The 56,775-nt window shown below is 67.1% G+C and carries 51 protein-coding genes and 1 pseudogene (2 of these 52 cut by a window edge); 19 read left to right on the top strand and 33 right to left on the bottom strand.

Annotation, left to right across the window (positions count from 1 at the left end; genetic code table 11):
- The 12 genes from GTH33_RS15350 to GTH33_RS15295 all read right to left on the bottom strand — a co-directional run.
- Positions 1–530 carry the beginning of an ATP-binding protein gene (locus GTH33_RS15350; RefSeq protein ID WP_163959140.1) on the bottom strand. 709 nt of this gene lie to the left of the window's left edge, so the window shows 530 of its 1,239 coding nt (coding positions 1–530); its start codon is at positions 528–530; the stop codon falls past the left edge of the window.
- A gap of 59 nt (positions 531–589) precedes the next feature.
- Positions 590–970 carry a hypothetical protein gene (locus tag GTH33_RS15345; protein ID WP_249054914.1) on the bottom strand — a complete coding sequence of 127 codons (381 nt, stop codon included), beginning with the start codon at positions 968–970 and terminating at the stop codon, positions 590–592.
- Positions 967–1,386 carry a hypothetical protein gene (locus GTH33_RS15340; protein WP_163959139.1) on the bottom strand — a complete coding sequence of 140 codons (420 nt, stop codon included), beginning with the start codon at positions 1,384–1,386 and terminating at the stop codon, positions 967–969. Before GTH33_RS15340 ends, GTH33_RS15345 begins: the two co-directional genes overlap by 4 nt.
- A gap of 32 nt (positions 1,387–1,418) precedes the next feature.
- A complete protein-coding gene (gloB, locus tag GTH33_RS15335; protein ID WP_163959138.1) occupies positions 1,419–2,147 on the bottom strand; it encodes a hydroxyacylglutathione hydrolase in 729 nt (242 codons plus the stop codon).
- Positions 2,147–2,584 (bottom strand): VOC family protein, encoded by a 438-nt coding sequence (locus tag GTH33_RS15330; RefSeq protein ID WP_163959137.1) that lies wholly within the window; start codon positions 2,582–2,584, stop codon positions 2,147–2,149. Before GTH33_RS15330 ends, gloB begins: the two co-directional genes overlap by 1 nt.
- Before the next feature lie 152 nt (positions 2,585–2,736).
- Positions 2,737–3,522: a hypothetical protein gene (locus GTH33_RS15325; RefSeq protein ID WP_163959136.1), complete on the bottom strand. Its 786-nt coding sequence runs from the start codon at positions 3,520–3,522 to the stop codon at positions 2,737–2,739.
- Positions 3,519–4,241 carry an alpha/beta hydrolase gene (locus tag GTH33_RS15320; protein WP_163959135.1) on the bottom strand — a complete coding sequence of 241 codons (723 nt, stop codon included), beginning with the start codon at positions 4,239–4,241 and terminating at the stop codon, positions 3,519–3,521. Before GTH33_RS15320 ends, GTH33_RS15325 begins: the two co-directional genes overlap by 4 nt.
- 51 nt (positions 4,242–4,292) lie before the next feature.
- Positions 4,293–5,255, bottom strand: a complete 963-nt coding sequence (locus GTH33_RS15315) for an alpha/beta fold hydrolase (RefSeq protein WP_163959134.1) — start codon at positions 5,253–5,255, stop codon at positions 4,293–4,295.
- Position 5,256: 1 nt separating this feature from the next.
- Positions 5,257–5,460 (bottom strand): helix-turn-helix transcriptional regulator, encoded by a 204-nt coding sequence (locus GTH33_RS15310; RefSeq protein WP_163959133.1) that lies wholly within the window; start codon positions 5,458–5,460, stop codon positions 5,257–5,259.
- Entirely contained in the window at positions 5,457–5,891 is a 435-nt protein-coding gene (locus tag GTH33_RS15305; protein WP_163959132.1) for a hypothetical protein, read from the bottom strand. The genes GTH33_RS15310 and GTH33_RS15305 overlap by 4 nt, the downstream gene beginning before the upstream one ends.
- Before the next feature lie 73 nt (positions 5,892–5,964).
- Positions 5,965–6,201 (bottom strand): DUF6356 family protein, encoded by a 237-nt coding sequence (locus GTH33_RS15300; protein ID WP_163959131.1) that lies wholly within the window; start codon positions 6,199–6,201, stop codon positions 5,965–5,967.
- Between the two features lie 23 nt (positions 6,202–6,224).
- A complete protein-coding gene (locus GTH33_RS15295; protein ID WP_163959130.1) occupies positions 6,225–7,664 on the bottom strand; it encodes a Mur ligase family protein in 1,440 nt (479 codons plus the stop codon).
- 53 nt (positions 7,665–7,717) lie between these two features.
- Between GTH33_RS15295 and GTH33_RS15290 the strand changes: the two genes are divergently transcribed.
- The 5 genes and pseudogenes from GTH33_RS15290 to GTH33_RS15270 all read left to right on the top strand — a co-directional run bounded on the left by GTH33_RS15290 (position 7,718) and on the right by GTH33_RS15270 (position 16,505).
- Complete coding sequence (locus tag GTH33_RS15290; RefSeq protein ID WP_166753088.1) at positions 7,718–8,533, top strand: LD-carboxypeptidase; 816 nt, start codon at positions 7,718–7,720, stop codon at positions 8,531–8,533.
- 296 nt (positions 8,534–8,829) lie between these two features.
- Positions 8,830–10,832: pseudogene (gene thrS, locus GTH33_RS15285) on the top strand (threonine--tRNA ligase).
- 112 nt (positions 10,833–10,944) lie between these two features.
- Complete coding sequence (gene infC, locus GTH33_RS15280; protein WP_163959129.1) at positions 10,945–11,478, top strand: translation initiation factor IF-3; 534 nt, start codon at positions 10,945–10,947, stop codon at positions 11,476–11,478.
- A gap of 245 nt (positions 11,479–11,723) precedes the next feature.
- Positions 11,724–14,546, top strand: a complete 2,823-nt coding sequence (locus GTH33_RS15275; protein ID WP_163960131.1) for a TonB-dependent receptor — start codon at positions 11,724–11,726, stop codon at positions 14,544–14,546.
- A gap of 198 nt (positions 14,547–14,744) precedes the next feature.
- Positions 14,745–16,505, top strand: coding sequence for a cation:proton antiporter (locus GTH33_RS15270; protein WP_163959128.1), 1,761 nt, complete (start codon positions 14,745–14,747; stop codon positions 16,503–16,505).
- A gap of 51 nt (positions 16,506–16,556) precedes the next feature.
- Here GTH33_RS15270 and GTH33_RS15265 read toward each other — a convergent pair whose 3' ends face one another.
- The 4 genes from GTH33_RS15265 to GTH33_RS15250 all read right to left on the bottom strand — a co-directional run bounded on the left by GTH33_RS15265 (position 16,557) and on the right by GTH33_RS15250 (position 22,683).
- Positions 16,557–19,301 (bottom strand): [protein-PII] uridylyltransferase, encoded by a 2,745-nt coding sequence (locus tag GTH33_RS15265; protein ID WP_163959127.1) that lies wholly within the window; start codon positions 19,299–19,301, stop codon positions 16,557–16,559.
- Positions 19,302–19,542: 241 nt separating this feature from the next.
- Entirely contained in the window at positions 19,543–22,122 is a 2,580-nt protein-coding gene (mutS, locus tag GTH33_RS15260; protein WP_163960129.1) for a DNA mismatch repair protein MutS, read from the bottom strand.
- A 17-nt stretch (positions 22,123–22,139) separates the two neighbouring features.
- On the bottom strand, positions 22,140–22,415 hold the full coding sequence (locus tag GTH33_RS15255; protein WP_163959126.1) for a type II toxin-antitoxin system RelE/ParE family toxin: 276 nt from the start codon (positions 22,413–22,415) through the stop codon (positions 22,140–22,142).
- Positions 22,408–22,683, bottom strand: coding sequence for a hypothetical protein (locus tag GTH33_RS15250; RefSeq protein ID WP_243848123.1), 276 nt, complete (start codon positions 22,681–22,683; stop codon positions 22,408–22,410). The genes GTH33_RS15255 and GTH33_RS15250 overlap by 8 nt, the downstream gene beginning before the upstream one ends.
- Positions 22,684–22,771: 88 nt before the next feature.
- On the opposite strand from GTH33_RS15250, the gene GTH33_RS15245 reads away from it, so the two are divergent.
- Positions 22,772–25,030, top strand: coding sequence for an NADP-dependent malic enzyme (locus GTH33_RS15245; RefSeq protein WP_163959125.1), 2,259 nt, complete (start codon positions 22,772–22,774; stop codon positions 25,028–25,030).
- A 264-nt stretch (positions 25,031–25,294) separates the two neighbouring features.
- On the opposite strand, the gene GTH33_RS15240 is transcribed toward GTH33_RS15245, so the two are convergent.
- The gene (locus tag GTH33_RS15240) at positions 25,295–25,855 is read right to left on the bottom strand and encodes an META domain-containing protein (protein WP_243848122.1); all 561 of its coding nucleotides are present in this window, start codon (positions 25,853–25,855) and stop codon (positions 25,295–25,297) included.
- Here GTH33_RS15240 and GTH33_RS15235 point away from each other — a divergent pair.
- Both GTH33_RS15235 and GTH33_RS15230 read left to right on the top strand, forming a co-directional pair.
- Entirely contained in the window at positions 25,854–26,084 is a 231-nt protein-coding gene (locus GTH33_RS15235) for a hypothetical protein (protein WP_163959123.1), read from the top strand. The two genes, GTH33_RS15240 and GTH33_RS15235, sit on opposite strands and share 2 nt — an antisense overlap.
- A 176-nt stretch (positions 26,085–26,260) precedes the next feature.
- Positions 26,261–26,941, top strand: a complete 681-nt coding sequence (locus GTH33_RS15230) for a hypothetical protein (RefSeq protein ID WP_163959122.1) — start codon at positions 26,261–26,263, stop codon at positions 26,939–26,941.
- Positions 26,942–27,077: 136 nt separating this feature from the next.
- Here GTH33_RS15230 and GTH33_RS15225 read toward each other — a convergent pair.
- Positions 27,078–28,243 (bottom strand): IS3 family transposase gene (locus tag GTH33_RS15225; RefSeq protein ID WP_163957038.1). Its coding sequence is split into 2 segments (ribosomal slippage): positions 27,078–27,982 and positions 27,982–28,243, totalling 1,167 coding nucleotides; the frame shifts between segments, so codons are not numbered across the junction.
- Between the two features lie 150 nt (positions 28,244–28,393).
- Here GTH33_RS15225 and GTH33_RS15220 point away from each other — a divergent pair.
- A complete protein-coding gene (locus tag GTH33_RS15220) occupies positions 28,394–28,861 on the top strand; it encodes a hypothetical protein (protein WP_163959121.1) in 468 nt (155 codons plus the stop codon).
- Positions 28,862–29,087: 226 nt separating this feature from the next.
- On the opposite strand, the gene GTH33_RS15215 is transcribed toward GTH33_RS15220, so the two are convergent.
- A complete protein-coding gene (locus GTH33_RS15215) occupies positions 29,088–29,876 on the bottom strand; it encodes an SDR family oxidoreductase (protein ID WP_163959120.1) in 789 nt (262 codons plus the stop codon).
- Positions 29,877–30,050: 174 nt separating this feature from the next.
- The gene (locus tag GTH33_RS15210; protein ID WP_163959119.1) at positions 30,051–31,196 is read right to left on the bottom strand and encodes an acyl-CoA dehydrogenase family protein; all 1,146 of its coding nucleotides are present in this window, start codon (positions 31,194–31,196) and stop codon (positions 30,051–30,053) included.
- 153 nt (positions 31,197–31,349) lie between these two features.
- On the opposite strand from GTH33_RS15210, the gene GTH33_RS15205 reads away from it, so the two are divergent.
- From GTH33_RS15205 to GTH33_RS15195, 3 genes are all read left to right on the top strand, one after another.
- The gene (locus GTH33_RS15205; RefSeq protein ID WP_163959118.1) at positions 31,350–32,177 is read left to right on the top strand and encodes an SDR family NAD(P)-dependent oxidoreductase; all 828 of its coding nucleotides are present in this window, start codon (positions 31,350–31,352) and stop codon (positions 32,175–32,177) included.
- A gap of 83 nt (positions 32,178–32,260) precedes the next feature.
- Complete coding sequence (locus tag GTH33_RS15200) at positions 32,261–33,661, top strand: MFS transporter (protein ID WP_163960125.1); 1,401 nt, start codon at positions 32,261–32,263, stop codon at positions 33,659–33,661.
- Positions 33,662–33,838: 177 nt separating this feature from the next.
- Entirely contained in the window at positions 33,839–34,381 is a 543-nt protein-coding gene (locus tag GTH33_RS15195) for a CHAP domain-containing protein (RefSeq protein ID WP_163959117.1), read from the top strand.
- Between the two features lie 202 nt (positions 34,382–34,583).
- On the opposite strand, the gene msrB is transcribed toward GTH33_RS15195, so the two are convergent.
- The 5 genes from msrB to GTH33_RS15170 all read right to left on the bottom strand — a co-directional run bounded on the left by msrB (position 34,584) and on the right by GTH33_RS15170 (position 39,738).
- Positions 34,584–35,078, bottom strand: a complete 495-nt coding sequence (gene msrB / locus GTH33_RS15190; RefSeq protein ID WP_163959116.1) for a peptide-methionine (R)-S-oxide reductase MsrB — start codon at positions 35,076–35,078, stop codon at positions 34,584–34,586.
- Positions 35,079–35,138: 60 nt separating this feature from the next.
- Entirely contained in the window at positions 35,139–36,113 is a 975-nt protein-coding gene (locus GTH33_RS15185; protein ID WP_212592672.1) for an endonuclease/exonuclease/phosphatase family protein, read from the bottom strand.
- Between the two features lie 137 nt (positions 36,114–36,250).
- On the bottom strand, positions 36,251–37,483 hold the full coding sequence (locus GTH33_RS15180) for a cytochrome P450 (protein ID WP_163959114.1): 1,233 nt from the start codon (positions 37,481–37,483) through the stop codon (positions 36,251–36,253).
- A gap of 99 nt (positions 37,484–37,582) precedes the next feature.
- Positions 37,583–38,806, bottom strand: a complete 1,224-nt coding sequence (locus GTH33_RS15175) for an ABC transporter permease (RefSeq protein ID WP_163959113.1) — start codon at positions 38,804–38,806, stop codon at positions 37,583–37,585.
- The gene (locus GTH33_RS15170; RefSeq protein WP_163959112.1) at positions 38,803–39,738 is read right to left on the bottom strand and encodes an ABC transporter ATP-binding protein; all 936 of its coding nucleotides are present in this window, start codon (positions 39,736–39,738) and stop codon (positions 38,803–38,805) included. Before GTH33_RS15170 ends, GTH33_RS15175 begins: the two co-directional genes overlap by 4 nt.
- Positions 39,739–39,802: 64 nt before the next feature.
- Between GTH33_RS15170 and queG the strand changes: the two genes are divergently transcribed.
- Positions 39,803–40,852, top strand: coding sequence for a tRNA epoxyqueuosine(34) reductase QueG (gene queG, locus GTH33_RS15165; RefSeq protein WP_163959111.1), 1,050 nt, complete (start codon positions 39,803–39,805; stop codon positions 40,850–40,852).
- A 143-nt stretch (positions 40,853–40,995) separates the two neighbouring features.
- Here the strand turns inward: queG and GTH33_RS15160 are convergent, their stop codons facing one another.
- Positions 40,996–42,438: a phospholipase D-like domain-containing protein gene (locus tag GTH33_RS15160; RefSeq protein WP_163959110.1), complete on the bottom strand. Its 1,443-nt coding sequence runs from the start codon at positions 42,436–42,438 to the stop codon at positions 40,996–40,998.
- A gap of 470 nt (positions 42,439–42,908) precedes the next feature.
- Here GTH33_RS15160 and GTH33_RS15155 point away from each other — a divergent pair, with 470 nt between their 5' ends.
- Genes GTH33_RS15155 through GTH33_RS15145 form a run of 3 tightly spaced genes read left to right on the top strand, consistent with a single transcriptional unit; the run spans position 42,909 to position 46,069 of the window.
- On the top strand, positions 42,909–43,691 hold the full coding sequence (locus GTH33_RS15155; protein WP_163959109.1) for a Crp/Fnr family transcriptional regulator: 783 nt from the start codon (positions 42,909–42,911) through the stop codon (positions 43,689–43,691).
- Positions 43,688–43,882 (top strand): hypothetical protein, encoded by a 195-nt coding sequence (locus GTH33_RS15150; protein WP_163956800.1) that lies wholly within the window; start codon positions 43,688–43,690, stop codon positions 43,880–43,882. The genes GTH33_RS15155 and GTH33_RS15150 overlap by 4 nt, the downstream gene beginning before the upstream one ends.
- Positions 43,883–43,933: 51 nt before the next feature.
- The gene (locus tag GTH33_RS15145; RefSeq protein ID WP_338054386.1) at positions 43,934–46,069 is read left to right on the top strand and encodes a M3 family metallopeptidase; all 2,136 of its coding nucleotides are present in this window, start codon (positions 43,934–43,936) and stop codon (positions 46,067–46,069) included.
- A gap of 40 nt (positions 46,070–46,109) precedes the next feature.
- Here the strand turns inward: GTH33_RS15145 and GTH33_RS15140 are convergent, their stop codons facing one another.
- From GTH33_RS15140 to GTH33_RS15115, 6 genes are all read right to left on the bottom strand, one after another.
- Positions 46,110–47,435: a sensor histidine kinase gene (locus GTH33_RS15140; RefSeq protein ID WP_163960121.1), complete on the bottom strand. Its 1,326-nt coding sequence runs from the start codon at positions 47,433–47,435 to the stop codon at positions 46,110–46,112.
- A gap of 35 nt (positions 47,436–47,470) precedes the next feature.
- Positions 47,471–48,190: a response regulator gene (locus GTH33_RS15135; protein ID WP_163960118.1), complete on the bottom strand. Its 720-nt coding sequence runs from the start codon at positions 48,188–48,190 to the stop codon at positions 47,471–47,473.
- Between the two features lie 69 nt (positions 48,191–48,259).
- The gene (locus tag GTH33_RS15130; RefSeq protein WP_249054912.1) at positions 48,260–48,820 is read right to left on the bottom strand and encodes an EF-hand domain-containing protein; all 561 of its coding nucleotides are present in this window, start codon (positions 48,818–48,820) and stop codon (positions 48,260–48,262) included.
- Positions 48,821–48,957: 137 nt separating this feature from the next.
- Positions 48,958–49,728 (bottom strand): acyl-CoA thioesterase, encoded by a 771-nt coding sequence (locus GTH33_RS15125; protein ID WP_163959108.1) that lies wholly within the window; start codon positions 49,726–49,728, stop codon positions 48,958–48,960.
- Positions 49,725–51,293: a class I adenylate-forming enzyme family protein gene (locus GTH33_RS15120; RefSeq protein WP_243848219.1), complete on the bottom strand. Its 1,569-nt coding sequence runs from the start codon at positions 51,291–51,293 to the stop codon at positions 49,725–49,727. Before GTH33_RS15120 ends, GTH33_RS15125 begins: the two co-directional genes overlap by 4 nt.
- Positions 51,294–51,320: 27 nt before the next feature.
- Positions 51,321–52,520, bottom strand: a complete 1,200-nt coding sequence (locus GTH33_RS15115; RefSeq protein WP_208403966.1) for an MFS transporter — start codon at positions 52,518–52,520, stop codon at positions 51,321–51,323.
- A 151-nt stretch (positions 52,521–52,671) separates the two neighbouring features.
- On the opposite strand from GTH33_RS15115, the gene GTH33_RS15110 reads away from it, so the two are divergent.
- Both GTH33_RS15110 and GTH33_RS15105 read left to right on the top strand, forming a co-directional pair.
- A complete protein-coding gene (locus GTH33_RS15110) occupies positions 52,672–53,880 on the top strand; it encodes an acyl-CoA dehydrogenase family protein (protein WP_163959107.1) in 1,209 nt (402 codons plus the stop codon).
- Positions 53,881–53,953: 73 nt separating this feature from the next.
- Complete coding sequence (locus GTH33_RS15105) at positions 53,954–55,018, top strand: acyl-CoA dehydrogenase family protein (protein WP_163959106.1); 1,065 nt, start codon at positions 53,954–53,956, stop codon at positions 55,016–55,018.
- Positions 55,019–55,050: 32 nt separating this feature from the next.
- Here the strand turns inward: GTH33_RS15105 and GTH33_RS15100 are convergent, their stop codons facing one another.
- Positions 55,051–56,322: a TetR/AcrR family transcriptional regulator gene (locus tag GTH33_RS15100; protein WP_163959105.1), complete on the bottom strand. Its 1,272-nt coding sequence runs from the start codon at positions 56,320–56,322 to the stop codon at positions 55,051–55,053.
- 155 nt (positions 56,323–56,477) lie between these two features.
- Between GTH33_RS15100 and GTH33_RS15095 the strand changes: the two genes are divergently transcribed.
- Positions 56,478–56,775, top strand: partial view of an acyl-CoA dehydrogenase family protein gene (locus tag GTH33_RS15095; RefSeq protein WP_163959104.1) — the beginning only. It continues 965 nt past the right edge of the window; 298 of the gene's 1,263 nt are visible here — the first part of the coding sequence; it begins with the start codon at positions 56,478–56,480; its stop codon lies off the right edge, out of view.

The following is a 56,775-nucleotide window of genomic DNA, read 5'->3' as shown; positions in this document are numbered from 1 at the left end:
ACGAAATCGACGCGCATCTTCTCCGCGGCATAATTGCCCGACTGGTCGACCAGATGGACGATGCGTGCGCCATCGCCGGTCTCGCCGGTCCGCATTTCCCAGCGCTGGTCGGCGGTGCCGAGCCCGACCAGCTCGACCGGGCGACCGGGCAGGGGCGCGCTGGAGCTCAGCCGGTCGGCGGCGGCGGGATGGCGGATCGCGACGCGGACGTCCTCGCCGACGATGTGGCGGCCCAGCAGCGCCTTGGCGGCGGCATTCGCGCAGGTGACGTTGCCGCCGCGGACCAGCAGCACCGGGTCCGCGATCACGTCGAGCACCTCGCCGAGCAACACGTTGGCGTCCGGTCCGGCCGCCCGTGCCGTCGCCTGTCCCTCGTCGCCGCGGCCCATCGCCGCCAGCGCCACCGCCACCGCGCCGACCAGCGCGACCGCCGCCCCGTCGACACGCCCGTCGACCAGATAGACACCGACGGCGACGCCCATCGCAATCGCGAGCGCGCCGCTCAGCCGTCGGACGAATCGGGACATCATGAGCGGTGGCTAGCCCAAGTTGGCCGGGCTGGGCAGGGGGTCCGGCGCGGGCGGCTCGCTCAGTCGGGCTTTCGGGTCCGATCGGGGCGGGTGTAGGGCGTGAATTCGGTGAACCGGCAATAAGCGGACGGGATCGTCGTTCCCGGCGTCAGCACGCGAAACCGGTCGTTGCGGCACAATTGCCCGCCATAGACATCGACGATCAACGTCGTCAGCGGCTCCAGCGACGGGCAATCGCCGACCGGCCCGGTCTTCCAGATGCGCCGCCCGGCGCCCTCGGTGTACAGGATCGTGCGCGCATCGATCGTCGATGGGCCGTTGGTCGACGACAGGGTGATGCAGCGCTGCGGTTCGCCGGCGATGCGGCCAGCCAGCGGGTCGGATCTGGCGGCCAGCAGCGGCAGCGCCAGTGCGAGCAGGGCAAGGGGCCGCAGCGTCACGATCCCGACTTGCTGTAGCGGGTGAAGGGGCCGAACGAGCAGCTGCCGCTGAACGTCCGCGACGTCTGATCGATGGTGGTCGCGATGTCGCCCTGGCATAATTGCCCGATCGGCGACTGCGTCACCAGGATGTCGCCGCGCCCGACGCGCTCGCACCCGCCGGCGGTGTCGGTCCGGTATTTGAGGTTGCGGCTGACCGTATAGACGATCGTGGGTCCATAGGCCTGGACCTGCGACGTCGGAAAGCGCGGCATGCAGGACGACGACGGCTTGTCCGGCGTCAGCCCTGCGAGCGCCTTGCCCAGCTTCTCGGCCGCCACCGCGTCCGCCTGCTGCGCGGCGACGCGCTGCTCCGGGGTCTGCGTGCACGCTGCCAATGTCAGGGCAACGGCGATCAACGATCCTGCGGTCCTCATCCCAAACCTCCCATGGTGCCGATATCAAAGTCCTATCCGCGAAAACTATCTTTCCGTTCCCGCAGCTTGCCGAGTCCGTTCGCGTCCTGCGCGCGCAGGAACGGGTTGGTCGCACGCTCCAGCCCGATCGTCGTCGGCACCGTCGGTTCGCCCGCCGCGCGCGCCGCATCGACATCCGCCATCCGTGCCGCCAGCGCCGCATTGTCCGGCTCGATCGCCAGCGCGAAGCGGCCGTTGGACTGGGTATATTCGTGGCCGCAATACACCTGCGTGGCATCGGGCAACGCTGCATAGCGCTGCATGTTCGCGAACATCTCCGCCGGCGTACCCTCGAACAGGCGGCCGCAACCCATCGCGAACAGCGTGTCGCCGGTGAAGATCACGCCCTCGTCGGCAAGGTGGAATGCGATGTGGCCGGCGGTGTGACCCGGTACGTGCAGCACCTGCGCAACCTCCGTCCCGATCCGCACCACGTCGCCCTCGCCGACGGTCGCGTCCAGCGTCGGAATCTTGGCGGCCTCGGCGGCGGGGCCGGTCACCCGCGCGCCCGTCGCCCGGATGTCCGCATTGCCGCCGGTGTGATCGGGGTGCCAGTGCGTGGTCCACACCTGATCGATCGTCCAGCCTTCGGCCGCGGCGGCGGCCTGCACCGGCGCCGCCTCGCCCGGATCGACCGCGACCGTCTCGCCACTGACGGGGTCATGCACCAGCCAGGCGTAATTGTCGCTCAGCACGGGGACGCGGACGATCCGGAGCGCCATCACCAGGTTCCGGTGTTCGGCATCGACGTCCATGGTTCGGCCGGCGCCAGCGCATCGCCGGCCTGCAGCAATTCGATCGAAATGCCGTCGGGCGTCTTGACGAAGGCCATGTTGCCGTCCCGCGGCGGGCGGTTGATCGTCACCCCGCCGTCCATCAGCCGCCGGCACGTGTCGTAGATGTCCTCGACGCGATAGGCGAGATGCCCGAAATTGCGGCCGCTGCCATAATCCTCGGGGTCCCAGTTATGGGTCAGCTCGACCTCCGCCCTGGCGCGTTCGCCCGGCGCGTTCATGTCCTCGTCGGCAGCGAGGAAGATCAGCGTGAAACGCCCCTTTTCATTCTCCAACCGCCGCACTTCCTTCAGGCCGAGCAGTTCGAAAAAGGCGATGGTCGCATCCGGATCGGTTACGCGGATCATGGTGTGAAGATAATGCATGAAGAACCCTGCTGTACTGGCGATGGATAGCTAGCCCCCCAACGCACGGCCCGCCATAGGGTGTCCATCCCCATCGCCCGTCGTCACGACCGATCGGGTCCCGATGCCTCCGGGGCAATCGCGCTTCCGGACGCGACCGGCGCGCCCGCCATTCAGGGTTTCGCCGGCGCCGCGTCGAACTGCGCCAGTGCCGCCTGCGCATTCCTGCCCGCGGGGGCGTCGGGTGCCAGTCGCGCCGCCTCTGCCCATGCCGCCCGCGCGCCGGGCTCGTCGCGGGCCGATGCGGCGATGTTGCCCGCTTCCAGCTGCACCGATGCATCGTCCGCGGCGCGCTTCAGCGCCTCGGCGATGTCCTTCTTCGCCCGCACCAGGTCGCCCTCGCGCCGCGCCAGCGTCGCCGACAGCAGCCAGGCGAGCGGATCGTCGGCGGCATTGGTCAGCGCCAGGTCGATGTCGCGCCGCGCCGCCTCGGGCTCGTTCGCCGCGACCAGCACGCGGGCATGATCCAGCTGCGCCTCGCCCAGCGCCAGCCCTTCCAGCGTCCCCGCGACCAGCGCGGTGTCGAGCGCGGCGCGTGCCCGCGGCACGTCGCCCGCCGCCAGCCGGGCATTGCCGGCCTGCGCCCAGTAATTGGCGGCACGCCGATCGCGCGCGACCTCCGCCGCCTTGGCTGCCGCCTCGAATTCCGCGGCCGCCGCGGTGAAATTGCCTTCCTGCGTATACGCGAGGCCGGCGCACTGCCGCGCGAACCAGGTGCCGCCGCTGGCACCCCAGCGCACCGCCTCCGCCCGCGCCGCGACCGGATCGCTGTCCGCCAGCCGCACGCAACGGTCGTAGCGCGCCTGACGCGGGTCGGCGCCCTTGACGGTGGCCACGGTGGAAGGCGGCGAGGGCGCCGGCGATGCCGCCTGAAGCGCCACGGCGAAGAGCAGGATCATAAGCGGTTCAGCACGTCCTCGGTCGCCCGGATGATCGCTGCGATATCGGTATCGCGCGACAGGCGGTGATCGCCGTCCTTGATCAACAGCGTCTGCACGTCGGCTGAACGGATCATCTCGCCCAGCCGCACGGTGCGGTGCCACGGCACGTCGCCATCGGCCTGTCCCTGCACCAGCCGCACCGGCCCATCGAAGGGTATGGCGCCGAACATCAGCCGGTTCGCCTCGCCGGACTGGAAGAAGCCGCGGGTGTAGACGGTCGGTGCCGGCCCGTAGGGATTGGCCCGCTCCAGCCGCCCCCCGGTCAGGATAGCCATCTTGTCCTCGGTCGAAAAGCCCCAGTCGGTGAAGTCGGGCGCCGGCGCGATGCCGACCAGCCCGACCACCCGTTCGGGGCGCGCCTTGGCGGCGAGCAGCATCAGCCAGCCGCCCAGCGACGATCCGACCAGCATTACCGGCCCGGTCGCGACCTGGTCGATCATGGCGACGACATCGTCGCGCCAGCCCGTCAGCGTCTGGTCCTCGAACGCACCCTCGCTCTGCCCGCAACCGCCATAGTCGAACCGCAGGAACGCCCGGCCGGTGCCCCGCGCCCAGGCTTCCAGCGCGAGCGCCTTGGTGCCGTTCATGTCGGAGGCATAGCCGGGCAGGAAGACGACGGTCGGGCCCGTCCCTTGCGTGTGGTGATAGGCGAGGCGGGGGCGGGGCAGCTGGGTCATGCCCGCCTCCTTACCGCGGCTGCGCGCCGATGGGGAGCCTCGCCCGTCCGGTCACCGGGCGGCGAAGGCGGTCAGCGCCGCTGCGAATGCCGCCGGCTGGTCGAGCATCACGAAATGCGCGGCATCGCCGATGGCGACGAAGGTCACGTGCGGCGCGTCGGCATAGGCGGCCTTGTACAGCGCATCCGCCTGCGCCCGCGTCGTTCCGGTCGGCGCGAAGGGGTAGACGACCGTGATCGGCGTCGCGATGCCCGCCATCGCCGGGCGCAGGTCGGTGGTCAGGTCCTCGTACATCGCCTGGCCCGACACGCGCGGGTCGGCGGTCTTGAACCATGCCGCCACCTGCGTGCGCGACGCCGCCTTGGCGGCGAGCCGGTCGGCGGTGGCGGTCGCCATCGCCTCGCTGGCGGGCTTGCCATAGCTGGCGGCCTGCGCATCGCGCATCGCCCTGGCCTGCGGCTCGATCGCGGCCACGCTCGCGCCGGGGGCGAACAGCGTGCCGATGAACGGCAGCGAATCGACGATCATCAGCTTGCCGGCATCGGCGGGATGCGCCTTCGCCAGCATCAGCGCGGCGAGCCCGCCCATCGAATGGCCGACCACTGCCGCACCGGCGATCCGTTCCTTCGCGATCAGCGCGTGGAGGTCGGCGACGACGCCGTCGAGGATGCCGGGCGCCAGGTTCGCGCCCGGCGCATCGCCGCCGAAGCCGTTGACCTGCACCACATAGACGCGGTGGTCCCTGGCCAGTCCGGGAACGACGCCGTCCCACACCGCGCGCGGCGACGACAGGCCGGGGATCAGGATCACCGGCGATCCCTGGCCCGTGGCGACGACCGAGATGTGCGCCATCTGCGTTACCGGCGCGGTCGTCGCGGCGGCGGGCGAGGCATGCGAGGCGGCGGGATGCAGCACGACGCCCAGTGTCAGCGCGGTGGCGGCGAGGCGAAGGCCCCAGTGGCTTGGCCGGAACCCCCGGCGGCCGTGCCGGAAGCGGGCGATGCGCAGGATCATGTCACGACTCCTTGGATGGGCTGATGAACACATCTTCGATGGCAAGGTCGAACAGCTCGGCGATCTTGAAGGCGAGCGGCAGCGACGGGTCGTAGCGCCCCGTTTCGATCGCATTGACGCTCTGGCGGCTGACGTCGAGCTGGTCGGCGAGATGCTGCTGGCTCCACCCGCGCTGGGCGCGCAGGTCGCGCAGCCGGTTGGTCACTCTGCTCCCCCGGACCAGCGGTCGCGCAGGTTGCAAACCCATTGCGACAGGCCGAGGCCGACGGCCCAGAGTGGAAACACGAACCAGGCGGGAAGGTGCGGCAGGACCCCGCCTTGTTCCAGGAATCCCCAGATCGTCCCGGTCGCCAGGACCAGCCCGGTACCGCCCAGCGAGCCGATGACGGCGCGCATCCGGATATATTCGTCGGTTTCCTCGTGCAGGTACAGGCCCACCGCGGCGATCGCGCACAGCAGCGGCAACGCGGGCGCGATCGATAGCGCGATCAGCAGCCCGCCGCTCACGCGATGATGGCCGATGGCGTTGCCCGACACCATGATGACAACGCTGTAGACCAGCATCGCCGGCAGGAACCGCCGCAGATAGCGGCGCTGCGCCGCATTCAGCTTCGACCGTCCGGTTGCGACGAACATCACCCACCTCCTTCGACTCGATGTGAAGGAAGCTTTACATGGAAAGCGAACTTTACGTCAAGCGCGCTTTACATCAGATGACGAATTCGACCGAGCGCTGCTGCACGGTATCGCCGCGCTTGGCGACGATCTCGCCGTGCAGCGCCTTGATCGTGCGACTGCCGGTGGTGGTGAACAGGAAGGGGAAGACGCCGTGCAGCACGGCGCCGATGCCGCCCGCGATCATGCGCAGGCCAAAGCGGGTGGCGACATGGAAATGCTCGGGATAGCTCTCGCCGACCGCGGCCGGATGTTCGGTAAAGGGGTTCATCGCTGCGTACCTCCGCCGCGAGCCTAACCCTTGGCGGCGAGACTTTCCAGCATGTCCGCGGCGAGCAGGCTCAACGTGTCGTCACGGGCGCCCATCACCACGATGCGGTCGCCGGGCTTTGCCAGCGCGACCAGCCGCGCCGCCGCCGCCGCCCGATCGGGAATGTGATGCGCCTCGCGCGCGCTCGTGGTAATGTCGGCGACGATGGCGGCGCTGCCGACCTCGCGTGCGACGGTGCCGCCGTGATAGACGGGATCGGGCAGGACCAGCACGTCGCCGGGCGCCAGATGGCTTTCGAACATTGCGACCAGTTCGCGCCGCATCACCTTCAGCGGACCATAGCCATGCGGCTGGAACAGCACGAGCAGGCGTCCCGGAAACGCGTGCAGCGTCGCCAGCGTCGCGGCGATCTTGTCGGGGTTGTGGCCGAAATCGTCGATCACCGCCACGCCGCCGGCGTCTCCGACCAGGTCGAAGCGGCGGCGTAGGCCGGTGAAGCCGGCGATCGCCGCGGCCGCCTCCGACAGCGGGACGCCGGCCGCCACCGCGGCGGCGATCGCGGCCAGGGCGTTGGCGACGTTGTGCCGCCCCGGCACCTGCAACCGCACCGGAATCGCGCGATTGCCGCCCGCCACCAGATCGAACGCGACCGCAAACGGGGCCTCGACGATCGCCTGTGCGGTGAAATCGGCGTCGCCGTGCAGCCCGAACGTCGCCAGCCGCGCCCGTGGCAGCGCGTGGGCGAGCGTCGCCGCCTCGTCGTTGTCGATGTTGACGATCGCCGTTTCCGCCTTGGCGATGAAGGCCGCGAACAGCAGGCGCAGCTCGTCCAGCCCCTTGTGGTCCAGGCTGACGTTGTTCAGCACCGCGATGCGCGGGCGATAGGCGGCGATCGATCCGTCGCTCTCGTCCACTTCGCTGACGAACGCCTCGCCCGCGCCGACCAGCGCGCTCGCGAACGGTGCGTCGGGGCGGACGAAATTCTTCATCACCGCGCCGTTCATCACCGTCGGGTCGCGACCGGTGGCGTGCAGGATCCAGCCGATCATGCCGGTGACCGTCGACTTGCCGCTGGTGCCGGCGACGCCGATCGGCAGGCGGCTCTGGTTGAACAGGGTGCTGAGCAGTTCGGCGCGACTCGCCCGCGTACAGCCGAGCGCCTGCGCCGCGACGATGTCTGGCACGCTGTCCTCGACCGCGGCGGAGGCGACGACGATCTGGTCGGGCGAGGTGATGCCGCTGCCGTCCTGCGCGAACAGGCCGATGCCGCGGGCGCGCAACGCGTCGAACTTGGCGGGCACGCGGCCCTGGTCCAGCCCGCGGTCGGATCCGTCGACGGTTGCGCCGCGGCCGCGCAGGATCGTCGCCAGCGGCATCATCCCCGACCCGCCGATGCCGACCAGGAAAAAGCGCTTGCCCCCGACGGAGCCGTGCACAAATGCGGGAATGTTGCCGTTCGCCATGCGCCCGCGCTATCGACGCACGCCTGCGCGGGCAAGGCATGAGGCGACGACGGATGCGGATTGGAGTGGTGGCGCCGGCCAGTATCGGCAACAAGGATGCCGAGGCGCCGTTCATCGCCTTCGCCGCGCTCGCCTATCCGGAGGTCGATCTGATCGTCCATCCGCAATGCTGGGAGGTCGATGGCCATTTCGCGGGCAGCGACGCGCGCCGCGCCGCCGCCTTTCTCGAATTCGCCAACGATCCGGGCTTCGATGCGATCTGGTTTCTGCGCGGCGGGTACGGTTCGAACCGCATCCTGCCGCTGGTGATGCCGCACCTCGGCCCCGCCGCGCGGCACAAGACCTATCTCGGCTATTCCGACATGGGGTTCCTGCTCGGCGCGCTGTACGCGGCGCGGATCGGCCGTCCGGTCCACGGGCCGATGGCCAGCGACATCCGGCGCAAGGGCGGCGACGCCACCATCGCCCGGTCGCTCGGCTGGCTGGCGCGCGGCGACCGGCAGGGGCTGGAACCCGGCCTCGACGGGCGCCCGGCGGCGGCCTTCAACCTGTCGATCCTCGGCGCGCTGATCGGCACGCCCTATTTGCCCGACCTCACCGACCATGTGCTGATGGTCGAGGAAGTGTCGGAACCCATGTACAATATCGACCGGCTGCTGTTCCACATGGGCCATGCGACGCAGTTGAAGGGCATCGCCGGCGTGCGCCTGGGCGGCGTCACCGCGGTCCAGCCCAACGAGCCGGAATGGGGCGACAGCCTGGACGTCATGATCCGCCGCTGCTGTGGCGACCTCGGCGTGCCGTATCTCGGCCGGGCGGACATCGGCCACACCCAGGGCAATCGCGTGGTGCCGTTTGGCATCGTCTGATCCGCCTGCAAATAGGCCGCCTTGAAATAGGCCTGTCCTACAGCGCCGGATCTGGCGTAGGCGCCGTGCCATGTTCGCGCCTCGTCCCCGTCCGGATGATGTCGTCGCCCGGCCGTTCGCCCGCCGCCGCGCCTGCCGCCTCCGCCGGGGAAGCGATTCCGACCGGGACGTAGTGTCAACTTCGGCAACTTCCGCGCCGGTTCCGCCGTCCTGCTGGCAAGTGCGGGGCGCCTTGCCTACATCGCCGCAGCGCGTGCATAAGCCGCGCCTCCGCTATCCAAGGAAGCTTTAGCCCCATGTCCGCCCACCCGGCCGAGTTGTTCCGTATCACGCTGCCCGACGGTTCCGTCCGCGAGGTTGCGCCCGGGACTACTCCCGCGGATGTCGCAGCCGCGATCGGCCCGGGCCTCGCCAAGGCGGCGCTCGCCGCACGCATCGACGGTCAGGTACGCGACCTCAATCGCCCGTTCGAAGGCGATACCAACCTGGCGCTGGTGACCGCGAAGGACGAGGCGGACGCGCTCGAACTCGTCCGCCACGATCTCGCGCACGTGATGGCAGAAGCGGTGCAGCACCTGTTCCCCGGTACGCAGATCACCTTCGGCCCGGCGACGGACGATGGTTTCTACTACGACTTCGCGCCGAAGGACCGCCCGTTTACCGAAGAGGACCTGCCCGCGATCGAGGCGGAGATGCGCCGCATCATCGCCCGCAACGAACCGTTCACGCGGGAAGTCTGGACCCGCGAGCAGCTGATCGAGACGTGGCGGCAACAGGGGGAGACGTTCAAGGCCGAATGGGCCGCCGAGCTGCCCGACAACGAGGAACTGACGATCTATCGTCAGGGCCAGTGGCTCGACATGTGCCGCGGGCCGCACATGGTCTCGACCGGCAAGCTCGATCCCAATGCGTTCAAGCTGACGCGCGTGTCCGGCGCATACTGGCGCGGCGACCAGAAGAATGCGATGCTCAGCCGCATCTACGGCACCGGCTGGCTCAACAAGAAGCAGCTCGACCAGCACCTCTTCATGCTGGAGGAGGCGGCCAAGCGCGACCATCGCAAGATCGGGCAGGAGATGGACCTGTTCCATCTCCAGTCGGAGGCGCAGGGGTCGGTCTTCTGGCACCCCAAGGGCTTCATCCTCTGGCGCCAGCTGGAGGCGTATATGCGCCGCCGCCTCGACGCTGCCGATTATGCCGAGGTGAAGACCCCGCAGCTGATGGACGCGCGCCAGTGGGAACAGTCCGGCCATTGGGGTAAATATCGCGAGAACATGTTCGTCGTGCCGGACGAAGTGCCGAACACCGAGGACGAGGGGCAGGTTCTGTCGGGCGAGGGCGACCTGATGGCGCTCAAGCCGATGAACTGCCCGGCGCACGTGCTGATCTTCAAACAGGGGATCAAGTCCTATCGCGACCTGCCGATCCGCATGGCCGAATTCGGCTGCTGCCACCGCAACGAGCCGCATGGCGCGCTGCACGGCATCATGCGCGTCCGCCAGTTCACGCAGGACGACGCGCATATCTTCGTGCGCGAGGACCAGCTGGTCGATGAAGTCCGCAAATTCTGCGAATTGCTCGATAGCGTCTATCAGGACCTCGGCTTCGACAGCTATGCGATCAAGCTGGCGCTTCGCCCCGAAAAGCGGTTCGGCTCGGAAGAGATGTGGGACTGGGCCGAACAGTCGCTGCGTGACGCGGTCGCGGCGACCGGTCGCGACACGCCCGAATACGGCTGGGAGGAATTGCCGGGCGAGGGGGCGTTCTATGCTCCCAAGCTCGAATTCCACCTGACCGATGCGATCGGGCGGACGTGGCAGGTCGGCACGATCCAGACCGATACCGTGCTGCCCGAACGGCTCGATGCCAGCTACATCGGCGAGGACGGCAACCGTCACCGCCCGATCATGCTCCACCGCGCGATCCTCGGCACGTTCGAACGCTTCATCGGCATCCTGATCGAACATCACGCGGGCCGTTTCCCGCTGTGGCTCTCGCCGGTGCAGGCGGTGGTCGCGACGATCGTGTCCGACGCCGACGATTACGCCCATCGCGTCGCGGCCGAACTGCGCAAGGCGGGCATCCGCGTCGAGACCGACCTGCGCAACGAAAAGATCAACTACAAGGTGCGCGAACATTCGGTGGCGAAGGTTCCGGTGCTGCTGGTCGTCGGCAAGCGCGAGGCGGAGGGGGCAAGGTCGCCGTCCGTCGTCTCGGCAGCCAGGCGCAGGAATTCCTGACCGTGGAAGACATCGTCGCCCGCCTGCGCGACGAAGCGACGCCGCCCGATCTCGGGTAACGGCCTTTACCCCTTCCCGAACCGGGAGGGGAACAGGTCCCTTTCAAAAAGGGCCGCGATCCACTATATCCGAACCCAAACCACCACAGGAGCAATACCCATACGTCCTCCCATGATGCGCCGGCCGAACCAGGCGCCGCCAATGAATGGCCCTCGTTTCAACGAGTGGATCGTCAGCCCCAAGGTCCGCGTGATCGACCATGAGGGCGAGAATCTTGGCGTGATGTACACGCGCGAGGCGATGGCGCAGGCGCAGGAACTCGGCCTGGATCTGGTCGAGGTGTCACCGAACGCCGATCCGCCCGTCGCCAAGTTCCTCGACGTCGGCAAGTTCAAGTACGAGGCGCAGAAGAAGGCGAACCTCGCGAGGAAGTCGCAGAAGACGCAGGAGATCAAGGAGATCAAGATGCGTCCGAACATCGACGACCACGATTACGATACCAAGATGAAGAAGGTCGCGGAATTCATCGAGGAGGGCGACAAGGTGAAGGTCACCATGCGCTTCCGCGGCCGCGAGCTAAGCCATGGCCAGCTCGGCATGGCTGTGCTCCAGCGGGTTGCCGAACAGGTCGCCGAAACGGCGAAGGTCGAAGCCTATCCGCGCATGGAAGGCCGGCAGATGCTGATGGTGCTCGCGCCCAAGTAAATCGGCCGACACGGCAGGCGGGTAAGTCCCCCTGTCCTGATTAATACCAATCTGGCGCTTTCCCTAGCGTAAGGTCTTTTCGAACACCGGGTCCGGCAACGGGCCCGGTGTTGCGCATTGGCGACACTCCGTTCGAAAAGTCGGTTGCGAGGCACAAAATACTGGACGCTCACGCCTGGGCGACCCTAGCCTCAAAAGAAAACCCGATATTCGAAAAACGAAAATCGTTCAGGAGAGAGATGACCATGCGTCTTACCGCGTACCTGCTGTCGGCAGCGACGATTGCGATTGCCACACCCGCCGTGGCGCAGAACACCTCTCCGGACCAGGCCACCCCGGCGGCGCAGACCACGTCGGCAACCGCGGCCGCATCGGTGACGCAGGACGACCAGAACCAGGCGGACATCGTCGTCACCGCGCAGGGCCGCGCGCAGGCGCTGGCCGACGTGCCGGTCGCCATTTCCGCCGTGTCGGCCGAAACGCTGCAGAATTCGGGTGCGAACGATATCCGCCAGCTCAATCAGCTGGCACCGTCGCTGCTCGTGTCCTCGACCGGATCGGAAGCGAACGGCTCGGCCCGCATCCGCGGCATCGGCACGGTCGGCGACAATCCCGGCCTCGAAAGCTCGGTCGCGGTCTTCATCGACGGCGTCTACCGCTCGCGGTCCGGTATCGGCCTGACCGAACTGGGTGAGATCGACCGTGTCGAGGTGCTGCGCGGACCGCAGGGTACGCTGGGTGGCCGCAACTCGTCGGCCGGCCTCATCAGCATCATCAGCAAGGGACCCTCGTTCGAGGGCTTCAGCGGCGGTGCCGAGGCGACCTACGGCAATTACAATTTCTATCGCGTCGCCGGCAACCTGAACCTGCCGCTGACCGAGACGATCGCGGCCCGCGTCGATGGCGTCTACGTCAAGCGCGACGGCTTCTATCGCGACTATACCAACAACACCGACGTCAACGATCGCGACCGCTACTTCGTGCGTGGCCAGTTGCTGTTCGAACCGAGCAGCAACGTCCGTTTCCGCCTGATCGGCGATTACACGCACCGTGACGAAAAGTGCTGCGCGGCGACTTATGTCGACCGTTCGGTGAACCAGGCGGTCGGCAACCTCAACGATCCCGTCGCATCGGTCAATGCCGGCCTCGCCGCCGGCGGTGCGGGCAACAACATCGTCAACGTGATCCGCGATCTGGGTCAGCCGCTCAACCTGGTCAATCAGCCGGGATACAGCCGCGACGTCTCGGTCAGCCCGGGCCGCAGCTTTGCCGGCAAGACCAAGGACTGGGGTGTGTCGGGGCAGCTCGACTGGAACATCGGCAGCACCAAGCTGACGTCGATCACCGCCTATCGCGACTATGATTCGGATCAGGGTTCGGACACCGACTACAGCCGCGTCGACATCCTGTATCGCGCCGCCAACGGCAATTCCGCACGCCGCTTCCGCACCTTCACGCAGGAACTGCGGTTGAACGGTTCGCTGTTCAACGACAAGCTCGACTGGCTGGTCGGTGGCTTCTTCGCCAACGAAGACCTTCGCGTTCTCGATAACCTGCGCTTCGGCAGCCAATATGGCCGTTTCGCGACCTGCCGCGCGGTGTCGGGTGGTGGCCTTGCGGCGTTCTACGCGCCGACGGGGGCGGGCTGTCTCAGCGCGACGGGTCGTGCCGTCGTCGCCAGCGGCGCGGCCACCGGCGGGTCGGCGGCGCTTGGCGGCGTGCTGCTGCGCGCGTTCGACACGCTCGATGCGATCAACGACAAGGGCTCGACCCGCGACGTCTACAACCAGAACAGCCGCAATTATGCGGTCTTCACGCATAACATCTTCCACGTTACCAACACGGTCGATCTGACGCTCGGCGCGCGCTACACCAACGAGCGCAAGAAGTTCGATGCGACCTTCACCAACGACAACGTCGGCTGTCAGACGCAGCAGGCGCTGCTGACGCCGTTCCTGGCGACGCTGGGCGCGACGGCCACCGGCCTGATCGGCCTCGCCTGCCAGGGCAATTCGACCGCCGAACTGAACGGCGTGTCGATCAACAGCAGCCGCAAGGAAGACCAGGTCACCGGCACTGCGATCCTGTCGTGGAAGCCGATCGACAACCTGCTGCTCTACGGCAGCTATTCGCGCGGCTACAAGGCGGGCGGGTTCAACCTCGATCGCTCGGCACTGAAGCTGCCGATCGCCAGTTTCGCGGCATCGGGCGGTGCGCAGGCGCTGGTGGGCAACCTCCAGTTCGCGCCGGAGACGGTCAATTCGTTCGAAATCGGCGCGAAATACGGCACCGGTCCGTTCAGCCTCAGCATCGCGGCGTTCCGTCAGGACTTCAAGAACTTCCAGCTCAACACCTTCGACGGCAGCGTCTTCATCGTCCAGAACATCAACGGCTGCTCGTCAAACCTGAACGGCGGGGATCGCGACCAGAACAAATTCACCGGCGCCAGCAACTACAATGCGGCGGCGGGCACCACCGGTGCGTGTCCGTCCGGCGACGTCGGTTATGGCGTGCGTGCGCAGGGTGTCGAACTGGAAGCGTCGCTGGTGCCGGCACGCGACGTCCGCGTGTCGCTTGGTGCGACTTTCACAGACACCGGCTATCGCGACAATCTGGTCGGCACCGGTGCGGGCGCACCGCTGAACCAGTCGTTGCGCAAGCTGCCGGGGCAGCGCCTGTCGAATTCCGCCGACATCGTCACCACCGCGTCGGCATCGTGGACGCCGCAGATCGGTGGCGGCTATTCGGCGCTCTTCTACGCCGATACGCGCATGACGAGCGACTATAACACCGGCTCCGACCTGTTCCCGCAGAAGCAGCAGGACGGCTATGCGATCGTCAATGCCCGCATCGGCCTGCGTACGCCCGACGAAAAGTTCAGCTTGGAATTCTGGGGCCAGAACCTCTTCAACGTCGATTACGCGCAGGTCGCTTTCAACTCGCCGTTCCAGGAAGGCGGCGTGTCCTCCGCGTTCCAGGACCCGCAATATCCGGGCGGCCGCCAGCTTTTCTCGCAGTTCCTTGCCGAACCGCGCACCTATGGTGCGACGATCCGCGCGCGTTTCTGATCCTGCCGACATAACGACACTGGGCCGGGCGTGCAGCGATGCACGCCCGGCCTTTTGTTTGACGGCGCAGCCTGCGACAGGGGGATCGTCCCGCTTTCGCCTCGCTGCGCCGCAACAGGATTGAGAGGGACCGCGGAACCCAGCCCGAGTATAGGCGATTGGAAACGCCGAAGGGGAAAGCTGCTGATCTTTGATTCCTTGCTCGTCAAACTGGCGCTCATCGGCGTGCTCGGCATTGGTGCGCAATGGATCGCCTGGCGCACCGGACGGCCGGCGATCGCGTTGATGCTGATCGCCGGTGTGCTGGCGGGACCCGTCACCGGCCTTATCGATCCGCAGCGGGATTTCGGCGCATTGCAACAGCCGATCATCAAGCTGGCGGTGGCGGTGATCCTGTTCGAAGGCGGGCTCAGCCTCAATTTTCGTGATTTGCGCCACGCGGGATCGGCGGTGCTGCGACTGGTGGTCATTGGCGTGCCAGTCGGATGGGTACTCGGCACGGCCGCCGCCTTCTATGGCGCAGGCCTGCCACTCGGCATTTCGGCGCTGTTCGGCGGAATTCTGGTGGTGACCGGACCGACCGTCATCGGCCCGATGCTGCGGACGTTGCGGGTGCCGGCGAGGGTCCGCGATACGTTGAAGTGGGAAGGGATCGTCAACGATCCGATCGGCGCGCTGCTCGCGGTCGCGATCTACGCCTACATCACCTATATCGGCCCTGACCGCAGCGTGGTGGCGATCGGCTTCGACGTCGCCGCCGCGACCCTCGTCGCGGCGTTGATCGGCGTGGGCCTGGGTTTCGGCCTGACGACGGCGTTCCGCCGCGGCTATATTCCCGAATATCTCAAGGCGCCGAGCGTCCTCGTCACCGTCATCGCCGGCTTCGTGATGGCCGACCTCATCAAGCATGAGACCGGACTGATTACCGTCACGGTCATGGGCGTCGTACTCGCCAATCGCCAGACCCAGTCGACGGCGGCGCTGAAGCACTTCAAGGAAGATCTCGCCGTTCTGCTGATCTCGGGCGTGTTCATCATTCTGTCGGCCACGCTGCAATGGAGCGTCATCGAACGCTTTCAGGCGCGCTTCCTGATCTTCCTGTTCCTGCTGCTGTTCGTGGTGCGGCCGGTGACGGTGCTGGCCAGCCTGATGTTTTCGAACATGCCCTGGCGTGAGCGGTTATTCGTCGCCTGGATCGCGCCGCGCGGCGTGGTCGCGATTGCGGTGACCAGCCTGTTCGCGCTGCGCCTCGACGATTTCGGCATGAAAGATGCCGACGCGCTCGTGCCGCTGGTGTTCGGCGTGGTGGTCGCGACGATCTTTGCCCATGGTTTTTCCGCCGGCTGGGTCGCGCGACGGCTGGGCATCGACAAGGGTAAGGGCGAGGGCGTGCTGCTGGTCGGCGCAAACGCCTTCACCGCCGCGCTGGGTGTGGCGTTGCAGGGGATGGGGCTGAAGGTGACCGTCGCGGACACCGCGAAGTTCGCGCTGCGCGCCGCACGCAAGAAGCAGCTGGACGTGCATCGCGGCGACATCCTCGACGAGGTGACGCAGGACACGCTCGACATGCTGCAGTTCCAGCATGTGATCGCCGCGACCGACAGCGATTCCTACAATGCGCTGGTCTGCGCGGACCTGGGACCCGAGGTGGGTACCGACAAGCTGACCCAGACCGGCGTCGACGAGGATCGCCGCGCGCGCGGCCGAGGGCGGGTGCTGCTGGAGGGCGGGGAGACGATCGACGAACTGCAACAGCGGGTGGCCGCGGGCTGGTCGTTCGGCCGCACCCGGATCACCGACATGCACACCTACGACGCCTATCGCGCCCGGCTTTCCGCGGCGGCGGAGCCCGTGGCGGTAATGAAGCCGGACAGGCGCCTGCTGCTCTTTTCGACCACCCAGCGTCCGGTCGTGGAGACGGGCGACACCATGCTGACATTCGCCCCGCCGGAGGCATGAGGAGGGGGCCACACGGCCGCATCTCCCTACGATTGCACGGCATTTTGGTGGTCAGGCGGCCATGTCCATGGCCTCCCCCGCCGCCGCGGTGCGCAGCCGCTTTTCCAGCGCCTTCAATCGTGCCGGTGCGACGATGCGGTCGCCGGTCAGATCGGTGACGTAGAAGGTGTCGACCGCACGCTCGCCATAGGTCGCGACATGCGCTGAATGCAGCGTCACCTTCGACTGGAACAGCGCCTGCGCCAATTGGTTGAGCAGCGCCGGGCGATCGCGCGCATTGACCTCGATCACGGTGAAGCGGTTCGACGCGCGATTGTCGATCAGTACGTTCGGCACGATTTCGAACGCATCGGCGCGGGTGCGTGGTGCGGGCTTCGCCTCCAGCCGGTCGGCGAGCTTGCCGCGGTTGGCCAGGGCATCCTCGATCGCGGTCTTCAACCGGCCGAGCTGGCTGAGGTCGTCGAAGGGGCGGCCGAACGGGTCCTGCACCAGGAAGTTATCGATCGCCATGCCGTCGCGCGTGGTGTGGATGCGTGCGTCGATGATGTTGCCGCCGGCGACATGGATCGCACCGGCGATGCGATAGAACAGGCCGGGGTGATCGGCGGCATAGATGGTCACCAGCGTCGCGCCGCGTTCGGAATAGACCTGCGCATCGATCGAGAGCTGCGCATCACCGGCCGCGGCCATGAATCGCGCGTTGTGCGCCAGCACGTCGTCGGGCTCCGCGATCCAATAAGCCTCCGGAAAGCGCCGCACGAAGGCGGCAAATCGCGCATCGTCCCAGCCGAGCGTCGCCTGTAGCGTCGCCTGCCGCGCCGTGATCCGTTCGCCGCGGCCACGCTGCTTGTGGCCGAGGCGCAGAACCTCCTCGGCCGCCTCGAACAGGTCGGCGAGCAGCTGACGCTTCCACCCGTTCCACGTACCGGGGCCGACGGCGCGAATATCGACGATGGTCAGCACGAGCAGCAGCCGCAGCCGTTCCGGACTTTGCACCACCTCGCAGAAATCGAGGATCGTCTTGAAATCGCTCAGGTCCCGCTTGAACGCGGTCGCGGACATCAGCAGGTGCCAGCGTACCAGCCAGGCGACGGTGTCGGTTTCCGCCGGCGTCAGCCCGAAGCGCGGGCAGAGCCGCTCGGCCACCTCCGCGCCCAGGATCGAATGATCGCCGCCGCGCCCCTTGGCGATATCGTGCAGCAGCACCGCGACGAACAGGACCCGGCGCGACACGATATGCTTGATAATGGCGGAGGAGAGGGGGTGATCGTCCTTCAGCGCGCCGCTTTCGATCCGGGCGAGCAGGCCGATCGCGCGGATCGTATGTTCGTCGACGGTGTAATGGTGATACATGTCGAATTGCATCTGCGCGACGACACGGCCGAAATCGGGAACGAAGCGGCCGAACACCCCCGCCTCGTTCATCCAGCGCAACACGAGTTCGGGGTCGCGCGGGCTGGTCAGCACGTCGAGGAACAGCGCGTTGGCGCGCGGGTCGCGGCGGTGGGCAGCGATCAATCGCGCGTCGCGATTGGCGGCGCGCATCGCCAGCGGATGGATTTCGACCCCGTGCAGGTCGGCGAGCTGGAATATCTCGATCAGGCGCACCGGGTCTTCGACGAAATAATCATCGCTCGGCAGAGCCAACCGGCCGCGATCGAGCACGAACCCGTGCAGTTTGCCGGGCCGTCGCCGGATGGTCGGCAGGCCGAACCGTCGCCCACGCGCCGCGAACCGTTCGTCGAGGTGCGCCAGGAACACGCCGGTGAGGTCGCCGACCGTCTTCGCCTGCAAAAAGTAATATTGCATGAAGCGTTCGACCGCGGATTTGCCCGGGCGATCGGAAAACCGCATGCGCGTCGCGATTTCGCGCTGCACGTCGAACGTCAGCCGATCCTCCGCCCGCCGTGTCACGCTATGCAGATGGCAGCGGACCGCCTGCAGGAAGTTGTCGGCGCGGTGGAACAGCTTGTATTCCTCCGCCGTCAGCAAGCCGGCATCGACGAGGTCGGCGCCGCGCTGCACGTCGTGGATATACTTGCCGATCCAGAACAGCGCGTGCAGGTCGCGAAGGCCGCCCTTGCCCTCCTTCACATTGGGTTCGACGACATAGCGGGTGTCGCCCATCTTGCGATGGCGCGCGTCGCGTTCGGCGAGCTTGTCGGCGATGAACTGGCGTTCGGTGCCATGCTGCACCTCCGCCTTGAAGCGTTTCGCCGCCTCTTCGTACAAGGTCGTGTCGCCGGTGACGTAGCGCGCCTCGAGCAGCGCGGTGCGGATCGTCACGTCGGCCTTGGACTGGCGCACCATATCGTCCAGCGAGCGGCTGGAATGGCCGACCTTCAACGCCATGTCCCATAGCGCGTAGAGCATCGATTCGATGACCTGTTCGGCCCAGGGCGTCTGCTTGCCGGGGGTCAGGAAACCGATGTCGACATCGGAAAACGGCGCCATCTCCGCCCGCCCGTAACCGCCGACCGCGATTAGCGTCAGCCGTTCGCCCGCAGTCGGATTGGCGAGCGGATGCAGCCGCTGCGTCGCGAGATCGAACAGCACGCGCAGCAGCTGGTCGACCAGATAGGCCTGTGCGTTCGACGCCTCCAACCCGCGCGAGGGGTGCGCGGCGAGCCGCCGCTGGATTTCGGCCCGCCCGTCGGCCAGCGCGCCCTTGAGGATCGCCGTCGCCTGGATACGAAGGGCGGTGTCGCTGGCGTCTATCGCTGCGATGCGATCGGCGAGCGCCCGGCGATCGACGATCGCGCGGCGGTTGGGGAGATGGTCGAAACGGCCGCTCATCGAATCGCGCCGGTCATGGCGAGGCCGCGCAACGCACCCCGGCCCGCAGCGCGGAAGTTGCCGAAGTTGACACTACGTCGCGATCGGAGACGAGGGTGGCAGGAGGTGCGGCGGCGCAGGGCAGCAAGGCGATCGGGGCGGGAGACCGGCATGACGCACGCTCGATAGCCGAAGCCTGGCGTGTAGGACAGCGGTTGCTGGTCCATCGTGCCGGCGGCGTCTGAGCCTGCGCCTTGCGGCCTCATCCCTCCCGCGCCAGCGCCTTCAATCGATAGAGCGTGTCGAGCGCCTCGCGCGGAGTCAGTGCATCGACGTCCAGCGCCTCCACCTCGCTGCGGATCGCGTCGCATTGCTCCGCTTCCGCCACCTGCGCGGCGGCGAACAGCGGCAGGTCGTCGAGCCCCGCCGCGAGGCCGCCGGTCCTGGCGCGCCCCGCCTCCAGCTTCGCCAGCACCGCTTTCGCCCGCGCCACCGTCGCCGGCGGCATCCCCGCCAGCCGTGCGACGGCAAGGCCGTAGCTGCGATCCGCCGGTCCGGTGCTCAATTCGTGGAGGAGCACCAGCTCGCCCTTCCATTCGCGGGCGCGGACATGGTGCAGCGTCAGCGCCTCGCAGCGTTCGGCGAGGCGGGTCAATTCGTGATAATGCGTCGCGAACAGGCAGCGGCAGCGATTGTCCTCATGGATCGCCTCCACCACCGCCCAGGCGATGGCGAGGCCGTCATAGGTGGATGTGCCGCGCCCGACCTCGTCGAGGATCACGAAGCTGTTCGGCGTCGCCTGCGCCAGGATCGCCGCGGTCTCCACCATCTCGACCATGAAGGTCGATCGGCCGCGCGCCAGATTGTCCGATGCGCCGACGCGGCTGAACAGGCGGTCGACCATGCCCAGCGTCGCCTTGGTCGCGGGCACGTAGCTGCCCGCCTGCGCCAGCACCGCGATCAGCGCATTCTGGCGCAGGAAGGTCGACTTGCCGCCCATGTTCGGCCCGGTGACCAGCCACAGGCGCGAATCCGGCGATAGCGAACAATCGTTGGCGACGAAGCGGTCACCCGAACGCGCCACCGCGGCCTCCACGACCGGGTGCCGCCCGCCCGCGATGTCGAAACAGGCATGATCGACCAGGTGCGGCCGCGCCCATTGCCCCTCCGCCGCGCGTTCCGCCAGCGCGGCGGCGACGTCGATTCGGGCAAGCGCGTCGGCCGTGGCGGCGATCGCCTCGCGATGCGCCAGCGCGGCGGCGGTGAGGTCGGCCAGATGCGCAGCCTCTGCGGCGAGCGCGTGCGCGCCGGCCTGCGACACCTTTGCCGCGACCTCATGCAGGGCGGGGGTGTTGAAGCGGACGACCCCGGCCAGCGTCTGGCGATGCGTGAAGCCGCTGTCGGGCTTCATCAGCGGGTCGGCGGACCGCGCCGGCACCTCGACATGATAGCCGAGCACGTTGTTGTGGCGGACCTTCAGTGCGGTAATGCCGGTCGCCGCCTTCATGTCGGCTTCCAGCGCGGCGATGGCGCGGCGCCCGCCTGCGCCCGCATCGCGCAGATCGTCGAGCGCGAGGTCGTAGCCGGCGGCGATATAGCCGCCCTCGCTCGCCTCGATCGGCGGCGCGGGTACCAGTGCGCGCCTGAGCAGGTCGACGAGCGCACCATGCCCGCGCAGTTTCGGCGCGACGCGGTCGAGCAGCGCCAGCGGCGCATCGATCTTCGCCAGCCGTTCGCCGAGGTGCCACGCGCCATCCAGGCCGTCGCGCAACTGGCCGAGATCGCGGGGGCTTCCACGCCCCGCCGCCAGTCGCCCGATCGCCCGCCCGATGTCCGGCAGCGCCCGCAATGCGGCGCGCACCTGTTCGCGCTGGCCCGCCGCATCGTGGAAATACTGGACCAGATCCAGCCGGGCATCGACCGCCGCCTTGTCCATCAACGGCGCACCGAGATCGGCGGCGAGCAACCGCGCGCCCGCGCCGGTCACCGTGCGATCGATGCAATCGAGCAGGCTGCCCTTGCGCTGCCCCCCGGTGGTGCAGGTCAGTTCAAGGCTCTCGCGCGTCGCCGCGTCGATCGCCATCGTTTCCGCCGCCCGGGTCAGCCGCGGCGGACGCAGGAAGGGGAGGGCGCCCTTTGCGGTATGTTCCAGATACGCGACCAGCCCGCCCGCGGCGGCCAGCCCGGCGCGACTGAACTGGCCAAAGCCATCCAGCGTGGCGACGCCGAACAGCGCCTGCAACCGCGTTTCGCCGCTGCCGCTGTCGAAGCCCTGCTTCGGGCGCAGCGTGGTCGCGACATGGGTCTGCTCGCCAGCCTCCGACGCCACCACCTCGGCCGCGCCCAGCCGTGCGAGTTCGGCGCCGAGCGCGTCGGCGGAACAGTCGATCAGTTCGAAGCGGCCGGTCGACACGTCGGCGGCGGCGATCGCGACCGCGCCTGCCGCCTCGCCGATGGCGATGCACCAATTGTCCTGCCGCGCGTCGAGCAGCGCCTCTTCGGTCAGCGTGCCCGCGGTGACGACGCGGACGATGCCGCGCGCGACCAGCGCCTTGTAGCCGCCGCGCGCCTTCGCTTCGGCCGGCGTCTCGGTCTGTTCGGCGATGGCGACACGGTGTCCCGCCTTGATGAGCCGTTGCAGATAGGCGGTCGCGGCATGCACCGGCACGCCGCACATCGGAATCTTCTCGCCATCATGCTCGCCGCGCGACGTCAGCGCGATGTCGAGCACCTGCGATGCGATCCGGGCATCCTCGAAGAACATCTCGAAGAAATCGCCCATGCGATAGAAGAGCAGGCAATCCTCCGCCTCGGCCTTGAGGCTGAGGTATTGCGCCATCATCGGGGTGGGGGTGGACGTCATGACAGCGACTGTCGACGACCATGGCGCACGTCGACGATGACGACGGTTCCGTCGATTATTCTGTAACGAATGATGTACGGCGACACGCCGGTCATTTCGCGCGCGCCGTTCCTGCCGGGTCGTCTACGGTCGGGAAAGTCGGCCAGGCTTTCGCCGAGCGCGATCAGCCGTTGCGCGATCTTCTGCGCCGCAATCGGGTCGTCTGCTGCGATATATGCCGTGATTTCGTCGATTTTCGCGATGACGTCGTCCGGCCAGACGACCTCAGCCATCGTGCCTTGTCAACCATTCCCTGAAGGGCCGATGATCGGGCGTCCCGCATGTGCGCAGCCACTGGCTGACCGTCGCATGACTGTGGACGCGCCCCGCCGCATAGTCGGCCAGCGCGCGTTCCTCGCTCCGCGTATCGGGATCGTCGCCATGCCGGATACCCGGCGCCGGCGGCAGGCTCGCCAGCCAATCGGATATCTCGCCCTCCGACATGTCGGCGAGGGCCTTGGGCGGCGTATGCGCCGTGAAATCGCCGGGGTCGCGGTCCATGGTTGTGGCTATACCCCCTCTCGCCGCGGGTTGAAACCCCGCGCCCAAACCGCCAAGAGCCCTAGCGTCAGCCCGTCAGCGAGGTCCCATGTCCGACGAAGCGTCCATCCAATTCTCCGAGCGCGAGGCGCTGCTGTTCCATTCGGAGGGGCGCCCCGGCAAGATCGAGATCATCGCATCGAAGCCGATGGCGACGCAGCGCGACCTCGCGCTCGCCTATTCGCCGGGCGTTGCGGTGCCGGTGCAGGCGATCGCCGACGATCCCTCAACCGCCTATGATTACACCGCAAAGGGCAATCTGGTCGCGGTCATTTCCAACGGCACCGCGATCCTTGGCATGGGCAATCTCGGGGCGCTGGCGTCGAAGCCGGTGATGGAGGGCAAGGCGGTGCTGTTCAAACGCTTCGCCGACGTCGATTCGATCGACATCGAGCTGAAGACCGAGGACGTCGATCGCTTCATCGACGCGGTCGAGCTGATGGAGCCGACCTTCGGCGGCATCAACCTCGAGGATATCAAGGCGCCTGAATGCTTCATCATCGAGCAGACGCTGCGCGAGCGGATGAATATTCCCGTCTTCCATGACGACCAGCACGGCACCGCGATCATCTGCGCGGCCGGCCTCATCAACGCCTGCCTGCTGACCGGGCGCCGGCTGGACGAGGTGAAGATCGTCGTCAACGGCGCGGGTGCGGCGGCGATCGCCTGCACCGAGCTGATGAAGGCGATGGGCGTGCGCCACAACAACGTCATCATGTGCGATCGCACCGGCGTGATCTACCAGGGCCGCGAGGACGTGAACCAGTGGCAGTCGGCGCATGCCGCGGTCACCGACCGCCGCACGCTGACCGAGGCGCTGGAGGGAGCCGACGTGTTCCTCGGCCTGTCCGCCGCCGGGGCGCTGAAGCCCGAGATGGTGACGCACATGGCCAAGGCGCCGATCATCTTCGCGATGGCCAACCCCGAACCGGAGATCCGCCCCGAACTCGCCAAGGCGGCGCGGCCGGACGCGATCATCGCCACCGGCCGGTCGGATTATCCCAACCAAGTCAACAACGTCATTGGCTTCCCCTTCATCTTCCGCGGGGCGCTCGACGTGCGCGCGACGGGGATCAACGATGCGATGAAGATCGCCGCCGCCAACGCCATCGCCGAACTGGCGCGCGAACGGGTGCCCGAGGAGGTCGCGCTGGCGTATGGCGTCCAGCACAGCTTCGGCCCCGAATATATCATCCCCGCGCCGTTCGATCCGCGGCTGATGGAGCTGGTGCCGTCGGCGGTGGCCAAGGCGGCGATGGATTCCGGCGTCGCGACCAAGCCGATCCTCGACATGGAGGCCTATCGCCAGAAGCTGCGTGCCCGCTTGAACCCGACGACGTCGGTGCTCAGCCTCGCCTACGAAGGCGCACGGGCGCGGCCGAAGCGGGTGCTGTTCGCCGAGGGCGAGGAGGAAGTGGTGCTGCGCGCCGCCATCGCCTTCAAGGAAGGCGGCTATGGCACGCCGGTGCTGGTCGGGCGCGACGACGTCTACGACCGCCTGCAGGCGCTGGGCGTCGCCAACCCGCAGGAATATGAGGTCCACAACAGCCGCCATTCGCCGCTGGTCCCGGCGATGGTCGACTTCGTCTATGCCCGGCTGCAACGCCGCGGCTATCTGCGCCGCGACGTCGAGCGGATGATCAACCAGGATCGCAACGTCTTCGGTGCGGCGCTGCTGCAACTGGGCGAAGCGGATGCGATGATAACCGGCATTACGCGGACATGGTCCGAATCGATGCGCCAGGTGAAGCGGGTGATCGATCCCGAGGCGGGGCGCACCCCGTTCGGCATCCACGTCCTCGTCGGGCAAAGCCACACCGTCTTTATCGCCGACACCACCGTCAACGAGCGGCCGACCGGCGAACAGCTCGCCGACTTCGCCGAACAGACCGCGCAGGTCGCGCGCCGGATGGGCCACGAACCGCGCGTCGCGATGCTGAGCTATTCCACCTTCGGCAACCCCAAGGGCGCTTGGGTCGACAACATCCGCGATGCCGTATCGGTGCTCGACGGCCGCAACGTCGGCTTCGAATATGAAGGCGAGATGCCGCCCGACGTTGCGCTCAATCCAAAGCAGCTCAAGAAATATCCGTTCGCGCGCCTGTCGGGCCAGGCCAACATCCTCATCATGCCCGGCCTGCAATCGGCGCACATCTCGGCCAAGCTGCTACGCGAACTGGGCGGCGACAACGTCATCGGCCCAATGCTGATCGGCATGGAAAAGCCGGTGCAGATCGCGCCGATGACATCGACCGCGAGCGAACTGGTGACGCTGGCGGTGCTGGCGGCGGGCGGCATCGCACGCTAGGCGAGGGCGGCGGGCGGTGTCGGCGACGACCGGTCCCGCCCAATCTCGGTCGGGCAAGCTGGCGATCCGGGAATTCGAAAACGGCCATTCGTTAAGCGCGATCTTTCCCGTTTCTCCGTCTCCGCCATGCCTTTTCGGGAAAGAGCAATCGGGAACAGATTTTGGGAAGCAGGCGCCGCGGACGACCGTCGCCGCGGCCTCCCGGGCAATTGTCCTCCCTGTCGGGAAAGATTGATTGTAGAAGTGGCAGCCAGCGCTATCACGTCAGCGCTTGGCTTCTCGCGGGTTCACCGGGTCGTGACAATCGAGATTGTTTGGATCGGCGGAGCGACAGTCGGTCGATGTCTGCGCTGTTGGACCTATCGCCTTCAAAACGGCCATCGTGCCGTCATCGAAGCGTAGGAGCAGATCGCCGCGATCAATCGACCATTTCCGAGCTTTCGTCATCAGCGTCCAAAAATGGTTGGCGATCTGTGTCGCCACTACATTGTTACACCCCGCGACTGTCATTATCGTCGGCTGTGACGGATCACGCGCGAATGACCCCTCGGCATCCGTCGTAGCGGTCCAAGTGAATTCCCTGCCACCGACACTATTGCAGCTGGCGGTTCCCGCGATGCCGTGGTCGGGTAGCAGTCGCAGCGTGACCGCCTCGTGACGGGATCGCGGAACGTGTCGGCGTTGAAGAGACCGAAGCGCCCACACCGATCCCGTCAATGACTGGTATGCTGCCGGGTGAGAGGAAGTTGCGGTTGGAGCACAGCCGGGCAGAGCGGGAAATATAAGGACGGACAAGCCGATTATCGTGTGCCGTAGAACGGCCATGACGGGTCTTTCCCTTTCTCTGATGCTGAAGCGCATGCCAAGCGCGGCATGCTCCCGTCGCAAGACCCAAGAGCATGATGCCGATCAAAGGATCGGACAAGGCAGCGTTTCCCACAACTCGATCGATTCCGAGAACGCCCGCGCCGTCTCGCTGGCCGTTCCCAAACGCGAAGCAGTAGGTGAGCCGGCATCAAGCAGCACTTTTGGAGATCACGTCGATCATCATTGATACGTTCCAAACGGGATCGCATGTGCAGGGTTGGTTCGGATAAGAGCATCGGCCAGCCCGAATGCACATCGCCCGTGGCCACGACCGTCGCGCTCCCTCGTGTGGATTGGCCGACCCTCGATAACTCTTTCACCTCTACTTGCTATCGGCTTGACCGGAACCAGGGGAGGAAGCGCGTGAACCGATCGTTACCGAACATATTGCTGTTGATCTCAGTATCGTCATGTGGCGCAAGCGAGGGGCAGCGCGCCTCTCTGGCCTATGACGTGAATGGTCGCCGTACCCTTCACGCCTACGACCTGAAACCCGCGAAGAGCTTAGGTCAGGCGGAAATCATCGCCCAGCGCCTTTATGGCACGCGCAACCTTCAGCGCCCTGACGAGGCATACTTTTGTACATCGCGCGATACCGGACCCGATCAGTACATCAATCGGCGTAACCAATCTGGCAGACCCTCCAAGATATTCCTCGCATGTCGATTTGGTACTTCCCGCTGGTCTCCACCTGCTAACTTAGTCGAGGCAGCGACGGAACATGCAAAACGCGAATCTGCCGTGATCCGGATCGAATGGGACAGATTACCGGATCGGTACGCGCTGAAGAGATTTGAAATCGAGCTGGATCATCGACCGGCGTTGGATTTCCGATCTCAGAATCTAACCGAACAGGAATTGTCTGCACTGGACATACGCGTGCACGAAATGACCATACCGTCGAGCCCGCAAGAAGACTTCATCTTTCACCTGACGGCACGAGTTCCGTCGCGCCAAAACAGTGGCATAAAGGCAGTTGGTCCGATCATACCTGTAGAGATCGAGGGTTCTGCGATGCCGATGCCGGAGTGGTTATTGTACTAAGCGCAGCCTGTACTTCGTGACGCGGAGACGTGAGGAATCCCGTTTTGCCATCCCGATGGGAAAGCGCCGACCGTCTCGCCGGGCCTTCGTTTTCGGGAAGGGCGTCCGTTGTCTTCGGTGACGTGACCCCAGTCTTTCATCCAGCTGCGACCAGAGACCGACCGGTGTTGTTGCGCATGAGCGCAGTTGAAGCAATGGGCGGGGTTAACCCCGCCCATTGCTGTTCGAGCCCGGCAGCGAACGCAGCCGGGGTAGCGTAGCCTAGCGACGAGTGCGGCCGCTCGGTGTTGTAGTCGTCGACCCAGCGCGCCAGGATCGAGCGGGCCTGGCGAACCGTGAAGAATAGCGTCTCGTTGAGCAGCTCGTCGCGCATGCGACCGTTGAAGCTCTCGACGAACCCGTTCTGCGTCGGCTTGCCCGGCGCGATGTAATGCCACTCGACGCCCGCGTCGCTGGACCAGGCAAGCACCGCGTTCGACGTCAGTTCGGTCCCGTTGTCGCTGACGATCATCTTTGGCCTGCCACGTTCCGCGATCAGATCGGTCAACTCGCGCACGACCCGCCGGCCCGAAATCGACGTGTCCACCACTGCCCGAAGGCACTCGCGCGTCACGTCGTCGACGATGTTGAGCACGCGGAACCGTCGGCCAGTGACGAGCTGGTCGTGCACGAAGTCCAGGCTCCAGCGCTGGTTGGGGAGCGCCAGCACCGGCGCAGGTGCCCGCGCGCCACCGGCGCGCCTTCGTCCCTTCCGGCGCCTGACCGTCAGCCCTTCCTCACGGTAGAGCCGCTGGGTCTTCTTGCGGTTGATCGTGATGCCGTCCCGGCGCAGCAGGATGTGCAGCCGTCGATAGCCGAACCGTCGGCGCTGCTGCGCCAGCTCGCGCAGACGCGACCGAAGGTCGCCATCATCTGCCCGGCACGAGCGATACCGCATGCTCGTGCGGTCCGCCCCGACGACAGCACACGCCCGCCGCTCGCTCATCCCCAACGTCGCCTGGAGATGCGCAACCGCTTGTCGCTTCGCGGCGGGCGTCACCACTTTTTTGACAGCAGGTCTTTCAACCCCGCGTTGTCCAGCATCGTGTCCGCAAGCAGCCGCTTGAGCCGCGCGTTCTCCTCTTCAAGCGACCTCAGACGCTTCGCGTCAGATACCTCCAGGCCGCCGAACTTCGCCTTCCATGCATAGTAGGTCGCGCTCGACATGCCGTGCTTGCGGCACAGTTCCGTCACCACCGCACCCGCCTCGGCCTCCTTCAGGATGCCGATGATCTGCTCTTCCGAAAACTGCTTCCGCTTCATTCCGTCCGTCCCTTCGAGGGGCCGGTCTCTAGGTCCAGGTGGATGAAGAAACGGGGGTCACGTCATCGGGAGCTCATTCTGGCGGCGGAAAGGCGTCTTTGAATTGCCACACACAAATGGTTGGCTGCATCCCCAATCTGGGAGGATTTGATGCTCTTCGTCGCCAGCGTTCTATTGCAGGTCGGTCCGTATGCGGCGTGGAAGGAACGCCATCAACCAGACATGCCGGTATTCCCACCCTGTGTTTTGCAAACAGCATCAACGATGGCCACTAGCATGGCGCAACTGCCGCCGGATGTTGTCGAGGAGTTTCATCGGGCAATCGGCAATCGCAAGGTTTCAGATGCAGGTGGCCCTTTCAACAGCACGGACGTTATCGATGACGAGGATGTACCGCAGCATCGCTTCCTGCGTGCTTACAACATCGCTGGATATTGGGTTATCTGGTTTGAACTCGGTGGCCGCGTCAGCGGACCGCGCACGATCGCCTTCACGCGAGAGCGCAGCCAGCGCAACAAGGAGCGCAAATATGTCGTCCAGCATGGCACGAGATTTGTCGGCAACCTTTGTGCGGCCACAAACGCGATTGCGGACGGTGCAAGATCAACAGAGTACTAACCGTCTTCCAAAACGGCAAACGGGTGCGCCAGCGGCCTTCGTCGCAGATTGGCACTGCTAGCGTATCAATTTGGATACCCGACGCGGGATTTGAGAAGGTCTTTCTTTTCCGATATTCGATCGTTACTAGGAAAATCGGTGCTGCGTGATGTCGGCTATCGCTACCGGCGTCCCCGCACACCGACAGTTCGCCCTCCCCACAACACCCCCGCCTCGCGCCACCCACCTACGCGTCGATGCTGGTGCCCAGTGCGGCGTGTACCAGGCCGCCGTCGACGGTGATCGTTTCGCCCACCACGTAATCGCCGGCGCGGCTGGCGAGGTAGATGGCGGCGCCGGCCATGTCTTCGTCGACGCCGATCCGGCCGGCCGGAATGCCGCGGGCGATGGCGTCGCCGTGGTCGCGTGCGGCCTTGTTCATATCGCTGGGGAAGGCGCCGGGGGCGATCGAGGTGACGTTGATCGCATCCTTCACCAGCCGTGCCGCCAGCCGCTTGGTCAGGTAGATCAGCGCCGATTTCGAGGCGTGATAGCTGTACGTTTCCCACGGATTGAGGCGCTGGCCGTCGATCGAGGTGATATTGATGACCTTGGCCGGGCGCTGCGGCGTGCCTGCGGCCTTCAGCAGCCCGTGCAGCGCCTGCGTCAGGAAGAAGGGCGACTTGACGTTGAGGTCCATGACCTTGTCCCAACCCGTTTCCGAAAACTCCTCGAACGGCACGCCCCAGGCGGCACCGGCATTGTTGACGAGGATGTCGAGCCGGCCTTCGTGCGCGGCCAGCTGTTCCGCCAGCGCCTGGCAGCCGGCGACCGTGCTGACGTCCTGGGGCAGGGGGATGCAATTGGGCCCCAGCTCTGCTGCGGCGTCGGCGCAGGCGGCGGCCTTGCGCGACGAGATATAGACCCTGGCGCCCTGGGCGATGAAGCCCGCCGCGATCATCTTGCCGATGCCGCGGCTGCCGCCGGTGACCAGCGCGACCTTGCCGTCGAGGCGGAAGAGGGTGGTGGTGTCCATGGTGTATCCTCCCGATTGGAATGCGTCATTGGGGCGCGATGCCTGACCCGTCGCCTTGCCCTGTCGTCATCCCCGCACAGGCGGGGGACCATAGTTGTGGACAAGGCGGCTCACGCGCACCCTGCGCGTCTGATCGCCGCCTGTGCGGGGATGACGATCGGCGGGGTCATCGCCTCATCCTCCGCGCTTCATCGTTTCGCGGGCGATGATGACCTGCTGGATCTGGCTGGTGCCTTCGTAGATGCGGAACAGGCGCACGTCGCGGTACAGCCGTTCGATCCCGTAGTCGGCGATATACCCCGCCCCGCCGTAGATCTGCACCGCCTTGTCCGCGACGCGTCCGACCATCTCGCTCGCGAAATATTTCGCCGCTGCCGATTCCAGCACGACGTCCTCGCCGCGATCCTTTTTCGCCGCCGTTTCCAGCACCATCGCCCGCGCGACCAGCGCCTCGGTCTTCATGTCGGCGATCATGCCCTGGATCAGCTGGTGGCTGGCGATCGGCGCGCCGAACTGGCTGCGGCTGCCCGCATAGGCGACGCTGTCGGCGATCAGCCGTTCGGCGACACCGACGCACACCGCACTGATGTGCAACCGCCCGCGGTCGAGGACGCGCATCGCGATCTTGAAGCCTTCGCCTTCCGCGCCCAGCCGGTTCGCCGCCGGCACCGGCACGTCGTCGAAATGCACGTCGGCGACCTTTGCGCCCTTCTGCCCCATCTTCTTTTCGGGTTCGCCGATGGTGATGCCGGGCAGGTCCTTCGGCACCAGGAAGGCGGAGACGCCGCGTGCGCCCTTGTCCTCGCCGGTGCGGGCCATCACGGTGAACAGCTGCGCCTTGTCGGCATTGGTGATGTAGCGCTTGGTGCCGGTCAGGCGGTAGACGTCGCCGTCCTTCACCGCCCGCGTCTTCACCGCGCCTGAATCGCTGCCGACATCGGGTTCGGTCAGCGCGAAGCTGGTGACGATATCGCCACTTGCGATTCTCGGTAGCCATGCCGCCTTTTGTTCGGGGGTGCCGGCCATCACCAGTCCCTGGCTGCCGATGCCGACATTGGTGCCGAACGTCGAGCGGAACGCGGGCGTGGTCCGCCCCATTTCGATGGCGACGCGGCATTCCTCGACCATGTCGAGGCCCAGGCCGCCGAATTCCTCGGCGATCGACAGGCCGAACAGTCCCATGTCCTTCATGTCGGCGATCACCGCGTCGGGAATGGCGTCGGCCGCCTCCACGTCGCCCTCCAGCGGGCGCAGGCGTTCGGCGACGAAGCGGCGGACCGTGTCGATCAGCGCGTCGAAGGTGTCGGCATCGAGGGCCATGGCGTTTCCCTTGCGAAGCCCCGCATACCGGGGCGAACGATGCCGAGGTGGTTAGAACGGGACCGTGCCGGCTGCAAACCCGAATTTCGAAAAGCGATCGGTTGACCCGTTTAAGTGCCATACTATGATTGCCGAAAACATGGAGGAGCCAGGATGCGTTTCGCAGGAAAGCGCGCGGTCGTCACCGGCGGCGCATCGGGCATCGGGCGTGCGACCGCCCTGCGGCTGGCGGACGAGGGCGCCAGCGTGATAGTCGCGGATATCGATGGCGAGGCCGGTGCGGCACTGGCCGCCGCGTCGGGTGGCCGCATCGCGTTCCGGCACACCGACGTGACCCGGGCCGACGAGATCGAGGCGCTGATGCAGGCGGCCGATGCGGCCGGCGGCCTCGACATCGTGTTCAACAATGCCGGCGCGGGCGGGGCGAGGGAACCGATCGACCAGCTGTCGCCCGACGACTGGGACCGGACGATGGCGCTGCTGCTACGATCGGTCGCGCTCGGCATCCGCTATGCCGCGCCATTGATGGCACGACGCGGCGGCGGCGCGATCGTCAACACCGCGTCCGTATCCGCGCTTGGCGCCGGCTATGCGCCGACCGCCTATTCGACCGCCAAGGCCGGCGTGCTGCACCTCACGAAGATCGCCGCCGCAGACCTCGCCGCGGCGCACATCCGCGTCAACGCGGTGGTGCCGGGGTTCATCACCACGGCCATATTCACCCGTCACCTCGACATCGAGGGCGCGCGTCGCGAACAGGCGGACGGGATGATCGCCGGCGCCGCCGCCAAGGCGCAGCCGATCCCGCGCGCCGGCCGACCCGAGGATATCGCGGCGGCCGTCGCCTTCCTCGCCAGCGAGGACGCATCGTTCATCACCGGCACGCACATCCTGGTCGATGGCGGCCTGACGATCGGGACGCGGGCCAGCTGGGACCCCGCCGTACCATCGATGCTGACCGCGCTGGAGGCGTTCCGGTGAGTACGTCCGTGCGCGGGGTCCCGGCATCGGCGGCGGCATCGGCGATCGTGGTGCCGCGCGCCCGGCGGCTGCGCACCGGTACGATGGGCGCCTATGCCTTCGGAGCGGTCGCCTATGGCGTGAAGGACGCCGGCTTCGGCACGTTCCTGCTGCTGTTCTACAACCAGGTGGTCGGCCTGCCTTCGGCGACGGTCGGGCTGGTGGTGATGATGGCGCTGCTGATCGACGCTTTCGTCGATCCGATGGTCGGGTTCTTCTCCGATCGCACGCGCACCCGCTGGGGGCGGCGGCATCCGTGGATGTATGCTTCTGCGCTGCCGATCATGGTCGGCTGGGTCCTGCTGTGGAACCCGCCCGAATCGCTGTCGCAGCCGGCGACGCTCGGCTGGCTGTTCCTGACCGCGGTGCTCGTGCGCACGGCGGTCAGCTGCTATGAGGTGCCGTCGGTCGCGCTGACGCCCGAATTGTCGTCGGATTACGACGAACGGACACGGATCATGGCATGGCGCTACCTGTTCGGCTGGGCCGGCGGGCTGACCATGCTGGTGTCGGCCTATCTCTATTTCCTCGCGCCGACGCCCGCCTTCGCCAACGGCCTGCTCAATCGCGACGGCTATGTCGGTTACGCGCTGCTCGGCGCGCTGCTGATGGGCAGCGCCATTCTCATGTCCGGCTGGGGCACGCATCGCGAGATCCCGAACCTGCCCAACCCGCCGATCGTCGCGCAGTCGCTGCGCGACAGCTTCCGCGAACTCGGCCAGACGGTGCGCAACCGCGCGTTCGCGATCCTGATGCTGGCGGGCCTGTGCGCCTATACGGTGCAGGGGATCAGCTACGCGATGTCGACCTACCTCTACACCTATGTCTGGGGGTTTCGGGGAATCGTCTTCGTCTATGCGACGGTGGCGCTGTTCGGCGGCGTGCTGGTCGCGTTCGTGGCGGCGCCGCGCATCGGCCGGCGGGTCAGCAAGCCCTCGGCCGCGGCCACCGCGGTCGTGGCCGGCGCGAGCTTCAACATCGCGCCTTATGCGCTGCGCCTGCTGCACGTCCTGCCGGAGGTCGGCACCGCCACCCTGCTGCCGGTGCTGCTCTGCTTCTTCGTCGTCGCGACGGCGTGCAACGTCACCGCCTTCATCCTCGGCGCATCGATGATGGCCGATGTGGTCGAGGATTCGGAGGCGAAGACGGGACGCCGGTCCGAAGGGGTGTTCTTCGCTGGATCGTTCTTCGTGCAGAAATGCACCTCGGGCATCGGGATCTTCCTGGCCGGTGCAATCCTGGCGGTCGCGGGCTTTCCCGAAAAGGCGACGCCGGGGCAGGTGCCGGTGGCGACGATCGACCGACTGACGCTGACCTACGGCATCGCCTATCTGACGATCGCGGGGCTGGCGGCGTTCTGCTTCACCCGCTTTCCATTCGGCCGGCGCGAGCATGAGGCGCGGTTGGCGCGGCTTGGGGCAGAGGCGCTGACTGATTCACACTGATCGAACCGTTCATCGTAGCGAAAGGGTCAGCCCTTCGGACGCGCTTCGACGGTCCATCCCCCACTCGTCGGCGCGCCAACACAGTTCGCCGCTTATGGTTCCGGCGGCCATTGGAGAAATGAGAACCCCCGGCTAGCGACATCCTCGACGAACGGGTTTTGACCGGGGGGTCAGCAAATGACTGTTAAGGCGTTGGCAGCGCGTTTTGCGCTGGTGTTTTCGTGCGGCCTGATGATGGCCACTCCGGCGATGGCGCAATTCTGGCAGTGCGCGCCGTACGCCCGCGAAATCTCGGGCATCGACATCCATGGCAACGCCAACACCTGGTGGAGCCAAGCCGCCGGCAAGTACGAACGGGGTCATGCGCCCAAGGTCGGCGCGGTGCTCGCCTTCCAGTCGACCCGCCGCATGCGCGTCGGCCATGTCGCCATGGTGTCGCGGATCGTGAGCGATCGCGAAGTGCTGCTGACCCACGCCAATTGGTCGCGCCCCGGCGGCATCGAACGCGATGTCCGGGCTGTCGACGTGTCGACGGCGGGCGACTGGAGCGAAGTGAAGGTCTGGTACGGCCCGACCGGCGGCCTCGGCACCTCCAGCTATCCGACCAATGGCTTCATCTATTCGGGCCATGCACCGGTCGTGGAGCAGGCGCCTGCGGTCGATACCAACGTCATCGCCACCGCCGCCATCGTGCCGGTCGTTCCCGTCGCCGGCGAGTAACTGCCGGCGCGCCGTTTATCCCCCTGTTTTCCTCATTGTCATCCCACAGCTGGTGAAGGCGCACCGCGCCGGTCCCCCACGTCTTAAGCGAAGCCCATGACGATCCGGGCGCCGGCCACGGTGACGGATCAGGCGAGGGGATGAGGCTGTCGGCAAGCCGGCGCGAGAAACGTCGACGTACCATGGACCGTCCGGTGCTGGATCAGCCCGCCTTGAACGTCATCGCCACGCCGTTCATGCAATAGCGCTTGCCGGTCGGCTTGGGGCCATCGTCGAAGACATGGCCGAGGTGTCCGCCGCATTGCCGGCAATGCACTTCGGTCCGCTCCATCATCAGCGATCCGTCGGTGCGTGTCGCCACCGCCTTCGGCAACGGTGCATAGAAGCTCGGCCAGCCGGTGCCGCTCTCGAACTTCGTCTTCGACGAGAACAGCGGTAGCGCGCAGCCCTTGCATGCGAAAGTGCCGGCACGATGTTCGGCGTTGAGCGGGCTGGAATAGGGTCGTTCGGTACCCTCGTGGCGCAGCACGTTCCACGCGGCGTCGCCCAGCTTCGTGCGCCACGCCGCATCGCTCATCTGCACCGGGAAGCGTTCGGCGGCCGCGGCCGGCGCGCTGCGACAGCCCCATAACGCGGCGCCGGCGACGCCGGCGGCGGCAAGCGACAGGAACGAGCGGCGGGTGGAATGCTGGGTCATTGCCGGGATATAGGCATGGGCCCGCCCGCAATCCATGCCGCCGCGCGATCCCGAACCGGTTCAGGTGCGGAATGCGAACGCCCGCATCACCCCGACGTGGTCGGACAGTTGCGTGCCGTCCGGCAGGGTCCCGAAGCGCAGCGTGCGGCCTTCCGGTGCGATCGTGCCGCGATAGGCGACCATGGTCTTCGCCCGTGCCGGCGTCGGCACCGGCGCAATCACCCGGCAGGTGTCGCCGCAACTGCTTTCCGACGCGGCGAGCGTCATGGCATCGTCGCCGAACAGCGCGGTCGACAGATACGCCTGCCGCTCCATATCGTTACCGACGTTGAAATCGCCGGCCAGCACGACCGGCGATCCGGATCCCGCCAGCGCCGCGACGAACTGGCGCAGCACGTCGACCTGCCGGCGATAGGCGTACAGGCTGCGTGCATCGTCCACGCCCGATGCCGCACGGGCATTCAGGTGGGTGTCGATGACGATCAGCGGCGCCGTGCGGCCGGGAATGCGGAGCGCGACGGCCAGCACGCCCTTGTTGGCCAGACAGTCGTAACCGGCGCAGGCGAAACGCGGATAGGCAATGCGGTGCGCCCAGACGATCGGATAGTCGGAGAACACCGCGAGGCCACTATCCTCGCGCGGCGCTTCGGTTTCGCCATGCCAGAAACTCGCCCCTTGCAGGAACGCGGCTTCGGACGGCGTCGCGGCCGGCGCACCCGGCATCGCCGCGGAGGGGCCGAAGGCGGCGTAACGATAGCCGGCCGTGACGCCGATCGCCTTTTGCGCATCCCCGAACGCTTCCTGCACGGCCACCACCTGCGGTCCGGTGCCGCGCGCATGCAGCGCGCGCAGTTCGGCCGCGATGGCGGCCGCCGCGGCGGTACGACCGTGCGTCAGCGGCCACGGCAATCCTTCGACGTTGTAGGAGAGCATCGTCACCGGTCCGGCGACAGGGACGGGGTGCATGACCGGCGGTTCGCTGGCCTGCACCGACCGCGGTTCCGCCAACCCCGTCACCAGCAGAACCGACGCCAACAAGACAATACCCGGTATGCGCACGAACCGTCTCCCACCCCACTAGGGCCGGTTCGTAATCATATCGATATGACGGTGCGACGTAGCCGTCATGACAACGCCGTCATTCACGCCATTCGTGGCGATTCAATAACGGGTCAATAACGGCTGATCTCGACCGGGAGCGATCGATAGCCATGGACGAAGCACGCCGCGACCCGCGTCGGTTCCTCCAGCACGTTCACCCGCATCCGCCGTTTTGCCATTTCCTCGAGCAGGATGCCGATCTGCATCTCCGCCAGCCGTGCGCCGACACAGCGATGGATGCCGTGACCGAACGCCAGGTGCCGCCGCGCATTGGGCCGATCGACGCGAATGGCGTCGGCATCCGGCCCGAACACGCTCTCGTCCCGGTTTGCCGAGATGTACCAGAGCGCCAGCTTGTCGCCTTCGCGGATCGTCTGCCCCATCAGCTCGGTATCGCGCGTCGCGGTGCGCCGCATGTGCGCCAGCGGCGTCTGCCAGCGAATGATTTCCTGCGTCGCATTGGCGATCAGCGTCGGATCGCCTTCCAGTTGCGCGCGTGCGTCGGGAAAGCGATCCAGCCCATAGGCGAGCGCCGACATCGTGTTGCGCGTCGTGTCGTTGCCGCCGACGATCAGCAGGATCAGGTTTCCGATGAATTCGAAATGGTCCATGTGGCTCATCGCATCCGAATGGATCATCATGCTGATGAGGTCGGGCGTCTGGGGCTTGCCGACCTTGCTGTTCCACAGCTGCTGGAAATAGGCGCCGCATTCGTACATGTGCGCCAGCCGCTGTTTGCGCAGATCCTCGTTCTTGATGAGTTCGATATCACCCGCCCAGTCGGACCAGAAGGTCAGCTTGCGCCGGTCCTCCCACGGGAAGTCGAACAGGATCGCCAGCATCTGCGTCGTCAGTTCGATCGACACGGTATCGACCCAGTCGAACCGCGTGTTCCACGGCAGGCTGTCGAGGATTTCGGCGGTACGACGCCGGATGTCCTCGCTCATCCGCGCCATCTCGGACGGCGTGAAGGCGGGGGCGACGGTGCGCCGCTGTCCGGTATGCACCGGCCGGTCGCGCGCGATGAACATCGGCATCCGCACGTCGCTTTCGGGCAGGAAGTCGGCGAGCGTGATGCCGCCCGCCTCCGAAGAATAGAGGTCCGGCAGCGATTCGACCTCGACGATCGGCTTGTAGGTGCTGACCGACCAATAGGGGCCGTAATCGCTGTGTTCGCAGCGATAGACCGGCGCTTCGCCGCGCAGCCGTGCGAACGGCGCCTGCCAGGTGTCGTCGCGGTACAGGTCCGCGCGGCTGACATCGAGCGGATCGACCCGCATTTCGGGCTGCACCAGCGTCGCCATCGTCTCTCTCCTGTCGTTTTCCGGCAGGAGATACCCAACTGACATTCGTGTCAATTGCCCTTCGTCGCAACTGCGATGCGGCGCGGCCGGACGATCGGCTTACCCCCGCGCCCGCTTCCAGAACGGCTTGGCGCTGCCCGATTGCAGCACCCCGCGCCGGAACAGCCGCGCGCCGAGCGTGATGAAGATCGACACCCACAGCAATTGCCACGCGATCGCCGCGATGTGCGGCCATAGTTCGGCGGAGGTCGCCGCCCGGCCCGCCATCGCGAACGGCGACGACAGCGGGAACATCTCCGCCAGCGTCGCCACCCAGCTGCCCGGTCGCGCGGTCCCGGCGAGCGACAAGGCCAGCATCCCCATCTGCAAGACCGAGATGGGCAGCGCCAGCATCTGGATCTCGCGCGGGGTCGATGCCTGCGCGCCGACGACGAGGAATGCCGACCCGAGCAACAGATAGGCCATGGTGAAATAGATCACGAACAGCGCGACGAAGGCCGGCATGCCGACCGCGGCCTGGATCGCCAGCGCCGATGCGACCTCCGGCGGCAGCAGCGATCCCAGCTTGGCGATGATCGTCCCCCAGAAGCAGACGAACAGGATCGCCACGCCGAACATGCCGAGCAGCTTGCCCAGGAACACGCTTTCCAGCGGCACCGCCGCAGCGAGCACCTCGATCACCTTGTTGTTGCGCTCTTCGGCCATCGTGCCGACCACCTGGCTCGCCAGGAACAGGTTGAGCAGGAACACGCCGAACACCGCGAACGATGCCGACTGGCGGCGGTTGCCGGCCGATCCGCCGGGCCGTTCCATCGCCGTCTTCACCGCGGTGACCTGCGGCATGTCGCCGTTCAACCGATCCGCCGCCAGCGTTTCCGCCGCGAGCAGCGCCAGATAGTCCGCGGCGCGCTTGCCACGCGGGCCGTACAGCACCTGCGGCGCGTCGAGCGGCCCGAACAGCACCGCCGTCGCTTCGTACTCCCTAGTGGCGAAGGCGGCCCGCGCCTGCGTGGCGGGGTCGCCGGCCGGGCGCAGCGTGGTGAGGCCCGGCGGCGCCTCCTCGTCGCGCCGGAACACATCGCGCAGCCGCGTGTCCGCCCGGGCGATCGTCGCCGCCTCGCGATCCGGTACGATCGCGACGATCCGGGCCTTGTCGCCCCGTCCGTCGGCGACGCTTGCCGCACCCAGGCCGCCGACTGCGCCGAACGATCCCATGATGACCGGCGCGAACAGGAACAGGAGGAAGATCGGCGTGAACACCGTCGCGATGAAATCGCGCCGCGCGATGGTCAGCGCCTGACGCAGCGTCCGGGCGAGGTTCATGCCGCGTCCTCCCCGCCGGCCGCATCCACCGCATCGCGTCCGACGATGCGGACGAAGGCGTCATGCAGGCTCGGCCGCTCGATCGACAATCCGCCGATGCCGTAGCCTCGCTCGATCAGCGTCACCAGCAATCCCTCGATCCCCTCAGGCGGCAACTGGAAACGCCATCCGTCCCCGTCGGCCACCGCATCGTGCGGCAGCGCATCGGCCACCGCCGCATCCGGCCGCGTCGGCAGGTAGCGTACCCGGCTGGGCAATGTGCCGCGCGCATCGTCCACCGTTCCCTCGAAGCGGCGCTTGCCGCCGGCGATGATCGCCAGCCGGTCGCACACCCGCTCGGCATGCGCCATGATGTGCGTCGAGAACAATACCGTCGCGCCGCGATCTCGCTCGGCGAGGATCAGCGCCTCCAGCTTTTCCTGGTTGACCGGGTCGAGCCCCGAAAACGGTTCGTCGAGCACCAGCAGGTCGGGGCGGTGCACCACCGATCCGAGCAGCTGGACCAGCTGTGCCATGCCCTTCGACAGCTTCTTGATTTTCTCGTCGATCGCGTGGCCCAGACCCGCCGCCTCCATCATCTCGGCAGCGCGCGTGCGGCCGGTCTTGCGGTCCAGCCCGCGGAGAGCGCCCATGAACGCGATCGCATCGCGCGCCTTCATCGATGGATACAGGCCGCGTTCCTCGGGCAGATAGCCGACCCGGTCGCTCGCCTCGCGCGGGGCGAAATGGCCCAGGATCGACCGGCGCCCCTCATCGGGTTCGATGATCCCCAGCAGCGTGCGCAGCGTCGTCGTCTTGCCCGCGCCGTTCGGACCGAGCACGCCGTAGATCGCGCCGCGCGGCACCGACAGGTCGACGCCGTCGACGACGCGCCGGTCGCCGAAGCGCTTTACCAGATGTTCGGCGAACACCGCCGTTTGATCGTCCGCCAAAAGTTCATCCCGCCCGTATGCCGGGCCGATGACCCCGGCCCCCGATCTGTGGTAGCGGCGGCCCGTGTCCGAACACAAGCAGCAACCCGGGATCGAGGCGCGCATCAAGGCGAAAGCGGCGGAGCTGGGCTTCGTCGCCTGCGGTATCGCGCGCGCCGACGCCGCGCCGCAGACCGCCGCCCGGCTGCGCCAGTGGCTGGACGAGGGGCGCCACGGCGACATGATCTGGATGGCGGAGCGCGAACATCATCGCGGCACCCCCGCCGGCCTGTGGCCGGAGGTGCGCAGCGTGATCGCGCTCGGCATGAGTTATGCCCCCGCCGCCGATCCGCTGCGGCTGGCGGGGGAGGGCGATCGGGCCCGCATCTCCGTCTATGCGCAGGGCGGCGACTATCACGACGTCATCAAGCGCGCGCTGAAGGCGCTGGGCCGGTGGCTGGCGCAGGAGGCGGGGTGCGACCTCAAGGTGTTCGTCGACACCGCCCCGGTCATGGAAAAGCCGCTCAGCGAGGCGGCGGGGCTGGGCTGGCAGGGCAAGCACACCAATCTCGTCAGCCGCGACCATGGCAGCTGGCTGTTCCTCGGCGCGATCTACACGACGCTCGACCTGGCGCCCGACCGGCCGGGCCGCGACACCTGCGGATCGTGCGATGCCTGCCAGCGCGCCTGTCCGACCGATGCCTTTCCCGCGCCCTATCGCCTCGATGCGCGGCGTTGCATTTCCTATCTGACGATCGAGCATGCCGGTCCGATCCCCCACGAATTCCGCGAGGGGATCGGCAACCGCATCTATGGCTGCGACGACTGCCTGTCGGTGTGTCCCTGGAACAAGTTCGCCGCTACCGCTGCGGCCAACATCGCCTTTCACCCCCGCGCCGAACTGACCGCGCCGATGCTGGCCGACATCCTCGCGCTCGACGATGCGAGTTTCCGCCAGGTGTTCGCCGGCTCTCCGATCAAGCGCATCGGCCGGGGGCGCATGGTGCGCAACGCCGCCATCGCCGCCGGCAACAGTGGCACCGCGACATTGCTACCGGCGCTGGAACAGCTGCGTCACGACGATGACGCGGTGGTCGCCGAGGCGGCGGCGTGGGCGATCGGGCGGCTGAGGTAGGACGGGAGGGCGGGAGTGGCGGCTGCTATCCTGCCGACATTCGCCCGACGACCACAGGCCATGCGCGAGTGTCCATGGGGTCACTGCACATCAGGGCAGGCGGGATGCCGCGCCGTGACATGCGGACCCTATCGTGCCCCGGATCAGCCGCGGCGCTTCAGGCGGCCGCGGAACAGGCCGCGATGGGTGGTGGCCTCGAACATCTCGCCGGGACCCTCAGGATCAAGGACCTCATTGTCCGCCAGCCATTTTTGAACGCCGTCGAGGTCCGGCACTTCATAGGGGCGAAGCGACCGGCCGGGGCCGCGCAGGCGCTCGATCGTCTCGATCAGCGATCCGGTCTGTTCCATCAGCTGGGCAACGCGTTCGGGCGGGACGTCGAGATGTTCGGCCATCAGGTCGTGGCGGGTGGCGCGGATCTTGTCCTCCAGCCCGGCATCGGGATGGCGATCGGTGTCGAGCACGATGTCGCATTCGGTATCGAGGCGCAGCGAGCGATTGTTGATGTTGGCCGATCCGACGCGCAACTGCGTGTCGTCGATGATCGTGATCTTGGCGTGGCAATAGATCGCGGTGCCGCCGCGGGTGAACGGATGGTAGAGACGAAAGCGGCCATGCGCGTCGTGCTGGCGCAGCGTTTCGACCAGCCGTGCGCGCGCGGTGTCCATCGCGAGCGGCTCCAGCCAGCCCTGTGCGGTCAACGGATTGATGATGACCACTTCGGGGCCGTCCGGTTCATCGAGCCGGGCGGCGATCGCCTCAGCGATCCGGCGCGAGGCGAAATACTGGCTTTCGCAATAGATGTGGCGCCTGGCCGCCTTGATCTGGTCGAGGAACAGTGCCTCGACCTCCGTCACTGCCGGTTCGCCGGGCATCTCCGGCTGGCTGCGGGCGATGCCGAGGTCGACGTTTTCAAACGTCGGGCTGAGCGAGGCGGGCCAGCACGCGCCGCCGCCCTCGACCGGGCCGATGGCATGGCCGGATGCGAGGTTCCAGCGGTCGCGGCACAATTCGCCCAATGCGGCGGCGGCGGGGCCGGTGATCGCGGTGGTGGCGTCGTGCCACGGCTTGTAGGGCTTGCCGCCGGGCAGCTTGCGACCCGGATCGTCGTCGCGATGGGCGCGGGTGTCCCAGCGTTCCGCGGTCATGTCGATCCCGCCGCAAAAGGCGAGGCAATCGTCGATCGACACGATCTTCTGGTGGTGGGACGAGGCGGTGGGATGGTGCCCGTCCAGCTTCACGTGAATGCGCGGGTGGCGCATCCATTTGAGGACGGTGAACACCGTGCTGCCGCGGAACGCCGCTTTAAGCGCACCGACGTCCCAGCGCAGCAGGTACAATTCCAGTTCCGGATTGCGTTCGACCAGCCAGTAGAGGAAGTCGCCGACCGTCTCAGGCCCCTCGGTCGCGGTGTTGCCGCCGACCAGCCGGATGCGCGCATCGAAATCCCAGCCGACCAGCATGATCCGCTTGCGGGCCATGCCGAACGCTTCGCGCGCGACCCCGAAATAATGGTCCGCATCGACGATCACCGACAGGCGATCGGCATGTTCGATACGCCAGACGTTACGGGCTGGGTCGAGCATCGGGGGCGATTGGTCCTTCCTGTCGGCCGTCGATGCCGTCGAGCACCTGGGCACTGCGCGCGGACTGGCCCGCCGCGGGATCGAGGCGGGCGGAGGCAGCAAGCTGTTCCGCCCATACGGCAGCAGACCGCGCACCCCGGGGATCGGGCGGCTCGGCCGGCATCGCGGCGTGCGTACCGGTGAAATGCTGCGCCGTGAAGTCATAGAAACGGCGGGCGACTTTGCGCGACGCTGCGTCGCCATGCGGTTCAGGGAAGGCAGCGCCGCCCGGACGGGGGGACGCGGAGGGAAGCCGGGGGCGAAAGCGCCCCGGTCGACGAGGTGGGAGGACGAGGTCGATCGCATTGCTGCCAGCCGACGGGTCGGGGCGGGGAAGCGCGGATCGCCCGGTTTACCGGCATGCATGGAGGGCAGGCAGGAATGGAAACGTCAGGGAACGTTACGCGTGCGATTTGAGTTTAACCGCTTTGATGAGAGACGATCCCGCACCCTCCCTGCTACCCGCGCCCGATCTGGCCAGCTTTCCGCTGACCGGGCGGTTCCTGCTCGGTCGCGGCAGGGATCGCATGACCGACGAGGAGCGCCGGGTGCTGGAAGGGGCGGCGCACGCCGTGAAGGATTATCCCGCGCGTCATCACCTCGTCCATCGCGGCGAGCCGGTCGATACCAGCATGATGCTGGTCGAGGGATATGTGACACGGTATATGGACGACCGGGAGGGGTATCGACAGCTGGTGTCGGTGCACGTTCCGGGCGATTTCGTCGACCTGCACGGCTTTCCGACTGGTCGTCTCGACCATGATCTCGGCACGCTGGGGCCGGTCAGGATGGCGCTGTTCGATCACCAGACGCTGGTCGGCATCACCGAACAGCATCCCCGGCTCACCCGTTTCCTGTGGTTCGCGACCCTTGCCGATGCCGCGATGCACCGCGAATGGATATTCCGGCTCGGCCGGCTGGGCGCGGACGGACGGCTTGCGCATTTCTTCTGCGAACTGAACGCCCGGCTGGAGCTGGTCGGCCTGGCGCGCGATGGCAAGTTCGAACTGCCGCTTACCCAGCCCGATTTGGCGGAGGCGTGCGGCCTGACCGGTGTGCACGTCAACCGGACGCTGCGCCGGCTGCGGGAGCAGAACCTGTTGCTGGTTCGCAATGGCAAGGTGGAAATCCTTGATTACGCTGGTCTTTGTGCCGCAGCGGAATTCAATAGCGATTACCTCTATTCGGATTGCGGCACATGGAAGACGACATGAACGACCGCGCGGCAGGTGGTCATGGCCAGCGTCCGCAGACCAAGCCCGGATCGGTGTCGCTGGAGGACGGTCAGGTCATGCTGGATGGTCCCGACGGCGTTGCGGTGGCGATGACGCCCGAAGCGGCGCTGGAAACCGGCCGGCGGCTGATCGATGTCGCCGAACGGGCGGGCGCGCGCCGACCGGGGTGACGTGCCCGGATCATCGACTATGCTGGCGGCAGTCATGATCCGGAGAGTATCTTGCATCACATCCTTCTTGCCACCACCGCGATTGCGCTGATGGCCAGTTCCGTCGCCGCGCAATCCGATACGGCCGCCACCGCTCCCGCCACCAACCCGCTGCTGGCCGACTGGTCCGGCCCGTACGGCGGCGTTCCGCCGTGGGACAAGGCGAAGCCCGAACTCTTCCCCGCCGCGTTCCAGGCATCGCTGGCGGAACGGGCCGCGGATTATCGCAAGATCGCCGACAATCCCGCCGCGCCGACCTTCGCCAACACCTTCGTCCCGATGCAGCTTGCCGGCCAGCGCTATGGCCGGGTGATGACGCTGTTCGGCGTGATGACGGGCAACATGAACACGCCCGCCTATCAGGCGCTCGATCGCGAATGGTCGCCCAAGTTCGCCGCCGCATCGGACGCCATCACGTTCGATCCCAAGCTGTTCGCGCGGATCGAGGCGGTCTACAACAGCCGCGCCAAGCTCGATCCCCAGCAGCAGCGGCTCGTCACCCGCACCTACGACAGCTACGTGCGGCAAGGCGCGAAATTGACGCCGGCGCAGAAGACGCAGCTGTCCGCCTACAACCAGGAACTGGCGAGCGCCTTCAGCGACTTTTCCAAGCGGCTGCTGGCGGACGAGAATACGGCGATCGTCGTCACCGACGAAGGCCAGCTCGCCGGTATCCCCGACAGCGTCAAGGCGGTGGCCAAGGCGGCGGCGGTGGAGCGCAGCCAGCAGGGCTGGGCGATCGTCAATACCCGTTCGGCGGTCGACCCCGTGTTGACCTTCGCCACCGACCGCGCGCTGCGTGAGAAGGTCTGGCGTGCCTTCGTCAACCGTGGCGACAATGGCGATGCCAACGACACCAACGCGACGATCGCCCGGATCGTCAAGCTGCGTGCCGATCGTGCGCACCTGCTGGGGTTCAAGACGCACGCCGACTGGCGGATGCAGGACACGATGGCAAAGACGCCGGCCGCGGCGATTGACCTGATGATGCGCGTCTGGCCGGCCGCGAAGGCCCGCGTCGCCGAAGAGGTCCGCGACATGCAGGCGATCGCAGACAAGGATACGACCACGGGCGCGGGCAGGATCACGATCGAACCGTGGGACTATCGCTTCTATCAGGAGCAGGTCCGCAAGGCCCGCTACGACCTGGATCAGGCACAGCTGAAGCCGTATTTCGAACTGGGCAATATCATCCAGGGATCGCTGTACGCCGCCAATCGGCTGTACGGGCTGAACTTCAAGGAGATTACCGGCACCGTTCCCGTGTTCGAACCCAATATGCGCGTGTGGCATGTGACGGATCGCAACGGCAAGGAGGTCGGGCTGTTCTATCGCGACGACTTCGCGCGTTCGGGCAAGCGATCGGGCGCGTGGGCGAATACCTATCGCAACCAGCGCAATCTCGCCCCCGCCCAGACGGTGTTGTCGTCGAACAACAACAATTTCGCGAAGGGCGCGAAGGGTGAGCCGATCCTGATCAGCCTGGACGATGCGCAGACGCTGTTCCACGAATTCGGCCATGCGATCCATGCGATGCTGCAGAACGTCACCTATCCGGGGTTGGCCGGAACGCCGCGCGACTTCGTCGAATACCCGAGCCAGGTGAACGAGCATTGGCTGCTGACCCGCGATGTGCTCGACAAATATGCGCGCCATTACCAGACCGGCGCGCCGATGCCGCAGGCGTTGCTGGACAAGATCGAAGCGTCGAAGACCTTCAATCAGGGGTTTGCGACGACCGAATATCTGTCGTCGGCGATCGTCGACATGAAGCTGCACACGGTGGCGGACGGGGTGGTCGACCCCGATGCGTTCGAGCGCGCCACGTTGACCGAGATCGGCATGCCGAAGGAACTGGTGATGCGGCACCGCCTGCCGCAGTTCAATCACCTGTTCTCGTCGGACAGCTATTCGGCCGGCTATTACAGCTATCTGTGGTCGGAAACCATGGATGCCGACACCTTCGCCGCATTCGAGGAGGCGGGCAGTCCGTGGGACAAGGCGACGGCGGAACGGTTCGCGCGGATCCTGCTGTCGACCGGCAACGAAACCGATCGCGCCGAGGCCTATCGCGCCTTCCGCGGCCGCGATCCGGACGTGAACGCCCTGCTCAGGAAGCGCGGGTTTCCGACGACCGCCGGCAAGTGACGGGGCGGGGGTGGGCCGGCGGCCGGTCCACCCCTCATTCTCAGCGCGGCAATTCGATCGTCGCGCACAGGCCACCGCCGTCGCGATTGGCCAGCCGCACGTCGCCGCCCGCCTCGCGCACGATCGTCCGCGCTAGCGCCAGTCCCAGGCCGATGCCGCCGGTGTCGCGGTTGCGCGACGTTTCGAGCCGGGTGAACGCCTCGAACACGTCGGTCAGCCGCGCGGCGGGGATGCCCGGTCCGCGATCCGCCACCTCGATCCGCACCATCGTCGTGCCGGGAACCAGCCGCACCTCGGCGGCGCCCCCGTATTTCACCGCATTCTCGATGAGATTGCGGATCGCCCGACGGATCAGCGACGGCCGCAGCCGCATGCGCAGGCGCTCGGCTTCCTCGAAGCCGACATCCTGACCCAGATCGCGGAAATCCTCGACCACGGCATCCACCAGCGCGGCGAGGTCGACCTCGGTCAGCGCCTCGCTCGGTCGACCCAGCCGGGCGAGCGACAGGATGTCGTCCAGCGTCCGGTTCATTTCGGCGATGGTTTCCGCCATGCGGGTGCGATCGGTGTCGTCCTCCACCGATTCCACCCGTACCCGCAACGCCGCCAGGGGGGTGCGCAGGTCGTGGCCGATCGCGCCCAGCATCCTGTCCTTTTCGTCCAGCATCGCCGTGACGCGCAGCTGCAGCGCGTTGAACGACTGCACGAGGCTGGCGATGTCCGCCGGTCCGCGCACCGCCACCGCCGCCGGCGCATCGCCGCCCCGACCGAAACGCTGCGCCGCCGCCGTCAGGTCGCGCAGCGGTCGCGAGATGCGGCGCACGATCCACAACACCGGCAGCAGCACCACGCCGTAGAGGATCAGCGTCTGGGCGAAGAGCCGCCAGAACAGGCGCATGCCGCCATTGTCGCTCCACGGCACGATGACCGACAGCCAGCCGTGGCCCGGCTGTTCGATCGCGATCAGCAACGCTTGGTCGGGGCGACCCTGTTGCCGGCGCTGGCGGGCGCTGCGCGAAGAATTGCGGGCGACCACGGCATCGTCCATCGCCGTCCAGCGGCGCGCGCCGGTGTCGATCCGGCCGACCTCGACCCCCTGTTCGCGCAGCTGGTTGCGCAGTTCCGCCGCGATGTCCGGCATGCGGGGCAGTGTGGCCGGGATGCCGGCCACGTCGCTGCGCCGGATCCGCCCGCGGTCGCGCGGGATCGTGCGCAGGCCCTGCGCTTCCCGGTCGAGCGCGTCCGCGACCCGGATCGCGACCGGGCGCGTCGCCTGCGCCAGCCGGAATTCCGCGCGGTCGCGCAGCGCAAGTGCCAGATTGACCATCTGCGCCACCAGCAGCGCCAGGGCGATCAGCACCGCCATCTGTCCGGCGAGGCTGCGCGGCCACAATCGCAGCTTCACAGACGCGTCACCTCGGCCGCGAGGGTGTAGCCGCCGCCCCAGACGGTCTTTATGATCTCGGGCAGCTTCGCATCCGCCTCGATCTTGCGGCGCAGGCGGCTGACCTGATTGTCGATCGCACGATCGAACGCCGCCGCCTCTCGCCCCTGCGTCAGATCCAGCAGCTGGTCGCGGGTCAATACCTGCCGCGGCCGGGTCACCAGCGCCAGCAGCAGGTTGTATTCGCCGGTCGACAGCGGCACCGACACGCCCTCGCGGTCGACCAGCGCACGCTCGCCGGTCTTCAGCACCCAGCCGGCAAAGGCGTAGGAACCGCTTTCCGGGGGATGCTGGCGAGCGCCGCCCGCGGTCAGCCGCCGCAACACCACCTTTACCCGCGTCGCCAGTTCGCGCGGGCTGAACGGCTTTACGACATAATCGTCGGCGCCCATCTCCAGCCCCACGATCCGGTCGGTTTCCTCGGCCTTGGCGGTCAGCAGGATCACCGGCGTATCGGTGGTCGCGGCGATGTGGCGGCACAGCGACAATCCGTCCTCGCCCGGCATCATCACGTCGAGGATGACGAGATCGATCGCATAGGCGGCCAGCCGCGTCCGCGCGCTTTCCGCGTCCGCCGCCTGGGTGACGCGGAACCCCTGCTTGGTGAGATATTGCGCCAGCGGCTCACGGATCGAACGCTCGTCATCGACGAGCAGCAGGTGCGGCATGTCTCCCATCGGTTCGGCAATAGCCATGCGATCGGTCTCCTGCAAAGCCGGGCGGGATCGTCCCGCCCGGCCGCACCCTCATTGCGGCTGCGCGGCGGCGGCTGGCAGCGGCGGCATCGCGCCGGCCTGGCGAGCGCCGCGCATCGGCCGGCCGGCGGCCATCTCTGCCGCGTCCAGCTTGCCGTCGTGGTTGGTGTCGAGCCGGTCGAAGCGCTTGCCGGCGCGCTGCACCGCATCGGCGCGGGTGAGGACGGCGTCGCCATCAGGGTCGCCGCGCATGCCGAAGCCGCCGCCACCGCCACCGCGCGGACCGCCGTCCGGGCCACCCGTGGCACCGTCACGCCGCCGTGCGCGCATCGCCGCGCGTGCCGCATCGCGTTCGGCGGCGGTCACCTTGCCGTCCTTGTCGGCGTCCATTGCCGCAAAGCGCGTTTCGGCGTCGGCGATCATCTCGGCGCGCGTGATCGTGCCGTCATGGTTCGCATCCGCCCGCATCAGTCCGCGGCCGTGCTGCATCGGGGGCGGGGGCGCCACCGTCTGCGCGACCGCACCCGTGGCGAGCATTCCGCCCGCCGTCATCATCAACGCCATAACCCTGTGCATCGTCGCGACCTCCATCGGCAGGGCCGATCCCTTCACCGAACGATGGGCGGTATCGGTCGGGACTGTCGCCGGCTTATGTCCGGTGGGGGAAAAAGTGTCGCAATCTGTCGCATCGGGACGGTACGCAGACCTGTATCCTGTGGGAGGAAGGGCCCGGCCACCCGTCATCCTTTTCAGGCGAAGACCGCCACGCTCTGCATCTGCTCTGCGACCGGGTTGCCGTCCGCTGCCCATATCCCCATCCGCTGGCTCGAATTGCCGGCCCGGGCATAATCGCTCGTCGCCTGCAGCAACCACCAGCCATCCTCGGTCGCCGGCGCATCGCCCAGCAGGTTGAGCTGCCACGTCATCGAACTGACCGGCGCCGGCCGGCCGAGCATCTTCAAGGCGACCGGCGGCAGGCAGTCCGCCACCGCCATCAATTCGACCATCGGGTGCAGTCCGGTGCGATCCTTCAGGCGCACCCAGCGCAGCCATTCCGCCGTCGCCGCCTCCCGGCGTTCGACCAGTTCGAAATTCTGCGAAAAGGCGATGGCGGGATGGCCGCGCAACACCTTGTCCTCCGGCCCCGGCAGGGACGCCGCCGGGGCGGTGCCGGTACGCACATCGACAGCAGAGGCGACCGGGGACATGAACACGAACGTCGCGCGCAGCCCCAGCCCCGCCTCGCTCGCGACATCCGCCTGGACGAAGGCGGCGTTGCGGCCGCGCCGCAGCCGCTGCGCGCGGATCGTGATCGGACCGCTCAGCGGCCCGATGAACGCGACCAGCGCCGACCGCAGCGGCGGCAGGTCGTCATCCGACGCCATGGCGGCATGCAACGCGAGCGCCGCGGACAGCCCGCCATAGGCCGTGCGTCCCTGCAACCAGCCATCGGGCACCTGACCCTGCCAGCCGCCCTCGATCGGCTCCAGCCCGGCGATCACGTCGCGAAGAGCCGTCATGCGAATTCTCCCAGCCGGTCGCGCAGGTCGCGCTTCAGCACCTTGCCGATCGCGCTGCGCGGCAATTCGCCGATGCGATGCAGCGCCGACAAGCGCTGCGTCCTGCCGACCTGTTCGTTGACCCAGGACAGGATCACGCCGGCATCCTCTCCCTCGAAGCCGGGCCGCGCGACGTAGAAGCCGACCGGCGTTTCACCCCATGCATCCGACGGTGCGCCGATGACCGTGCCGTCGGCGACGGCCGGATGGCGGATCAGTACGCTTTCCAGATCGGACGGATAGATGTTGAAGCCGCCCGAGATGATGAGGTCCTTCTTGCGGTCCATCAGGATCAGGAACCCATCCGCATCGAACCGGCCGACATCGCCATGCCGGATATAGCGGTTGCCGTCCGCGTCATGCCATTCGGCCGCGCGGGTGGCATCGTCGCGGCCATGGTAGCCGGTCATCATCGTCGGCGACCGGCCGACCACCTCGCCCGCCTCGCCCGGCGCGACCTCGTGGCCGTCGTCGTCGATCAGGCGGATCTCGTGGCCGGGCAGCGGCTGGCCGACGGTGTGCAACTTGTCGGGATGCGCGCTGGCGTTGAGGCCGCAGGACGCGCCACCTTCCGTCATGCCGTAATATTCCACCAGCAGTCCCGGCCAGCGCGCCACCACATCCGCCTTCAGCGCCGGTGCGAAGGGCGCGCTGGTGCTGGTCTTGAAACGGAAGCAGGTCAGGTCGAACCGGCCGAAATCGTCCAGCGCCATGATACGCTGATACTGCACCGGTACCAGCATCGTGTGCGTCGCCCGGTGCCGCTCGGCAAGCGCCAGATAGGTGCGCGCGTCGAACTTGCCCATCAGTACCGCGGTGCCGCCCCAGCCGAGCGTCGGCAGGAAGCTGACGAGGGTGGTGTTCGAATAGAGCGGCGTTGCGATCATCGTCACCGCTTCGTCGAATCCGGCGGCGGCGTTGCGGGCGATATGGGCCCAGCGCATCGCGTGGCTCTGGACGATGCCCTTGGGCGTGCCGGTCGTGCCGGATGAATAGATGATGTTGAAGGCGTCGTCCGGCGCGATCGCCACGGGCGCGGGGCGGGCATCCGCCGCCGCCAGCCAGTCCGCGAAGGCGGCGCCGAAAACGATGCGCTTCGCGGGCAACGGCTGCTGCGCCAATATGGCCGCTTGATCCGCGTCCAGAAATACGATCGGCGCACCGCAATCGGGGATCATAGCGGCGATCGATGCGGGTGTCGCCGACGGGGCGAGCGGCGTCGCGACGCACCCGGCACGCAGCGCGCCGAGGAACACGACGGCATAATCCACGCTCGCCTGCGCCACGATCGCCAGTGCCGAGCCCGGCGGTACGCCGTCCCGCTGCAAGGCGGCGGCGACGCGGTTCATGGCGCGGTCGAGCGCGGCGTAGGTCATCACCTGCACCGCGTCGGCGAGCGCGATATGCTCGCCGCGCTCGCGGGCGTGGGCGGCGATCAGATCGGGGAGGGTCGCGAAGTCGGACGCGAGCATGGCGGCGGCGGTGTGCATCGCGGCAGGGTAGGTGAAGCAGTCCGATCGCGCCATACGCAATCTTCGAAGATCAGCAGGACCTCACGTTGCGGCCACCCGCACCCGGGTCACCACGATCGCCGCGGCGGCAAGGCCCAGCACGCCCGCGATCACGAATGCCGCACCCGGAAAGTCATGGTCGATCCCCCAGGCGAGCACCTGCGTCAGCAACAGCGGCGCGATAATCGCCGACACGCTGCCCATCGAGCCGAGCCCGCCCTGCAACTGGCCCTGCCGCGTCGCATCGACCATGCGCGACATCAGCCCCTGGAGCGCGGGCATGGCGAAGCCCGACAGCGCGCTGGTGCAGAACAACACATAGACCTGCCAGCTGGCGCTTACCGCGGCGAACGCCAGGAACGAGCCGCCGCCCGCGAGCAGCCCGATCAACAGTGCCTGCCGTTCGCCGAACCGGCCGATCGCACGGCCGGTCAGACCGCCCTGGACGATCGTCGAAACCAGCCCGACGAACGCGAGGCTCCAGCCTATCGCCTTGGCATCCCAGCCGAACCGCGCCGTCGCCCAGAAGCTCCACGTCGCCGGATAGACCATATGGGCAAGCTGCCACAGGAACATCGCCACCAGTAGCGGCGCCGCATGGCCGGCATGGAACAGCGGCCGGAAAGCGCCGATGACATGCGCATCGCGCAAGCGGAACGGCCGCCGGTTCTCCACGGCCAGCGTTTCCGGCATCGCCGCCATCATCACCGCGGCATTGATGAGCGCGAGTGCCGCCGCTGCGTAGAAAGGTGCACGCGGTCCCCATAACGAGAACAGTCCGCCGAGTGCCGGGCCGATGATGAAGCCCAGTCCGAACATCGCGCCAATCAGCGCAAACGTCGCGCCGCGTCTTTCGGGCGGCGTCACGTCGGCGATCACCGACCCCGCCGGTCCATAGACCGCCCCGGCGACCCCGGCCACCGTCCGGCCGACGAACAGCCAGGCGATGCTGGGCGCGACCGCCATCACCGCATAATCGACCCCGAAACTCCGCATCGATGCGATCAGCACCGGTCGCCGTCCGAACCGGTCGGACAGATTGCCAAGCACCGGCCCGGCGACGAACTGCGCGGCGGCGTAGACCACCAGCATCCATCCCGCGATACGCGTCGCATGCTCCACACCGGTGTGGCCCAGGCTGGTCAGCAGGGCCGGAAACACCGGGGCGACGATGCCGAATCCGATCGTGTCGATCAGCACCGCCGCCAGCGCCATCGGCACCGCCTTATGCTCGAACCGCATGCTCCCCCGCTCCCGCCATGCCGCTGCCGGCTGCGACGTTCTGCCCGATTGTGACGGCGCAGCCAATGGCGGGGGTTTGCAGGCCCGATCTTTCGTGGCATGGCCCGTCAGAGCATACCCGATCTTCAGAATCGGGTTCAGGAGACCGCCGATGGCATCCGCTGCCGAATCAGATCCGCTTGCCGCCTTCCGCGAAGACGTGCGCAACTGGCTTGCCGCGCATTTCCCCAAGAGCCTGGCGTACAAGGACGTGGGCCTGTCCGCTCTTGAGGGGCCGCAGGACCCGTCCGCCGATGAAGCGGCCTGGACCCGCGCGATGGGGGAGAAGGGGTGGGGCGTGCCCACCTGGCCCAGCGCCTATGGCGGCGGCGGCCTGTCGCGTGCCGAAGCGCGCGTGCTGCAGGACGAGATGGCGCGGATCGGCGCGTCCAATCCGATCGGCGGCATGGGCGTGATGATGTTCGGCCCGACGTTGCTGGAATATGGCACCGAGGAGCAGAAGCAGGAGCATATCCCGCGCATCGCCCGCAACGAGGTGCGGTGGTGCCAGGGCTATTCGGAGCCGGGCGCGGGGTCGGACCTTGCCGCGCTCCAGATGTTCGCCGAGGACAAGGGTGATCATTATCTGGTCAACGGTCAGAAGACGTGGACGTCGGGCGGGCAATGGGCGGACAAATGCTTCGCGCTCGTCCGCACCGACAAGACGAAGAAGCATGAGGGCATCAGCTTCCTGTTGATCGACATGGATTCGCCCGGGGTGGAGGTGAAGCCGATCCGCCTCATCTCCGGTTCGTCGCCGTTCTGCGAGACGTTCTTCACCGACGTGAAGGTGCCGAAGGGCAACCTCGTCGGGCGCGAGGGGGAAGGCTGGACGATCGGCAAGCGGTTGCTCCAGCACGAGCGCTCCAGCCTGTCCGGCGGCGGTGGATCGGCCGGGCGCCTGCTCGCGGGCAAGCCGCTGAGCCAGGTGGCCAAGGACTATCGCGGCACCGATGCGGACGGGCGCCTGTCCGACGCCGACCTGCGCATGCGGCTGGTCCGGCACGAGATGGATACGCGCGCATTCATGCTGACGCTGCGCCGTGCCGCGCTGGAGGCCAAGTCGAACCAGGGGCCGTCCGCCGCGACCTCGATCATGAAGAACGTCGGCGCGCGCATCACGCAGGATCGCGCCGAACTCGGCATCGAGATCATGGGCATGAACGGCCTCGGCTGGGAAGGGGAGGGCTTCACCGACGCCGAACTCGCGCAGACCCGCACCTGGCTGTGGGGGAAAGCGGTATCGATCTACGGCGGCAGCTCCGAAATCCAGAACAACATCGTCGCCAAACGCATCCTCGGCATGCTGGATCACCAGTAACCGGGCAAGGGTTGGAGAGGAGCAGGGGGACGATGCACAGTCGATCCCCCTGCCGAACAGTACAGGATTACATATGGCCGTCCTCACCGAAGAACAGACGATGCTGCGCGATATGGCGCGCGAATGGGCGGACAACGAATCGCCCGTCACCGCCTTTCGCAAGTTGCGCGATGCTGCCCCGGCCGAAGGTTATGACGCCGCGGCGTGGGGCGAGATCGGCCAGATGGGCTGGGGCGGCATTGTCATTCCGGAAGGCCAGGGCGGTTCCGCGCTCGGCTATCTGTCGCTCGGCATGGTCGTCGAGCAACTGGGCCGCAACCTCGCCGCCAGTCCGCTCGCCTCGACCGGCCCTGCCGCCAGTGCGATCGCATTGGGCGAAGACGACGCCGCCAAGGCAGAATGGCTGGGGCGCATCGCGGCGGGCGAGGTGGTGGCGACGCTGGCCATCGACGAAGGCCCGGTCCACGGCGCGGCCATCGCGACGCGGGTCGAGGGCGGCCGGCTGACCGGCACCAAGCTGTTCGTCACGGAGGGGGATAGCGCCGCAGTGTTCGTCGTCGCTGCCGAGGACGGCCTGTATCTGGTCGCCGGAACCGACGGCGTCACCCGTTCGCCCCGCCGGATGGCCGATGCGCGCAGCCACGCCGAGGTCCGCTTCGCCGCCGCACCCGCGACGCGGCTCGGCGGGGTCGATCTGACCGCGAAGGTCGTCGACTATGCCGCCGCGCTGGCGGCCGCGGAAATGCTGGGCCTTGCCGAACAGGCGTTTGCGACCACCAACGATTACCTCAAGACCCGCGTCCAGTTCGGCCAGGCGCTCAGCACCTTCCAGGCCTTGCAGCACCGCATGGCCAAAATGCTGACCGAGCTCGAACTGATGCGTTCCGTGGTGGAGGGCGCGCTCGAGGCGATCGATGCCGGGCGATCCGATCTCGATCAGGCGGTCAGCCTGGCGAAATCGGTCGCGGGCGACACCGCCCGACTGGTGACCCGCGAGATGATCCAGCTGCATGGCGGCATCGGCATGACGGACGAACACGATGCCGGCTTCTATATGAAGCGGGCTGCCGTGCTGGAGGCGATGTGGGGCAATGCGGCGTTCCACCGCGAACGGTTCGCACGCCTCAACGGATATTGAGCGCCGCGCCCTGCCGCCTGGGCGCCGATCCGCTACGCCGCCGCCAGGGCGCGATCGTCGAACAGGCCGAACAGCAAGGTCGAGGCATACATGCCGATCGCGCGGTCGCGGGGCATGGTCGCCGCCCATTTGCGCATGTCGAACGCCGCATTCTGAAGCGCCATCAGCGCTTGCGCCGCGACCAGGGCGTCGACCGCGCGGATCGATCCCTCCGCGATGCCGTCCATGATCGTGCCGGCGAAGCGGCGCGCGATCCGGTTTGACCGGTCGACCATCGCCGTCCTGACCACGCCGGGCAAGCCCGACAGCGCGGTCGTGCGCAACAGCGGCGCGCGTTCGGCGAACTGCACGTCGAGCAGCGTCGCGATCGTGCTCGCCAGCCGATCCCAATGGGAACCGCCCGCTTCTTCCGCCAGGCGTTGCGCGTCGGTGATCGTATCGAAGCTGCGGCGATAGCAGGCGATCACCAGATCGTCCTTGGCATCCAGATGGTGGTAGAAGCTGCCCTTGGTGACGTTCAGCTCGGCCGCGATCCGCTGTACCGAGGCGCCGCGATAGCCCAGTTCGTTGATGAGCCGTGTCGCCGCCAGCAGGAAGGCGGCACGCCCCGGTTCGATCTCCTCATGCTCAAGGTCGATCGGCTGCGGCGCCCAGCTGACGTCGGCACCGGCGATGCCGTGTTCGAACACGTCCATCAGCCGCGCTTCGACCCGGTCATATTGGTCGGGTTCGTAGCGGACCAGCCAGACCGGCAGCCAGAAGGTATTCTCAAGCAACACGTGCGCCCTGGCGCCGAACAGGTCGGTCTGCGCGCGCGTCGCGGCCGGTCCCCACAGGGCGCGGGTGCGGCGGAACACCTCGCGCCAGCGATTCAGCAAACGGGTACGGTTTGGCTCCTCGGTGGCACGCAGGTCGGACAGCACCGCCATCGCCCGGTCCTCACCGCGCTGCACGCGGGCCAGGCGATCCATGTTGAGCGACAGATAGCGGCGGACGCGCTGCCTGGGCGTCGGTGCCGCCATCGCCTCGTCGATCATCGCCAGCAGTTGGTCCAGCGTATGTTCGAACGCCGCGGCCGCCAGGTCTTCCTTGCGCTTGAAATAATAGGTGACGCTGGTGGTGTTCAGCCCTACGCGCCGTGCCACGTCGGCGAAGGTCATGCCCTTGGCACTCTGTTCGTTGATCGCTTCCGCAGCGGCGGACAGGATCGCGTCGCGCTTCGCCCTGAAACGCTTCGTTCCCTGTTCTTCCCCGTTGCCGATGTCGCCGCCGTTGAGCTCGGCGTCCGCCCCCGTCTGATCCATGTCGCCACTCTACCGGCTGCGCTTTCGAAGAAACAGTGTTTTTTCCGCCATCCGCTTTTCAGGCGTGAAAAGCGCCGATCCGACCGTCGCAGGCACTTTACCGAATGTGCGGTACGGCCTAGACCCTGGATCAAAGACGATTGGAGAGAGGTACAATGGACTTCACCCTCAGCGAGCGCGAAACCTATTTTCGCGATCGGGTGCGCAGCTTCATCGACCAGGAAATCCGCCCGCGGGTGCCGGAGCATGACGCCCAGGAACATGAGGGCGAGCGCTGGAAGGTGATCCCGGTGATCGAGGCGTGCAAGGAAAAGGCGAAGGCCGCCGGCCTGTGGAATTTCTTCATGCCGCCCAATTCCGGCCAGTCCCACGTCGACGACAGCTTCGCGTTCGAAGGCACGCAGCTCACCAACCTCGAATACGCCCTGTGCGCGGAAGAGATGGGCAAGATCG

The sequence above is a fragment of the Sphingomonas insulae genome, assembly GCF_010450875.1.
Lineage (GTDB): Bacteria > Pseudomonadota > Alphaproteobacteria > Sphingomonadales > Sphingomonadaceae > Sphingomonas > Sphingomonas insulae.
This window is presented reverse-complemented; position numbering and strand designations above follow the sequence as displayed.

What these genes read in the sequence shown, in the direction of transcription:
- GTH33_RS15340 (WP_163959139.1), bottom strand. Translation starts at nt 1,386, where the DNA reads ATGAGGACCGCAGGATCGTTGATCGCCGTTGCCCTGACATTGGCAGCG.
- gloB (WP_163959138.1), bottom strand. Translation starts at nt 2,147, where the DNA reads ATGGCGCTCCGGATCGTCCGCGTCCCCGTGCTGAGCGACAATTACGCC.
- GTH33_RS15330 (WP_163959137.1), bottom strand. Translation starts at nt 2,584, where the DNA reads ATGCATTATCTTCACACCATGATCCGCGTAACCGATCCGGATGCGACC.
- GTH33_RS15325 (WP_163959136.1), bottom strand. Translation starts at nt 3,522, where the DNA reads ATGATCCTGCTCTTCGCCGTGGCGCTTCAGGCGGCATCGCCGGCGCCC.
- GTH33_RS15320 (WP_163959135.1), bottom strand. Translation starts at nt 4,241, where the DNA reads ATGACCCAGCTGCCCCGCCCCCGCCTCGCCTATCACCACACGCAAGGG.
- GTH33_RS15315 (WP_163959134.1), bottom strand. Translation starts at nt 5,255, where the DNA reads ATGATCCTGCGCATCGCCCGCTTCCGGCACGGCCGCCGGGGGTTCCGG.
- GTH33_RS15305 (WP_163959132.1), bottom strand. Translation starts at nt 5,891, where the DNA reads ATGTTCGTCGCAACCGGACGGTCGAAGCTGAATGCGGCGCAGCGCCGC.
- GTH33_RS15300 (WP_163959131.1), bottom strand. Translation starts at nt 6,201, where the DNA reads ATGAACCCCTTTACCGAACATCCGGCCGCGGTCGGCGAGAGCTATCCC.
- GTH33_RS15295 (WP_163959130.1), bottom strand. Translation starts at nt 7,664, where the DNA reads ATGGCGAACGGCAACATTCCCGCATTTGTGCACGGCTCCGTCGGGGGC.
- GTH33_RS15290 (WP_166753088.1), top strand. Translation starts at nt 7,718, where the DNA reads ATGCGGATTGGAGTGGTGGCGCCGGCCAGTATCGGCAACAAGGATGCC.
- infC (WP_163959129.1), top strand. Translation starts at nt 10,945, where the DNA reads ATGATGCGCCGGCCGAACCAGGCGCCGCCAATGAATGGCCCTCGTTTC.
- GTH33_RS15275 (WP_163960131.1), top strand. Translation starts at nt 11,724, where the DNA reads ATGCGTCTTACCGCGTACCTGCTGTCGGCAGCGACGATTGCGATTGCC.
- GTH33_RS15265 (WP_163959127.1), bottom strand. Translation starts at nt 19,301, where the DNA reads ATGAGCGGCCGTTTCGACCATCTCCCCAACCGCCGCGCGATCGTCGAT.
- mutS (WP_163960129.1), bottom strand. Translation starts at nt 22,122, where the DNA reads ATGATGGCGCAATACCTCAGCCTCAAGGCCGAGGCGGAGGATTGCCTG.
- GTH33_RS15255 (WP_163959126.1), bottom strand. Translation starts at nt 22,415, where the DNA reads ATGGCTGAGGTCGTCTGGCCGGACGACGTCATCGCGAAAATCGACGAA.
- GTH33_RS15250 (WP_243848123.1), bottom strand. Translation starts at nt 22,683, where the DNA reads ATGGACCGCGACCCCGGCGATTTCACGGCGCATACGCCGCCCAAGGCC.
- GTH33_RS15245 (WP_163959125.1), top strand. Translation starts at nt 22,772, where the DNA reads ATGTCCGACGAAGCGTCCATCCAATTCTCCGAGCGCGAGGCGCTGCTG.
- GTH33_RS15235 (WP_163959123.1), top strand. Translation starts at nt 25,854, where the DNA reads ATGACGGGTCTTTCCCTTTCTCTGATGCTGAAGCGCATGCCAAGCGCG.
- GTH33_RS15240 (WP_243848122.1), bottom strand. Translation starts at nt 25,855, where the DNA reads ATGGCCGTTCTACGGCACACGATAATCGGCTTGTCCGTCCTTATATTT.
- GTH33_RS15220 (WP_163959121.1), top strand. Translation starts at nt 28,394, where the DNA reads ATGCTCTTCGTCGCCAGCGTTCTATTGCAGGTCGGTCCGTATGCGGCG.
- GTH33_RS15215 (WP_163959120.1), bottom strand. Translation starts at nt 29,876, where the DNA reads ATGGACACCACCACCCTCTTCCGCCTCGACGGCAAGGTCGCGCTGGTC.
- GTH33_RS15210 (WP_163959119.1), bottom strand. Translation starts at nt 31,196, where the DNA reads ATGGCCCTCGATGCCGACACCTTCGACGCGCTGATCGACACGGTCCGC.
- GTH33_RS15205 (WP_163959118.1), top strand. Translation starts at nt 31,350, where the DNA reads ATGCGTTTCGCAGGAAAGCGCGCGGTCGTCACCGGCGGCGCATCGGGC.
- GTH33_RS15200 (WP_163960125.1), top strand. Translation starts at nt 32,261, where the DNA reads ATGGGCGCCTATGCCTTCGGAGCGGTCGCCTATGGCGTGAAGGACGCC.
- GTH33_RS15195 (WP_163959117.1), top strand. Translation starts at nt 33,839, where the DNA reads ATGACTGTTAAGGCGTTGGCAGCGCGTTTTGCGCTGGTGTTTTCGTGC.
- msrB (WP_163959116.1), bottom strand. Translation starts at nt 35,078, where the DNA reads ATGACCCAGCATTCCACCCGCCGCTCGTTCCTGTCGCTTGCCGCCGCC.
- GTH33_RS15180 (WP_163959114.1), bottom strand. Translation starts at nt 37,483, where the DNA reads ATGGCGACGCTGGTGCAGCCCGAAATGCGGGTCGATCCGCTCGATGTC.
- GTH33_RS15175 (WP_163959113.1), bottom strand. Translation starts at nt 38,806, where the DNA reads ATGAACCTCGCCCGGACGCTGCGTCAGGCGCTGACCATCGCGCGGCGC.
- GTH33_RS15160 (WP_163959110.1), bottom strand. Translation starts at nt 42,438, where the DNA reads ATGCTCGACCCAGCCCGTAACGTCTGGCGTATCGAACATGCCGATCGC.
- GTH33_RS15155 (WP_163959109.1), top strand. Translation starts at nt 42,909, where the DNA reads ATGAGAGACGATCCCGCACCCTCCCTGCTACCCGCGCCCGATCTGGCC.
- GTH33_RS15150 (WP_163956800.1), top strand. Translation starts at nt 43,688, where the DNA reads ATGAACGACCGCGCGGCAGGTGGTCATGGCCAGCGTCCGCAGACCAAG.
- GTH33_RS15140 (WP_163960121.1), bottom strand. Translation starts at nt 47,435, where the DNA reads ATGGCGGTGCTGATCGCCCTGGCGCTGCTGGTGGCGCAGATGGTCAAT.
- GTH33_RS15135 (WP_163960118.1), bottom strand. Translation starts at nt 48,190, where the DNA reads ATGGGAGACATGCCGCACCTGCTGCTCGTCGATGACGAGCGTTCGATC.
- GTH33_RS15125 (WP_163959108.1), bottom strand. Translation starts at nt 49,728, where the DNA reads ATGACGGCTCTTCGCGACGTGATCGCCGGGCTGGAGCCGATCGAGGGC.
- GTH33_RS15120 (WP_243848219.1), bottom strand. Translation starts at nt 51,293, where the DNA reads ATGGCGCGATCGGACTGCTTCACCTACCCTGCCGCGATGCACACCGCC.
- GTH33_RS15115 (WP_208403966.1), bottom strand. Translation starts at nt 52,520, where the DNA reads ATGCGGTTCGAGCATAAGGCGGTGCCGATGGCGCTGGCGGCGGTGCTG.
- GTH33_RS15110 (WP_163959107.1), top strand. Translation starts at nt 52,672, where the DNA reads ATGGCATCCGCTGCCGAATCAGATCCGCTTGCCGCCTTCCGCGAAGAC.
- GTH33_RS15105 (WP_163959106.1), top strand. Translation starts at nt 53,954, where the DNA reads ATGGCCGTCCTCACCGAAGAACAGACGATGCTGCGCGATATGGCGCGC.
- GTH33_RS15100 (WP_163959105.1), bottom strand. Translation starts at nt 56,322, where the DNA reads ATGGATCAGACGGGGGCGGACGCCGAGCTCAACGGCGGCGACATCGGC.